Here is a 46,428-nt window from a genome sequence, read left to right as displayed (position 1 = left end):
ACATTATATGTCTAACAATCTCGTCTTTTTTATGATATACTCGTCATATAATTTTATTTTTCGAAGCGATTATTTGCTCTTCGAATCCTTTTAAACTCGTCATATAAGTGAAAGGATGAAAAAGATGCTGCACGAATATGAAACATATTTGCAAGAGAAGGGGTTTTCTCCTAACACCGTGATCTCCTATCTCAATGACGTGAATCAGTTTTTGAAAGACTTGCATCTTCGTCCAGGCGATTACGTCACGTCAGCCGACATTCGCAAATGGATCCAGCAAATGTTGAATCCGACCGAAGGAAAACCGTTGGCCATTTCCACCATCAACCGCCGGCTCAATTCGCTGCGAAGCTTTTATTCGTGGGCGGTCGAACATCATAAGCTCGAACAGAACCCAATGAAAGACATCCAGGATTTAAAATCGGCCGATGAAGAGAACGAAAAGATTATGTGGCTCACAGAAGAAGAATTCGAGGACTTATTGCATCGGATGCGGAAAAAACTGGTGCAAAGCCGGGGAGTCGATCCTGAAGAGAAATATCGTCGGGACCGTGCAGTGGTGTACCTGCTTACCTATGCAGGATTGCGAGTAGAGGAGTTATCAAACTTAAAATTGACGGACTTAGATTTAGAGATGAAACGAATTCGGATCGTGGGGAAGGGAATGAAGGTCCGGACCGTACCGATCTCAAACATCCTACTGGCGGAACTTGAGGATTGGCTGAAGTTTCGTGCGGAAATGGCGAAAAAGAAACCGCATGTGGCCGCATCGCCATACGTCTTTTACAGCCAACGCTCGCCGAAGTTTTCGGTCCGAGGCATTCAGCGAATGATCGAAAGCTACAGCCTGCCGAATAAAAAATTAACTCCACATATGTTCCGACATACGTTTTGCAAGTGGATGCTAAAGGCGACGAACAACGATATCGAGAAAGTGCGGCGGCTTGCCGGCCACAGCAATATCGCCACGACGTCCAGATACTTAAAAGACAGCTATAGTGATTTGGCGGATGCCGTGGAGGCGTTGCCGAAGTTCTAAACCGAATGAATTGATTCTGGGAGGGATAAAACATGTCTATAATGGATCAATTAAAAGTGATTGATGGGTATTTTGCCGATAATGCGTTTTATATAAGCAGCATCGCCGGATTTCCGTTAGAAGGTCGATTCAAGGCCTCCGGTTTGCGTTCCTTGGCACAATTAATCGATGAGAACGAACCATTTTCTTTCACGTTAGGATCTAATACCGTGCTTCATGTCCCTGTGGAACTGAATCGGCAGCTGAAGAAGGAACTGTTCATGATAACGGATTGGTTGGAAGCCGAAAAGGAATAAACAAAACGTAAAACTTTTCGATCCGCGGCGTCCAGCGAATGATTGAAAGCCACAGCCTGCCGAACAAAAAACTGACGCCCCATATGTTCCGGCATACATTTTGTAAGTGGATGTTAAAAGCGACAAACAACGATATAGAGAAAGTTCGACGCCTCGCCGGCCATAGCAATATTGCCACTACGTCTCGATACTTAAAAGATAGCTACAGCGATCTCGCTGATGCGGTAGAGGCGCTACCAAAGTTCTAACAATATGGATTAGCTTGTTAACAAACTAAGCCTCAAGTGTTTCCTTGAGGCTCTTTTTAGTGTGCCTGACATGGGTGTATCTATATAAAAGTATACCGAATCGCGAAGGAAGAAGTAGCAGTTAGCTTAGTCATTTTTTATGCTCACAACGATAGTGTTATTTGTTCTGCTACAGCGTGTTCTTTATTTTCCATAAAATCTTCAGCCAACCAAAATCCATTCTTTCTTCTTAGCTCCTTTACTTTGTCAGGGAACAGCTTATTCTTTTCCTCGTACACTCTCTTGAGCAGTTCAATGTCCTTTTCTTTATTTTCAAGTCGTTGTTTGATGACTTCACAATTCCCCACTTCAAATCCAATCCATCTTCGTTTTAATAACTCACATACTGCATATGTGGTTCCGCTACCTCCAAACGGATCAAGAACAACGTCATTTTCATTGGTACTCATTGTAATTACTCTGTCTAATAGTTTAACAGGTAGTTCATTGTACTTCCTATTTTTGGAATTACTATGTCTAACTGGATAGATATCTGTCCAAACGTCAGATAAGTTTACACCATTTGGATTCATCTTATTTTTATACCCACCGTAATCCTTAATTTCTCCGCCACAATGACGACATGTTTGTATTGGAATCCGTTGTGGGTTAAAAGTTTTAGGCTTATTTCCCTTCACATAGTAAAGCAGGCTGTAATGCGCAGGGTAAAGTCGGTTTGGGATTGGTAGGTTGAATTTCATGTCAACAGCTATCCATGCCCAAAAATTTAGCTTGTCATTTAAGTAATTAGACAGATATGTGTGCCATTTTGGGATGTTGTAAATGAATAGTGAACCACCTGGCTTTAAAACTCTTACACATTCGTCAAGCCATGCAAAGCACCAACTAATGTATGTGCTGTAAGATTTACTGTCATCCACTCCGTCATCATATTCTTTGTCGAGGTTAAAAGGCGGGTCTGCAAAAATACAGTCTACACTTTCATCTGGAACCATCTTGAATAACTTTAAGCAGTCTCCTTTGAATAATTTTCCATATTCTGTTAAAAAATAAGGTTGAACAGTTGGTGGAACGGAATCATTATTTGTGGACGGTTTGCTGCTTTCAAGTAACTTTGCAATTTCCTTCACATTTTGTAAATAAGCATGTTCATACCCAGAGGGTATTCTTCCCAAAGCTAATTCAAGTTCTAATTTGGACATATCGAGATAATTAAGAATTGCATCAAGCAAACGCTCATCAGTAGGAATCATTCCAGTATCTTTTGTGCAAAGTAAGTCCGCTTTTTTTATGCCACGTTTTCGGAAAAATGAATACATTTGCGTTTCGGAATGTCCTCTGAGCCTTGCGTGATGAACAACCAAATCAAAAACACTAAAGAAACGCATTTATTTCACTCCATGTAACTTACAGTCTGTAGACTCATTGTCTACAAAAATTCTATCATTCGAGTGAAGTAGTGTCAATTGAAAGGCGTTGATGTGTCTTTGTCAAATGATATCAGAATTTTGTTCGGAAAAAACGTTCGCAAAATCAGGATTTCAATGGGGATTTCACAGGAAGAATTAGCTTTCCGTTGTGGGTTACATAGAACCTACATTTCTGATATTGAGCGTGGGACACGGAATGTATCCTTGGAAAACATCGAAAGGATAGCCCATGCCCTCAATGTTCCCCCAAAGGATTTGTTCGATTTTTCTTCCATCGAACCCAAAGATGACCAAGAAACATAAGGAGAGGGGTGCTATTCTTCATGAAGGTTGATAAAGTCTATATGACAGACATTGCCAAACAGTTGATAACTAGCGACAAACTATGTAAACAGGCGTATGAAGAGGTCATTACCTCTATTAGATCGTCTGTTTGGCCAAAAGGTTCAAATATCTTCACTATAAATAACAGCGAAAAAAATGTCAACGGTGTAGTACCGTTGAAAGAAAATTGCTATATAATGCTGGAAGAAACATACAACTGGTTTAGGGAGAAACCGCTTGATGTTTTAAAATATGAAAAGAAAAAAGGCGGTCCAATTGATGTCTACAAAGAATTTCGAGATGGTGATACAGTAAGGCGTGTCGGACTTGAATTTGAAACAGGAAATATTTCGTCAGCTCATCGTTCAATGCAAAAACTATTGTTAGGTTTGAACCGTAAAGAATTAGATATGGCAATAATTCTTATGCCAGTTTTTGAATTGGCTTATTATTTGACTGACCGTGTTACAAACTACGAAGAATTGGAGCCATACTTTGAAAATGCAGAAGGAAAAGCTTTTGTCTTCATCGGCTTTAATGCTGACGCTTTTGATAGTTCAGTGGAAATAATCCCCAAAGGAAAAGATGGAATGTCAAAGCGTTCAATAAAGAAATGGATACAGAAAAAAGACTAGCAAACTAGTAAGAGGCTTTTTTTTGGGTTTTAACGCTCCACTACACCGAATCCAAATAGAAATTTCAGCCACAGGTTAAGTGAATACTATCCAATAATCCCCCTTTGGTTTAGTGACCAAGGGATAATTTTTCTATATAAGTTCGAGGAAGATTTTTAGTAACATGGAAGCCATTGAATAGGTAAATATCTTTTATTCAAACTGATGTTGAATTTTTGGAAGATCAATATTAGGAAAAATTTAGTGAGTTTTTATACATAATTATGAATCAAGTATTTAGGATTGATCAAGTTGAACTGTATCATAAGTAAATGGGGGACAGTATTTAAATTTGGAATTAAAAATAATATAATTCTGCAATAAGGAAAAATGTTTAAATAGTGGGAGTGCCTATTATGAAAGTAATTACTTTTTTTAATAACAAAGGTGGAGTAGGTAAAACAACAACAGTTGTAAATTTGGCAAGTTACCTAAGTATAAAACTAAATAAAAAAGTTCTTTTAATAGATTTAGATCCTCAGTCTAATTCAACTCAGTTAATAATACCAGAAGATAAATGGGATGAATACTATGGTGAAAAACCGATTCATAAGACTATTTTTAACTATTTTGAAAATATGGATGAAGGCGAACCTAGGTTGGAAAACTGCGGTATTCCAGTTAAAAAAGAAGAAAATCATTATAAAATTGATTTAATACCTGGACATCCTAAGCTTGCTATTATAGACGATCTAATGAGTCGTAGTTGGAATGGTACTCTTGGACAGGATAAAGGGGAGTTAAGAAAGTTAAATTGGTTAAATCAATTAAAGCCTTGGGTTTCAGAGTATGATTATGTATTTATTGATGTGGGACCTTCTTTGGGGGCGTTGAATAGAAGTATTCTTCTTAATACAGACTACTTTTTTACACCAATGGGATCTGACATATTTAGTTTATTAGGAATAGAAAATATTGGTACATGGATGACTAGATGGATGGAGTTATATACAGATGCATTAAACAATTTACAAAAGAGTGATTCCAGCTTTAATTTAGAGACTTTTAGTGAAAAATACTTAATAAACACAGACGTTAAAAAGTATACCAGATTTATCGGATATTCTATTCAACAGTATTCGAAAAGGAAATTTAAAGGTAAAGTCAGACCTGTACAAGCCTATGAAAAAGTAATTAAAGACATGCACGGTACAATTTTAAGATATTTAGGAAGGTTTATCCCTAGCCATATAAACGAGGAGGATATTAAGTTAGGTGATATACCTTATGTATATAGTATAGTGCCGCTTTCTCAGACCTCAAATATGCCAATCTTTAATCTAGACTATAAAAGTGGTATAAGAGGTAATCAAACTAGTAGTGTTGCTGAATATACAGAGTTTATTCATCAAATAGCTTTGAACTTCTTAAGAAATATTGGTGATAAAGATGAGTAAGATAGTTTGGCCAGAAAATTTGATAGAAGAAATAGCATATAGAAGGGCAATATTGTTTTTAGGCTCAGGAGTGTCTGCTACAGCTGTAAATGACGAAGGGAAATCTCCAGAAACATGGGGAGAGTTTCTGAAGAACATAAAAAATTTGATTAATAATGCAAGACCAGAAGATTTGGAGTTTATTAATAAAATGATAGATCAAGAAAATTACCTGCTAGCATTACAAGCAATTTATGATTTATGTGATTCAGGAGCATTTAGTAAATATTTAAAGGATAAATTCTCAAGAGGGAAATTTAAACCATCTTCTGTACATAAAGCAATTAAGGAGATAGATAGCAAAATTGTGATTACAACAAATTTTGATAAAATTTATGATAATCTTTGTAAAGAATCACATTATGTAATATATGATTATCAAAAAACAAAATCAATCATTGCAAATATAAAATCTCCGGAAAATGTGATTATTAAAGCGCACGGGTCAATTGATGATACAGATGAAATAATATTTACATCCAAACAATACTATCAAGCTCAAGAAAAATATCCAGATTTTTATTCTTTACTAAAGGCACTTTTCCAAACTCACACTGTATTATTTCTTGGATATAGTTTAAATGATCCAGATATTAATCTAGTGTTGCAATCAATACGAAATACGTCAAGTAGTGCAGCTCCTCATTACATTGTTATAAAAGAGGGAATATCAAAACATATAGTTAAACATTGGGAGGATACATATAATGTTAGGTGTCTAGAATATGGACCGAGCTACGATAATTTCCAAGAGAACATTGAAGAACTTAAAAACTTAGTTTTAGGTTTGAGAGAAGAACGTAATATACCATAGATGCAAGGTTTAGAAAAAAAAGAGACCGTCCCAAAAGTGTTCGCATAGCAACCGCTTCTGAGGCTTTTTTATGAGATCAGGGCCTTAGCGTACGATTTTTTAAAATGCAACTGATCAGCTTACTATTTTAAAGGTACGGTCTCTGCAAAAGCGCATCGTTGGGATCCTTACGAATGGGAATGACCGGAGCAATCCGGTCTTCTTATTTTTGTCTAACAATTCCTCTCCCTGCTTATCTCCTTCTTTCCCCAGTTTCCACTTGACTTCTTTCACAAAATATAAGAACATATATTCGTAAACCAAACATGTGTTCTTATAAAGGAGGTCTTTGCGTCGATGCTGCTCGATATTTCTTGTCTGCCAAAAAATAAAATTTTATGAATCGATATGAAGAGTTTCTACGCCAGCTGCGAATGCGTCGATCATGGACTGAATCCTCTAGAAGATTATGTCGTCGTTGTCTCTGATAAAAATCGAAGTGGGAGTGTAGTTCTAGCTGCGTCTCCGAAAATGAAACAGGATTACGGAATCAGGACAGGAAGCCGTCTATATGAAGTGCCTTGCCGTCGCCATATCCATATTTTTAACGCCCGTATGAAGCGGTATTTGGAAATCAGCGTTCAAATTACAGAGCTGTTTTCCACCTTTGTCCCTTTTGAAGCGATTCTCACGTACAGCGTTGATGAGAGCTGGATAACCCTAGACGGTACGGAAAAGTTACATGGATCCCCCATGGAAGCGGCCAAAAAAATACGCACCGCGATCTGGAATAAATTCGGTCTTCCATCTTGCATTGGCATCGGCCCAAACCGTTTCATCAGCAAAGTCGTACTGGATGTATACGCCAAAAAACAAGGCATCGCTGAATGTACGTATGAAGAAGTACCGAAAAAATTATGGCCAGTTCCATTGCGGGAAATTTGGGGCATTGGCAACAGAATGGAGAAACATCTGAACAATATGGGAATGTACACTCTTGGAGACGTGGCAAACAGTTCCTTGGATCGCTTACGGAAACGGTTTGGCGTAATAGGAGAACAGCTTTACTATCATGCTTGGGGAATTGACTTAAGCCCTCCTTTTATCGACGCAAGGACCTTCCCTCAAAAAAGTATCGGAAAAGTAATTACATTACTGCGCGACTACTGGAAGGAAAACGAAATTTTAACAGTTGTGTTGGAACTTTGTGAGGAAGTAGCAAAACGAGCGCGTGAAATCGGTAAAGTAGGACGCACCGTTTCGTTTAGCGTGCGCTATTCGCATAATGAAGGAGGATTCCATCAGTCCGTCACCCTTGATACCGCTACAAACTTAACGATGGATATCTACCGCGTCTGCAAGCAGATTTTCCATAAGTTTTATGACGGGCGAAGCGTGCGCGTTATTCATGTATCCCTGGGAAATTTAATGGACGAGGAAAGTTTGCAGTTGTCCCTTTTTGAAGATAGAACGAAGGAACGCGCTCTTGCCAAAGCAATGGATGCGATTCGCGACAAATTTGGTCCAAATGCGCTGTTGCGCGCAGTCAGTTATACACCTGGAAGCGTCGCCCGCATCCGCACCGGCTATATAGGAGGGCATCAGGCATGAACCATCGCGATCGTGGAATCATCAAATACTCGCCCTTTTTAATGCCAGAACACCGCAAAATGCTAAAGGAACTTCGTGAAAAAGAAGAGCGGATCCATCCCTCCCATCACGACGAGCAACAATATGAAGAATGGAATCGGATCATTTTCGAGGCGATGGAGTTTGCTTCTTATCTCTCGATTCAATACATATATAATTATCGTTTATATTGCGTCATTGGTCGTGTTCATTACTACGATCAGTTAAATCAAACATTGCGATTCAAAGAAAAAGACAGTGGGAAAATCCATTATATCCACGTTTCATCGATTAAGGAAATAAAAACAGCCCCTTCTTCACCTTGAAAGGGGCTTGTTGTTGTCCATCCTCAAACAGCTCATTCGTTAAATCTACAATTTCTTTTCTCCGATTATCAGTTTCTTCTTTATTCGTACGATTTTTTTATATAGAAATATATTATTTAAAACTATGTTCTAAATAATCAACAAAACAATATATAGTAGTTTCTAACCAAAAAACCATACTATATATCGGTTGTTTATAGTCAATATGGCATGGTGTAAATAGATAAATATTCACAAATAAAGAAAAAATAACCAATATTTTTTACGATTTTTTATTTTTACGAGAATTATTCATATAAATTAATAATGAAAGGAGGGAGAATTATGAATGATACTACACTCATTACATTACTTTCTGGACTAATAATGGGGATAGCTGGAAGTGCCTTGTATGAGATAATCACACACTTAGTTCAGCACCCCGATACACCCATTAAGGATGCTTTTGCTCTGCCGCAAGCAAAAGTACTGAAAGGGTGTATTATGATTAGCCTAATTGTTGTGATGTACACATTGGTGAAACTGTAATACCTTTGTGCTCTGTAACTTTTGAAACCTGTGAAACTCAACCTTTTACTTTCGGCTACTCGATAACAGAGTAGCTCTTTTTTTTATCTATTTATTCTATTATTCTCTAAAATAAATATTAGCATAAACTATTATTTTATGCTCCCGATCTTCATAAGTTTACTACTGATCTTCATAAAACGTTAATCATTTGTGGACAAAATTTTTGGCAACTATCCATCACATTCTTTAATGTATGATGCGATTCAATGAATGATGAGAGACAAAAGCACAAAAAATTTAGGAAAAATTTAACATAGACAAGTAGAAAGAAAAACCGTTTTCGTTATATATGAAGCTTCCCGCAAGCCGTCCGAAGAGCACAGGTCCTTTATGCGCCTAACAAGCAAAAATTACAATGGGGTGAGGCAAAGGAAGAAGCGTCCTTGGGAAGGAGGTAAAAAATAAAACGCATTTTTAGCCTGTTCCATTTTTTTAAATGCAACGGCCTAAAAATGCGCCAGGACAAGACTAAAGAATATTGCTTTTATAGCGAAAGAACCTCTCTTATCGTTCTAGTACGCTTGATCTTTCTCGGAATTTCTCTAATGATTGATATTTATCGGGATGGGGTTGTGGGTCAGGTTTTAATTGCAAGAACGGATTCTTCCATAAAGCATAAAATTTCACATCCTCCCGAATCCATTCCTTGGCTTTCTTCGGTTCTTTCCAGTCTTCTCGAATTTCTTGCAACGATTTCTTTGTGGCAAAAGTGTGCGTGAAAGTGCCTTTATCTCCTTCTAACTGTACGGATAGAATATGTAAATGATTCCTCTTTTCCAACAATTGAATCGCCTTCACTCTAAATTCTTCGTTTCTCACAAACTCGTATTGATGATTCCCGCGATCATCTCGCATAAACTGCATTTTCTCGGCCAGTGTGACTTCTTTGAAAAAACCCATGAATTTTGCATAATAAGGATTTTCTTTCTCCATTTCAAGAACATGAATCGGGCGATTCCTGATCGTTTCGTGAATATCAATTAATTGTATCTTCGTTTCTAAGGGCAAGCTGCCAACTTTTAATATCATTTGTTCCTTTCGGATAAGGGGAAAACGATGAGCTTTAATCACCCCTTTTAAAGCAATATCAGATCGATCGCTAATAATATTGGCAGGTACTCTTAATTCGTTTTCCTTTAATCGATAATAGGGCTGCTCTGTTTTTCCTCCTTTAGTAACAATGGCGTGGGCAGGAAGAGTGGCGTATCCGCCCCTGAAATTTCCGATCACAACAGCAAAACGGGTTTTCGTAGGGGCGGCGTGTGCTTCTTTATATTGAAGATTGGGATAGTCCCTCACTAACACAATATCTCCTGTACGAATGGACATCCAATCATTCTTATTCACGGATTCCCCACGCTTTCTTTACGGCGTCGGCTAATTTTTCTTCATCGTTTTCGTCCAACGCTTTTTCGATCTCTCTCACTGTTTCTTCTGGTACTCCTTCATCTACAGCTTCTTCTAAATACTCAACTAAGTAAAAAGCATACGAAGGATTCGGACGTCCCTCTTTCTCATGGATTTCCACCCTTGATTTTAAATAGTTCAAGGCCTCGTCAAGATACTTTTCTTCTTCCTCCGTAATTTCTAAGTCTTCGATCAGTTGCTCTCTTGTTTTATCAAAGGTCGTGTAACTCCATAAAAAATCATAATATTCGTCTGGGGTCATTTTACAGAACGGTTTTGTCTTTTCCATATTCATCACCTCATTATTAACGTTGCAGCTGCATCTCTTTATCTTTTTCGTTTTTATTGTTTTTGTCTTGATCTTTAGATGACTCATGCATCTGACGCAATTCTTTGATTCGTTCTTTCATCAACTCGTCAATTTCTTGGATAATACCCTGGGCGACATGCTGAATCTCTTTCATGGCCTGTTTCGCCAACTGAATGTCTTTAGCCCAGGTCGCAATATATCCAGCGCTGTATGGTTCTGTGTCCAATCCGTAATATTTGGAGACGATAAATGCAACAGCTTCAGCTTGTGCTTCTTTGTGTCCTCTAGGCAAGTTTTGCATGTCACTGTCTTTATGATGCAATTGAGCGTGGGCGTATTCGTGAATGAGCGTTTTGAATTTCAATGAAGTATTTTCAACAGACGCATTAATACGAATAAGGTGCTTTGCTCGATCATAGTACCCCTTTGTATTCGGGTCGTCCAATACCTCTTCTTTCACCTCAATTCTGTTTTTATTCAAATGAGCCAGAAAATGCTTGTAAAGCGACTGAATGCGTTCACTTTCCTTTAAATCTTCACGAATCAATTTTCGGATATCAAACAGCTCTTTTCCTTGGGTTTGGCTAATATCAAAGACGTTGACAAAGCGAAAGCCTTTTAGAATTTCTTTCTTTTCCATCACTGTTCGCCCCTTTTCATCACGGACAGGCTCGTTCGTTTCAGAGTCAATTTTGGGTTGCAACTTCTTCTCGAAGATCGGCGCAAAAATCTTAATGGCCTTTTCGCCTTTTTGAACGTGTCTGCCAAGCTCCTGCCACGCTTTGTATCCCATAACCAACGTGGCATTTGGTTTCTGTGATAAAATCATCATGACATTGTGAAGGCTGTACTTTGGAAACCGCGCAACCACCTCCAAGTATCGTTGAAACTCTCCGTTCTTGAAAAGGCGTTCAATGGCTTGATCGACTTCTTTTTGGATTTTGTTCAGCTTTTCTTTGTATTCATTCGATTGTTGGTAATAACTCACGATTCATCCCTCACTATGGCGTACAGTGGCTCATACAGTTTTTTCCCGTTCTCTTCATATTCCAGATACCCTACTATCTCATAATCAATGAGAAATTCTCCTGAAGGAATCTCAAAAAGGGTCTTAAGACCCGGCGGCTTAGTGCGATAAATCGGCTTTTCGCTGCCCAGGATTTCGTGGTACTCGTACATAATTGGTCATCCTTTCTTCAAATGGTCTTGGTTTATTGGAATGTGAACTGGATTTCCCCTTTTTGGAGTGTCAAATAGGCGTCAAAGGACTTTTTCCCTTTGAATCCCTTGATCTTATTGGTTTTTCCCTTTTCACAAAGCTGCTTAACGTGTGTCTTAGTGATGTTTTTTCCTAAAATGGACTTCGGAAATGTCTGCTTACACCCGTTGGCATACTCTGTACATCCGTAGAATGTCTTTCGATCGACAATGTATCCTTTTTGACAACGAGGGCATGGGGCGATCGTATTTTCCTTCTTGATCTCTTCAAGCGCCTGTTTGGCATCGATACGTTCAACATCCTGAGAAGCCTGTTGAATCAGTGCATAACATAGCTTTTTCGCCTGTTCGATAAACACCTCTTTCGATCGGTTGCCTTTCCCGATTTCTTGCAAAAACAGCTCCCATTTCGCTGTCATTTCCGGCTTGGATAGAATAGTTCCTTTGACTGATTCGCAAAGGATTTCTCCTTTCTTCGTCACAAACACTTGGTTTTTCTTTACTTCGATTAGTCGCCGTTGAATCAAGGTATCAATAATGGCTGCTCTTGTGGCTTCGGTTCCTAACCCCTCAACCTGATTCAGCGCTTCTTTCATCTCCCGATCTTCTACGTACTTTCCGGCTGTTTTCATTAGTGTAATAAGCTGTCCTTGGGTATACGGCTTTGGTGGTTGAGTCATCCCTTGTTTAACTGAAATATCGGCTTTAGCCGATTCTCCTTCTTTAACTTCAGGTAAAATAGCTACTTGTTCCCCTTCACTTTCTTCGTCTTTTTCGTTTTGATACAGAGCCTTCCATCCCATCTCTTTCTCTGTTCGTCCTTTAGTGACAAATTCTTGTTTTCCAACAGAAGTAATGATGACGGTTTCGTCATAAACATAATCAGTCATGAACATAGCCAGGGCGCTTTTTAAGATTTCGTAATACACTTCTTTTTTGTCAGACGAAAAAGTTTCAAACGCCTTAGTGTCAGGGACTTTTTCTGTTGGAATAATGGCGTAGTGATCGCTCACTTTCTCTGGATTTACATAGCGTTTAGAAGGCTGAAGCGAACGAATAGGAACATGAATGTCTAGACACTGTTGATATTGATTCACATACTTTTGTAAGTAGGTGTATTCTTCCTCGGTGATATATTGCGAATCGGTTCGAGGATACGATACATATCCTTTCTCGTATAAAGATTGCACAAGCTCCAATACTTTCGTTGGGCTGAACTTTTTGGTTCGGTTGAGCTTGCTTTGCAACGTAGATAAACTATGGAGTTTCGGAGCTGGTGTTCGTTTTTCGCTGATTCGTACGCTCTTAATCACTGCTTGGTAGGTCTGTTGTTCTTTCGTGATGTCGGGACGGACAGTTTCGTATAGTTCATCAAGAGACGAAAAACGTTTGTTTAGTTTTCCTCGGTATGTTCCGTTCTTAACTGTAAACTGCCCCTCTAGTTCATAAAACGGTTCCGGCCGAAAGTGTTCAATTTCTTTTTGGCGATCATAGATCAGTTTCAAAACGGGAGTCTGCACCCGTCCGACGCTAAATACATCCCGGATGCCCTTTTGCTGAAGAAGAAGCGTATAGAGCCGACTAGCATTCATTCCTACTAGCCAGTCGGCGATCTGTCTCGCCTGGGCTTCATGAAACAAATGGATGGTTTCTTTCCCATCTTTCAGTTCAGCAAACCCTTTTCGAATGGCATTTTCGGTTAGAGATGATGTCCAAAAGCGCTTAATCCGTTTTTTCGAGCATCCGGCCATGAGGATAAGCAGACGAGCGATATTTTCTCCTTCCCTGGCTGGATCGGTCGCAATAATGATTTCATCAGCCTCTTTAAGCAGCTTCTTAACGGTTTGAAACTGTTTCGCTTTATCCTTCGACACTTTGTACTCAAACTGCCCAGGAATAATCGGCAAAGTGGCCAAGTCCCATTTTTTCCATTCCGGACGGTATTCCTCTGGCTCTTTTAGCTCGACTAGATGGCCAATTGCCCAGGTCACTGTTGCCCCGTTCGGAAATTCTTTACACGACTGAATAGAAAGAAAACCGTTTCCTTTGGTATGTGGAAACGGTGATGCGAGTTTTCGTGCCTGGTCGGGTTTTTCTGCAAGAATGACGATCATGAAAGCATCCCCCTATCGATTTCAAATTGGCAGCTCGTCGGCGATTTTCTGATTGCTTTCTTCTTGCTCTCCTTCGCTGTCATCGCTGAATTCGCTGAATTCTTCAATGATCTCCATTAAGTCCTCCTCGGTGATCTCATCTTCCATTTCATCGAATGCGTCTAATTCTTCCTCAATTTCATCTAAAATCGATTGTAGTTCTTCTGCTTCTCCCACTTCTTCGGATTCGTTTTCTTCATCTTCGTTTTCATCCTCAACGTTGCCAAGTAATACCCTCAATTCCTCTTCGGTAATCTCTTCGTCCTCTTCTTCTTCGTCAATCTTATTGATCTCATCGATCATTTCGTTAAGCAATACCACATCCGACTCTTCTAACTCTTGCTTGACTTCTTGGATGTCTTGGGCAGCCGAATCTTCTTCATCCCATACCCATTCTCCATTCCACAACGGCGCAGTATATCCTAAACGGCTTCGGTATTTTTCATAGTTGCTCAATAAATCGCCGTAAATATCGAACTGCCACGCTTTTTCTAGCTTCATCGGGTAAGCCCCAGATACGAATAAATAACAAGTGTTTTTGTCCATGTTCATAAGTTCGCCCGGCGTAATCAATGAGCGCTTTACATATTGCTCTGAAATGCTTTTGCTGCCTTCCTTACGTCCATAGGAAGCACTTTTCTGTTTGTGCTTCACCGTAGTCTCTCCGGCGAGTTCGCTAAAGTATTTCGCTGTTTTCGTGTCTTTTGTTCGCAGAAACAACTGAGTATCGTGGTTATTGATGATCGAACGAGCCATTTCCGGACCATATCGTTTTTTGTCCTCTAGCTGTCCGATGTCCTGGATAATCGTCATCATGGCCATACCAAGTCCACGACAGGTTGCCAATACTCGCGGATATTTGTTGATCGTGCCGATGTTGGCGAATTCGTCCAACAGAAAGATAGTGGGAATCGGTAACTTCGAGTGATTCTTGTCAGCAATGTCGTACAGAACAGCGATCAACTGTTCAAAGAACGTGGCGGTCAATTGAACAAACGGGTTTTCATCCATGCGAATCTTGATGTACAAAACGGATTTTTCTTTCTGCAAGTCATGAAATTTAAAATCGCTCTTAGCAGTCATTTTTGCGATCTTTTGCATCGAAAAAATGGAGATTTGTTGCGCCAAGGTCGCCATGATGCCGGCTCTAGTGTTCCCACTGCTCATGTTTGCAAGGGTGAACATATGATAAGCCGGATGGTCTGGAGACATGTTTTTAATGATTTCATCCAAATATTCTTCGTCTTTTCCTGCTCTTGCCACCATTTCAACGACATGGCGCATATTGGCTTTGTCTTTGTATTTTTCCTTCACGTACAGGATGAATGCTGACAGAAAGGCGACAGCTGATTCACTCCAGAAATCGCGTTTTCCTTCGTCAACCGAGTTAGAAGCGATCGTATTAGCAATTGCCCTAGCATCCTCATCATCTTCGACGTAGTCTAATGGATTGTATCGATCACAATTGACGAAATTGATAAAGTCTACCTGATAGACTTTGTATCCTTGGTCCCTTTTGATCTGATGGGTAGCTTCATATATTTCCCCTTTCGGGTCTGTCACAATAATGGTTTCTTCCGTATGGTTAATCATGTTAGGAAAGACGAATGATTGACCTTTCCCAGACCCCGACGAACCAATGACCAAGACATTTCGGTTATCGATCGTCGTGTTTCTCGGAATGATGAGAAGTTCCCGTTTTTTTGGCACTTTGCCAACGATAATCCCTTTTTCCATCTGAAAAGCGTCAACAGGGTCTATCGTATACGAGTTGTTTTTCGAGAACATCTTGCCGTCGATCACTTCATCCGGCGTTCCCCACCGGGAAGTCCCGTGCAGACCGAAATCGCTGGCATATTCCAACTTCGGAATGAGAATGGATGACCGAAAAGTGTATAGCAGCGCTGCTAAAATCACAAACGGAGCCAATGAGAAAACTGTTTTTAAGTTTTCTTCTGCATAAACAAACGTGATTAACTCTTTCGGTCTTAATAAAATTTCTTTTAAGTCGCCTCCGTTCCCGATCATATAAAACAATCCCATCAGAACATAGGCAGCTATAACGGTCAACACAACACTAGCGAATATCGGCTTCCAGGCATCTTTTTTTAAGTTCATCGTGATTTCCTCTCCCCCTTAGCGTTCAAATTCTTGACCACGATATCTTCTGCGTTGCCGTTTCTTCGTTGGATCTTTCTCATATTTCTTGCGATCATTCGCTCGTTGCGCTTCTTCTATCGCTTCTAACAAGCCATCAGCCACATGTTGCCGGTATTGATACTCCATGATCTGCGCTTCTGTTTCAGGTTTTGGCATACGTTCGAGTTTTTGTTGTTCGCTAACGTGGATACGGCGTAAATCTGCTTCAAGGTCTTTACTGCTTTCTCCACGTTCCACCAACTCATGCAACTGCAACAAGGCTGCCGTGTTCGTGATCGATACATCTCTGCCGTAATGCTCGCTCAAAATGGCTTGCAAAACGGCTTTATTTTCTTCAAGCTCCTTGCTCATCTTTTCTTTTCTCAACATGCATTGCTCGATCTTCCGGCTCGCTTCAAAGGCTTGCTCAAAGTCTCTTGCCTTCAATGCCTCCATGCGCTCTTTCGATTGCTTCTGAATCGTGCGATTCAAAACGAAGAGACTTTGATACATGTTTCGGGTTTGCTCCGCGAAGGTTGGCATCCGATGAATCTCTTGCTCTTTCTTCGCCGCATAAGCAGGAATTTCACTCTCTGGCAACACACCCCCTGTGTCCTTAAAGTATTGAACGGCATGATGTTTTTCTTCAATCCGGAAGTCAGCTCCGGCATGAGGATACAAGGCTCGGAACTCTTCTTCTGTTAGCCGTTTTTGCACTTCCAGTGCTAATTCGGCTTTCTTCAGAACAGCTTCGTATTTGGTTAACTCGTTTTCAAAGGATTTCTCCATCTCTTTAAGTTGAGCGATTTTTTCTCTTAGTTGCTCATTAAATTTTCCTGGATGGAAGCCGTACTGAATCACTTGTTTTGGTTCTTGCTGATACGCATGATACGCCTTATTGATGACATTCTTAAGCGCTCGCAGCTTCAGCTGCTGGCTGTCGATTTTTTTCTTCCAATTGCCTTCGGCCAGATCATGATACACACGTCTTGCTACTGCGAAATCTACATATGATTTCGCACGTTTAGCGACCAAAAGTAATGATGCTTTTTCTACATCATTTAAAGAAGCGTTTTTTCTAATAGATTCGATAGTTTTATTCAGTGATTTTTCATTTTGATAATTAGAAATTGAAACAACTTTTTCTCGTTGTTTCAACGCATTTAGTTCCTTGTTAATTTCTTGAATTTCTTGATTCAATTTTCCGTAATATGTAACCGGCTCATACGGTTTTCCTTGCTTTTCAGCTTCTCTTTTCATTCGTTGTTCATATTGATACGCCTCACGAGAAAGACGAATTTGAGGTACTTTATCAATTCCTTGTTTCTCATAACTTTCATGAGAAACTCGGTCATTGATTCCTTTTTCTTTGAATTTTTCGTTGATCCGATCGGCGAAATTTTTTCTCCATTTCAGAAGCGTTTCTTTATCATTCCAGTTTGTTAAATGAACGGATTTTCCGTTCACTTTTTTACGTTTCTTCCCCCATGTTCCATCTTCATTAAACGGACGCATCGTTAACATGATGTGAGCGTGTGGATTGTGTTTTTTATCAAGGTGTATAGCGATATCTGCCACCATTCCTTCATCCGCAAAATTTTCTTTACAAAAGTCCAAAAGTAATTGCGTTTGCTCTTTATTGGTTAATTGTGTTGGAAGAGCGACAATGATTTCTCTAGCTAATTGAGCGTTATGTTGTTTTTCAACTTTCTCCACTTCGTTCCATAAACGTTCGCGATTGTAGACCCACTCTGGAGCATGTTTTGGCGCAAGAATATAAGTTTCCGGAGGAACGTCACGATGGCCGTATTTTTTCGTTAATCCATCCCGTTCTGAATACAATGCTTCTCCACTTCGATAGGCAGCGCAAGCAACGGCTGAACGATTTGATTTACTAATGATTTGTGTACGGAATAGAAAGTATGCCATCGTCATTCCTCCTTTCTTAATTTTTTTAGCCCCTGCGGGTCATTTGTCGAAGACAAACTTTTTATCGAGCGAAGCGAGTTCCCATTTACCCCTGAAAGGGGTATAAATGGGCACTCATTTCATTCGTGACTTCATTATACCATAATTTTCTTATTTTGGATAGACATAAAATTCCTCATCATGTAAAATATTCTCAAGAAATATTCAAAGAAGAAAGGGTGAATGAAATGGCAAGAAAAGACCCTTTGTCCAGAGCACAAGAGATTGAGGAACAGATCAAAAAATTGCAGGAGAAGCAGCGAAAATACATCGAGCAAGCCCAAAAAGAAATCGGTCAGTATCTAATGGAAACGTGGGATATTGAAGATATCGAGCAGGCGAAATTGTTGATTGACAAATTCAAAGAAGAAGCAAAAAAATATTTCGGTAGTGGTCAAAACACGGAGGAATCCAATGAACAAAAAACGTCCGATCAGTGATCTGCAAAAACGAATTGAACAACTGGAAGAAAGAAAACGACAAATATTAAGATTAACAAAAGAACGCGAACGTAAAAAAAGAGCGCATCGGTTAATACAAACCGGCGCACTAGCGGAAAAGTACTTTGAATTGGAACACTTGACAATCCCAGAACGAGAAGAATTGTTTAAGATTTTCGCGAACTACATTAACGAAAAAAAGCCGGATAAATTTAAGAAAAAAGAATAAGGAGGCCACGGTTAATATGGACTCCCGAGATCACATCAACCAAAGTTTGTATGAGATACTTGAAGAGATTTTGGAAAAGGCTAAACGGTCACGAAAGTTAAATCCTCCCTCTCTTGAAAAAAGCGAATTGGAAGAAACTAAATCAAACGAAAAATCACTTAAAACTCTACTGAAGGCAAAAGAAAACCTGAACGATCTTAAACAGAAGCTGATGGAAAACCCGAAAAAGAATAAAAAAGAATTGGAACGCCTACAACGCATAGAATCGAAACTAGAAGTGAGTATTCGAAAAGCAGAGAGACGAGAAATCGCAAGAGCGCTAACTTCGTTAAAAAAAGACCCAAAACGAACCGTTTTTCGTTTAGTGGAAGCTAAAGACAGGTTAATGATTTTGAAAACAAAACTACAGGAAAATCCTCGGCGATACAAAGCCGAATTGCAGCGAATGGATGAACTGGAACAACGGCTGAATCAAAAAATCGAAAACGCTCGGTTAAAAACACTAAGAAGAGCCATCATGTATATTGAAAAAAATCCTAAACGATACAAGGAAGAGCTTCAGCGCTTCAACGAATTGGAAGCAAGACTAAAACAAGAGTTAGAAGAAAAACGAACGCAAGAAAAAGCTAAAACTAGAGAAAAGGATTTAGAGTTAATCCGATGATCCTTTTCTTTTATACACCAATCTGAGAAGCCGTTTTTTTAGGTATTTATTTTTGGCTCTTTTATTCAGCTGCCATAGCATCGGCTTTTGTTACATGTACAGTACCATGTGGATGCTGTGGAGGTGCATATATCGAGTAAAGTTTTAGCGGGATATTACCTGTATTGATTACGTTGTGCCATGTTCCAGCAGGTATCATAATGGCAGAGTCATCATAGACTTTTCTTTCAAAGTTTAAATTATCTTTACTTCTGCCCATTTGAACAATTCCTTGACCTTGTTCAATACGTAAGAATTGATCAACGTTAGGGTGAATTTCCAAACCAATATCTTCTCCAACATTGATACTCATCAATGTGACTTGCAAATGTTTTCCTGTCCATAAAGCAGTACGATACGTATTGTTTTGCTTTGCAGCCGCATTGATATTAACTACAAACGGTTCTGGTCCATAATCTTTTAACTTGATTTTACCTCTTCCCAAACCTAGTTGTTTAGCATACTCTATCTCATTAGGAATAGTCCAGTAAACAGGCTGTCTTCCATAGTTATACATTGGCACGTTAACATAATAAGGATATGGATATGGGTAAGGAACATAGTACATTTTTCTCACCTCCTTGCATATTTACAAAATAATCCTATGCATTATGTTTAGGGAATTTACTTAGATTCAGGGGGACTTATTTAAGAAATCGTTGTTAACCCAAAACACTTTACTCAATTAAATGACCCTTTAATAAAAGGAGAACACATATTACACATGAATAATATGTGTTCTCCTTTATTTTTACCTCTCTGATCCTCTTTCTGTTGATTTTCATTCATTCTGATAGGCCTCTCCATTTTATAAATGAATGAATAAAACATTCAATTTGAATGAATATAGAATGATAATACCCCTAATAAATGAATAATGAATTTAAAATAAATTAAATATGAATTAAAAATAATAGTGAATCTTATATAAATTAAATTTACATTTAAAATACATTCAAAAATATTTATTTTTTAAATTCATTTTGATTGATTATATAACATTAATGCTTTATAATGTAGATAAGAATTAATTATAAATTTAATTTGAATGTAAAATGAATTATTAGGGGGAGTTTAAATGAAAATAGTGGTGGCTAATGATATTGGGAATTCGGAAACAAAAATGATCGTGAACGATACGCTCATAAAACAACCATCGGTGGTCAAACGTCTGTTATCCAAGCCAAATGTGATGGAAACAAATGTGGAAAAAAACATTGCTAATTTATTGGATGAATTGATTGTTCATGTAACAAGTAACGCTATTAAACGAAGTGGCCTATACTTCATCGGAAAACGCGCCAATATAACGGCCGATAAAGTAGAAAATATGAATATCAAATTAGGGAATAAATCAAAACACGATATTCCAGTCCTAATGACGCTATCGATGCTTGCTGCTCGATCGGTTCAATTAGCATATCAAGAAAATCAAGAGCTTCCTTCATCAATTTCAGTAGATGTCTCAATGACAACAGCAATCCCTGCGTCAGAATATAGTGCCGATCAAGCCAGATACCTTGAAGGACGTTTCACAAGCAACGATCATGTGGTGATTGTATATGTCGGAGAAACTCCTGTGACCGTCACACTCCATTTTCAGACTGTGAAAGTCACTCAAGAAGGCATTCCAGCTCTATATGCCTTATTGGAACGTGACAATGAAATTCTGAAGAATTATAACGAGCACTATAAAAAACAAGCTGTACCAAAAGACTTCGCTAACAAACGAATTCTCCACGTAGATATTGGCGATGGAACAACGGAATATATCTATACTGTTGGAATGAATCCTGTAACAGATGTTTGTTCAGGGGAAAAACGAGGAGTGGGTCATGCCACGGAAGAAGCTACTCAATTGCTGAAAGAGGAAGTTGGCGGCTTTTTGAACCTAAATCGCCAGCAGTTTATGAATATTTTTTTAGATCCATCCCATCATCTTCACGATTTAGCCGTTCGCTTCATGCAAGAAGCACGTTATTCACAAGCTCAACGCATTTTAGAGGACATTCAGGAAAAATACAGCGACATAGCCGGAAACGTTGATGTAATTGCTGTATATGGTGGTGGCAGCATCCAGTTCAAAGAAGAACTTTATGAGGATTTATTGGACTTTGCAAATAACGTCCACTGTGAAGTTCTTTGGATTCCGGAAAAATACGCAGTGGATATGAACGTAAACGGATTGCATGTCATCAATGAGAAAATCTTGTTCAAAAAACAAAAATAATGAAAGAAGTGATACGATATGGCAAAACGAAAAATCGTCACTTGGAGGGTGGCTGATACCCCCCAAAGTGACTTGATTAATGAATGGCTGGACAAGCAGAAGAATATTCAAGTATCTCTCACTAACATCGTTTTACACATAATCGACCGTTTCGGAATGCGAGACATCACCGACTACGACATACAAAAAGTACTGTATCAAGAGTTTTCTTCTGGTACATCCAAAGAGTCCTCATTAAAGAACAAAACAGCCTCAAACCAAAATGAAGGAACAGGGGAAACAGACACGAGATCCTTAAACGATCCGGATTCGAAAAAAGACCGAGATAAAGAAAACCAAGATGATGATAATGATCTCTATAAAAACGTGGATATAAACAATCTTTTCTAAACAGGCTGACCAAGGTTTTGACCTTTAGGTCAGCCTGTTTTATATTCACCATATTTTCGATTTCAGTGTTTGGATTAACTCCCGAATCGCTGCTGATTCGGTAATATTTTTTGTCTGACAATATTGTTTCAACAACTGATAACCCTCATCGTCCAACCGGACGGTTACACGATGCGATAGCGTATTTTCCTCTTTAGGGCGTCCCTGTTTTAGCTTTTTCCGTTCATACGTTAAATCATCATATACCACGACATCTAAATATCCAAAGCGATCATAAATGTTTTGATTTTTCCGCACGAATTCTTCCCACATTTGAGGAATTTCACGAATCAGGCGCAAATATTCTTGTTGTAACTCCCATTTTTCCTTTTCTGTAGACGGTCGGCGTTGGGCAAACTGGGATAAGATCAATACCTGAAAATCATATTGTTCATAGCATCGTCCTTCTCTCATAAAAATCACCTTTTTTGTCTGACGTAAATTTATTTCTATATTATCACAAAAAAATAGAATGCGAGACATCACCGACTACGACATATAAAACGAGGACTACGCTCTTTTATTTAACACCTAAATTAATCTTGATCCCTCCACTATATTTCAGTTGGGACGCTGTCTTTGGTTTCGGTCGTTGTTCTTCCTTCGGCTTCGCTGGCTTCAACGACTGCATAAATTGCGTGAACGATTGCGCTTGTATCACCCGAAACGGATAACTCCCGTCTATCGCATACCGATGTTCCGATATGATTAGAACGATCGGAAAAACGGGCGGACGGTCTGTCGGCTGCCACGGTTCCTGCGTGATTATTCTACTCTGATAAAATCGCCATAGAGTGCGACGGCAAAGGATATCATTCGACGCCTGAGCAAAAAGCCCATGATCGGCGAAAAGACGCTTATTTGCGCAAAAATGGCTGGAAAGTTCTACGGTTTAGTGGGCGCATGATCTACCACGACTTGCCGAAAGTGATTGCGCAGATTGAAAAGGAAATACAGAACTAGCTCCAGGCAAAAGCTGGCGCTCGCCGGTTCCTTCGTGACATCGTACCAAATATTAAGCCGGCAGGTTTATAGTCTGTCACCTCGGTTGGCTTGCGGCGAACTTTTTCGGATTTAGCCTTCTATATTTTTTCAACCGTTCCTCAAGTTCCCGTCGTGCCTGTTCAATGTCGAAATCCTCATCATCCTTCGGTTGGTTGTAGTCCATCTTCAACCAATCCGGTACTAATTCTTTACGTGTCGGTTTCTGAATGTTTTGCCCTTCGCTAGAATTAGAGTCTACCATTTTCTTAACGGTTTCAAATGTCTTTTCTATGTAGGCCATGTATTTGAATCGTTTTCCTTTTAGTTTCTCCAACAGTTTGTTTTTCAAGTCATCATCATCAATCTTGTTGGCTTGTAGAAACTCATGGATCAAGTCGGATTGTTGCTGGTTGAATCCTTCGATCAAGGGATGATGATGATTTGAATCATTATTTATATCATTTGAATCATTATTTATATCATTTGAATCATTATTTATATCATTTGAATCATTATTAGGTTTCTCTTCGAAACCACCCCTGGTTTCCGTGGGAAACCACCCCTGGTTTCCGTGGGAAACCACCCCTGGTTTCTGTAGGAAACCATCCGAACTTTCGTTCTGTTTTCTGCCGCCTTTTTTGGCAAAAGTTCTGCTGCTTGTTTCATATTCAGTATCGTAATCACGAATCTTTTCAAGTGGCTGATATTTCTTTTGAATGTCGTTTTGCGGATACTCATAAACTACAATATTTACAGGTTTGTTACCTGGCTGTTCGCTATCTTCATATGTGACAAGATCAATCAAACCATAATTCCATAAAGGCCGGATGATCTCATTGTAGAATTTTTTCTTTCCAACCCCTAAACGTTTCATGACTTTGGAAAGGCTTGAAGGAATCACATCATTATCTTTGTCTTTTCGCTGATCTGAACGATCACACCAACTATAGAATTTTAGCCAAGCCGCGAAGGCTTCAGGACCAAGTTTATCAATCCAATCATCAGCAACAACAAAATGAAGAATTGGAAGCTGCAATTCGTTTCTATTTTTCTTCGCCTTAGTAAACTCTACTTTTGCCATATATATTCTCCTCCTGTTTCTCCCGAAATTTGGGACAAACAAAAGAGCGTGCCGCCGTACGTTTATACGTAGGCAAACACGCTCTCATCGGAGGAAAAACGAAAATTTCCAGGCGTTTCGCTCTTGCGTTAAACACATTTATGCATTAAAATGAAGACAAGGCATAAATATGTTAACACAAGAGCTTTCGAGCAGGTGTTTGCCGTAGGGTGAGTACGGCAGACGGTTGTAGCGGACCCCCAATCCGACTACAACGCGCTTCGAAAGCTCTTCTATTTTGTCCCGTTCTATTATGTTGTCTCTATTGTACTACTAATCTTCGAGTCGCGACAAGGTCTATTTTCCAAAAATTCTCGACAGCCATCCCCGTTTTTTTGTCCCCTTGTCCTCCGTTGTCGCAGCTGTCTCCAACGCGGCCTGCTTCTGTTCTTGAATGGCGCGAATAGATTCCATGAGTTTTCGGTCGCGTTCTTCCAGTCGTTGGTTGATGTAGCGTTGCTGCTCGTTGAGCTTTTCAATCAATTGACGATTCACCATTTCCAAGCGCTCGATTCGCTCGATTAGTTGATCTAGCTTGTCGTCATAGCGCGTCATATCGCTAGGTACGTCTAGCTCTTGAGCGATTTCCTCCGTTTCCTTGACACGCTTAACGACTTCGTTTACCGCGTTTTCAAGCGACATTCCTTCGTCTTGTGTGAGTCGTTTTAAATGTCGTAGGGCGACGATATCTTTTTCGTAATAGAGACGCTGTCCTTTGTCGTTCTTCTTAAACGGGTACCCGGCGTCTTCGAGCATGGCGCTCCATTTCCGTAAAGTTGACGAGGCAATCTCCAAATTATCCGACACGTCTTTCGAATAAAACGCGATTTTGTCTGACATAGCGCTATCAGCTACCTTTTTCATAGTTTTTCCTTATTATACAATGGTTTGGGCGCGTTATGTAGCGATTTTTATGCGATCTCGTACGCTATTAAACAGGTAAATATTGTATATGCATTTGGAAACTGATATACTTAGATTAACTTTGGACTTAAAGTTAGTCAAAATTCAAGGCGAAGGGTTGGGTATATTGGTATGAGATTGACGATCTCCATCAATCGCGAAATCAATGAGTTAATTCGGAAGATTGCCGAACAAATGGGAACAAGCAAGAGGAACGTTATCGCGTTTGCCTTGGCAGAAGTTCTGCAAAAAGGATATAGTTTCGAGCAACTGGAAGCGTTGAGAGAAAAGATCAATCTTGATTCCCAGACGACGATTTTTTTGACGGAGGAAATGGCGCGAAAAATTGAACAAATTGATCGTTTTGGTTTATCAAAAAGAACTTTTTTTGGATGTTTGATTTCTGATTATTTCCAAAAAAACAGTGAAAAGTTTCTCCTAGACTCTTCCGAAGATCTAGCAGAAGCCAAAAACAACGATTTAAGTCGTGACTATATCAACACCAATATGGACGAGGAGCTTAAAAAAAAAATAACTGATTTTTGCAAATCTAACTCTATTGCAATGAGTTTCTTGTTTTCGTATTATCTCTTGGCTAAGAATGTGCAGATACGCCCGTTCCAAATAAAGAAACGAGAATATCTGCATCTAAACATGAATGCGCTCGCCAGAAAAATGCTAGATAAAAAAAGTAGTGACATCAACGTGACTAGGCAATTTTATCTACATTTAGTCGCTTTGCAAATCTGTGAGGATTTCAATTTGTGAAATTTACAAAAATAGCGAGAAAATTCGCTATTTTTATTTACATTTTTTCTTGATTATGATATAATTTCCATATAATCAAAATAAAAAATAATCCATATTTGGAAAGGAGAGGAATTATTGTGTTTGACCAACTTCGAGGGCTATTGAATTCTTTGTTTGGAGACATTACGTCTACATTTATCACTTTGTTCGCCATTGGGATTCTTGTTTGTGGCCTATTGGCGGCATTTGGTGGAGAAGAAAATCAAGCAAAGTTCAAACGGGGGTTGTTTTTGTGTATCTCTGGGTTGATTGTGTTCTTGCTTGCCCGCCCGATTGTTTACTACTTCCAAAACAACCTCTAAGGGGTGAATGAATTTGGCATACGAAACACAGTCGATCGCTGAACGAAAGGAACAGTTGCGAGAAGAGGGTAAAGTGGAGTTGCCCTTAAACGTCGATACACGAAAGTATTTACTCTCTTTCATTCGTTATCGAGACGTGCTGATCTCCCTTCCGTTATTGATTGCTGGCATTGTGGCACTGTATATCATCCATCGAACGGGAATCGGCATTAATTCGCAGAACGTGATTGTCTGCCTCGCGCCATGGGCGACGTTCTTGCTGTTGCTGACGATTCAACATCCCGATCGGAAGAACATTTCGTTCTTCGAACACCGGATTGTTTGGCGAATCAAGTACAACAACCGTCAAAAACTGTTTGTTTACACAAAGGGTGATCTGATGGGAAAGAAGAAGGAAAAAGATGTTCGTGAACAGCTTGGCATTTCTAACATTTATTCCGACTGCTACGAAACAACGGACAAACGATTAGTTAAAGTGATTAAAGTGTCGAGCATTAATCTTTCGTTGCTAAATAACAAAGAGAAACGCATGATTTTTCAAGCATACGAAACGTTCCTCAACGACCTTCCAAAAAATCTGACGCTCCAAATCAGCCAAATCGCACAACCAGTCAACCTAAAAAACTACTTCATGTTCATCCAAGAGAAGACATCCCAAGAAGGAGATATATCAAAAAAGTTGTTGTCGGCGGGATATCTCAATTTCGTTGACAACATCCAAAAATCCAAGAACATGGTGTCCCGAAACCGTTATGTCATTATTTCCAAACCATTCACGGTGCAGAACAGAGACAGTGTCTTGGAGGAACTTGATCGACAGGCAAAAATCCTTGTTTCTCAAATCGAGAATATGCTCGGCGGTCGCTTTCAGCTGAAAGCAGAAATCTTAAACAACGAAGAGTTATTCCATCTCATCTACACCTGCGTTGACTACGAAAATGCACAAGTCAATGCGGAAATCAAAACAAGTACATTCCCAATCACGCTGGGAAAAGAGACATATATCGAGATGAAAAAGAGATGGGAGAAAGAAATAACGGAGAAAATCATTTAAGCCAGGGGGAAGGACGATGAGACTTACACTTCCTTTTTTCCGAAAAAAGAAAGAAGAGAGTTTGGAGGAATCGTATTACAACGCTAATGAACATATTTTGAATTTGCTTTCTCCTGACAGTATCGAAGAAAAAGAGAGTTATGTCCGTTCGGGTACGAACTATACCCGAACACTTGTTGTTGTAGAGTATTCATCCATTATTGTGCAGGAATACATTCAACGCTTGAATGACTTGAGCGATAACATCAGCGTCATTCAATACATCATGGAGTATGATTCTTCAGAAGTGCGGAGACATCTATCAGAAAGCATTAAGCAAAACAGTCAAAAACTATATTCCAAATATGTCAATGATGCAGGAAAAGCCGAAGCACAAGCGCAGATCGACAGTGCTAGAATGTTGCTTCATCAGCTGAGTTTCAAGAACGAAAAAATGTTCATGTTCCAAATGTTAATTCACATCGTCGCAAGCAACCTCAAAGAATTAGATGCACTAACTCAACAAGTCAAGGCCATTGTTGGCCCGTTTGCTAAGACATTAACCCCAACAACAAGAATGAAAGACGCTTTTGACAGCTTCTTGCCAATCGGCAAAAACAAAGTATATGACTTTACATATCGCCCGATGAATGCGGAAGCCGTTTCTTATTTCTTTCCGTTTCATGAAAATGAGATTTTCGACGAGAAAGGCATCATCAAGGGAAGAAACATGACAACCGGAAATGTGGTAATCGTAGACGATGATTTATTGTTAAACCGCCATGAATTTGTCATTGGGATTTCCGGTTCTGGGAAATCCACTTACATTTTTCAAGATATGATGCGGAAGTACATGTTAGGACGAAGAATCATTGTGATCGACCCGAAAGGAGAATTCGGGGAGGTATTTCGTACACTTGGCGGTGAGTGGGTGAAAATCAGCCTAAAAGGCGGGAACATCATCAATCCATTTGATATCCCGAAAAATCAACATGGAACAGAAGAAGGAAATCCACTGATCGCTAAAATCAGCACCTTGTTGACGATGTTCCGCCTCATGTATCCGCAGATGACAGATTTGCAGGAAGATGTCTTGTCGAAGTTATTAATTGAGCTGTACGCCAAGTTTGGCATCACGGAAGAAACAGACGTAAACGCATTAGCAGTAACGGACGTTCCGATCATGGAAGACTTCTATCATTTTCTTGAAGAAATCAAGGAAACAACCCCTGAAGAGTATGAGCACGTAAGGGACTTCCATACCACGTTGCACGCTTATGCGAAAGGCATGTTTGCCAAAGTGTTCAATGGGCATACCAACGTGGATGTGTCGAATCCACTTGTTGCTTATGATATTTTTGACCTCCAAAACCGGGAAAAAGCACAACGAGTAGTGTACTTCAATTTATTATCTCATATCAACTATGACATCTTGAACGGTGACCGGCATCCAACACAAGTGTATATTGACGAGGCGCATATCATCGCTGACCCAAAAGTGCCTCTGGCGATGGAATATGTGTATTTCATGATGAAAGTATTGCGGTCGTTTAATTGCGGTGTAACTCCTGCTACCCAGTCGATTAAAGACTTTCTGTCCGCGAAAGACGATAAACGAAACTATGGGGAAGCTGTCATTTCACAAGCTATTCAACGTTTATATCTCCCGATGCAAGAAGTAGAAATCAACTTCTTGGAGAAAGAACTTGGACATCAATTTTCTGAAGAGGAACGAACGACATTAACGGTCGTTGAGGGGCGAAAAGACGAACAAGCAGGTAAGGGCATCTATTTTGTCGGCTCGAAAAAAATCAAATTGGAAGTGCAGCTAACGGATGTTGAAAAACAACTATGGTTTGAACGGAAGTGAGTTGATCGTATGAAAGATGTCATACGCTCTCTACTTCTTTGGAAAGCAAGTCCGTTGATTTGGATCGGGGCTGGAGTTCTGTTTATCGTCGTACTCATTGGTGCCATCAGTAACGCTATTTTCGGGGAAGAAGAGAGCTTCTCCAATATCTCAGGCGGAGTAGCAATGTGTACGAAGGGAAAAGTGGATGAAGCAAGGATTGAAGAAGTACTATCTAACGCCGGAGTATTCACTGGAAAAAAAGAAGTATTTATGAACGCAGCTGAAAAATACGGCATTGATCCCGTGCTACTTATCGCCATTGCGTTGCATGAAACAGGATACGGAACATCCCCTGCCGTGAAAAACAAAAACAATCCTGGTGGCATTATGGACCCGAACACTGGAAAGCTGAAAGTATTTGATAGTCTGGAAGACGGCATCGATTTTATGGCAGGAAACCTCTATCGAGTGTATATATCTCAAGGATTAGTAACGATTCAACAGATTGGGGCAAAGTACGCTCCAATTGGAGCGAATAATGACCCCTCGAACTTAAACGCGAATTGGGTGCCAGTAGTCACCAATATCGCAAATGAACTAGGCGGCCTCTCGATGAACTGCGAAGTCATGGGGACAGGAGAATTCGCGCTGCCTACCGGTTCGATGAGTATCACGTCCAATTTTGGATATCGGAGTGATCCGTTCGGAGGCGGAACGGAATTCCACAAGGGAACAGACTTCGCTTGTTCGCGAGGTGATGCAATTTATGCAGCTGACGGGGGGCAAATTGTAGTGTCCGTGAAGTCCGGATATGGTGGCGGATACGGACACCATGTCATTATCAGCCACGGCGATATATTCACCTTGTACGGCCACATGGAACATGTGGATGTAGACGTAGGAGACACGGTGCAGAAAGGACAGAAGATCGGTACTTGCGGAACAACCGGTTCCTCAACGGGATACCACTTGCATTTTGAGGTTCAGCTAGACGGCATCTATGGTAAAAGAGTAGACCCAATGACGTACTTCCAGCCAGCAAAGAAGGAGGAAGATGAATGAGAATCACCGTTACTAACCTTGTGTTAATCGTTCTTCTATTGATTGCAGGAAGCTTTAGCTTCCTCTTGTATACGGACCTTCAGGAAGCAAAGGAAAAGATTGAGAAGTATCAAGATATCGAAAAGCTGAATCAACGATCAGAGGATTTTATCGAAGCGTTGGTTTATGGGAAACATAAAAAGTATCTGACCGGAGAACAACTGGCGCGATATGAAGCTGGCCTGAAAGAGTATGGAGAACCAACAGAAAAAAACATGGCGAAAATAAACGAATTTAAAATTCATCAGCTGTTCACAAAAAAGCAGAAAAATAAAGATGATGAGGCGGAATCGTATGCCATCGTACAGGTCCGATATGAAACAGGAGATCCTAATAAATACGGGGATGACTACATTCATACATTAACGGTCAACTCTCATTGGGTGAAAGACTCCGGAGAATGGAAAGTCGATCATATAGATATGGCTTTGCTTGAAGACAGCCGGGATGAAATGTTACGGAAACAAGCCGAAGAAGCGCTGCAGAAAGCTGGTCAAGCAAATTAAAGAAAAGGGGGAGAGGAAAAGTGAAACTGACGCCGGAACGGCGTAGACAGATATACGAGATCACGCAAAAAATACTCGCTATCTATGATCGTTTTTTCTCTTTTGTACTTAAGCTGTATGAAAAACCGGTGGAGCGAAAGAAAAGAGAGTTTTTCCTCACGTATCGCACAGAAATGACGGAAGAAGAAATTCGGGAGTATCAATATCGATTGACGGTAGGGTGGACGGTTCTCTTATTTATCTTCATTTTACTTTTGCTAGAGATCGGGGGGAGAATCTTTGGCTAAATTTGTTCGAGTCCTAGTCGTTGCGTTTCTGTTGTCCTTGGTGATCTTTCCAACGTCAAGTTTGGCGAAAACAGGAGATTTTTATGAAAAAAACAAAATGTTCTTTGAAGAACCGGAAAACTCAGATGACGAGAATAGATCGTCAAGTGCTTATATCGAGATTCTGAAAAACTACGATGACGACAGTCAATCGATTGAGTGCGGAAAATTTCAGGTTACTTGCCATATCTATAAATTCATCTTTGAAACGGGAGTTTCGGCGTTGGAATTCATTAAAGAAATCATGAAAAAGACGGTCATTTCTCCAACAGACATCATCCAGAATCCGTTGTATGAAAGATACCAGGACGGATTGTTCACGTTGTCAAAAACGGTATTGGCGATTTTTATCGTATTTAGTATGACAAAAATTATGAGCCTTCGCATGGCGGATGCAGATGACGGACCGATTGTCATGAATGAAAAGCTCGTAAGCATCTTCGTGATCTGTGTGTTCCTATTCTTGTACGAATCAATTATCCACTGGATTCTAAACTTCCAAGAAAAACTCATGACTGCGATCATTGACACGATACAAACAGAAAAAATGGTCGAAAACATGATCTCCAATATATTACTTTCTCCGGGGGTATTTGCTTTCATTACAGTATTAGTTATTGGAATCATTCTAGTGGTTCTAACACTTCAGTTTTTCTATCGCATCGCCCTCGTTGCGATCTTGTATATTATCGGCCCGATCGCTATTGTTACGAAAGTCAATGATACTTTTAACTTCTTTGATTTCTGGCTCAAACAATTCATCAGCGCGTTTCTCACGCTGGCGTTACAATTGATCGCTACGGCCATTGGACTGCAACGCTTTTTTGAGAGACCGCAGTATTTCGGTGACACAACGAATTTGTTTATCGGAACCGCCTTTTTCATTCTCGCTGTGACGTTGCCATCCCTCTTAGGTCAATGGGGATTGAGCACCGGTTCAGCCCGTTCGGTTATGTCCGGGGCTAAAACCATTGCCAGAGTGGCAATAAGACGATAAGGAGGTTAATGAAACGTGAAAAAAATATTGTTGGCCAGTGCAGCTGTGTCGTTGATGTTCTTGGCTGGATGTCAAAATGATCAACCTGAAGTCAAAAGCACACAAGTAGAGAATGGAACGAAGACCAAAGAAAATGGTGAAAACGAAAAAGCAAAAAGCGTCTTTACGAGAAAAGATCGTCAAATTGCAAAAGAAAAAGCTGAAAAATTTATCGTTCTTCTCACTGAATTTCATGGTCGCTCCATTTTTAGTGATGAAGACAATGCGAGAGTTCGTGCGGAGTTAAGCCAAAAGGCAGATGAACAAAAGTTGATTCATCCTGAAACTTCGTTCACAAATCTCACTAAATTTGATGATAATGCTAAAGAAGACAGTAGATTAATTCTTCGGAAAGATCGCTTTCAATTAGGCGATGAATTTAAAGAAATTTATTATAAGTACATTGATGTTCATGAATTGAGATTGCCAATTAAATATATCGTTAAGTCTGATACGTCCCCAGAGGATGTGGAGTTAGAGTCGTTTGTTCGTTTCGTTAAAACGACGGATGGAGAAATTTTAATTTTGGATGCGCCAATGTTGATCGGAATGGACTTGGAGAAAAAAGATGAGGACGCCTATTATGACGAGTACAACCGTAAGGAGATAGAACAAGAAGTCAAAGAAGAGCTGAATATTCAATGAGTGAGGTGAGATCGATCATGCAACAATTCACCATTAATAAATATGGCGAGGTCGAAGTGGAACAAAACGAACTTCGGTATTTTATTCCAATTGCATATACAGAAGCCAGTGAACTAGATGAATTGGAAGAGGCATATCGAAGAAAAGGAAAAGAACTAATGGACTCCCCGTATTACTTGTTTGCAAACAACCTCGAATTAGTACGAAATCGCTTCTGTTTCACGTTCCAGTTGGAGGAAATGAAAGCTTTTCATTATATTCGGCAGCTCCCGTTTGAGGAACAGTTATACTATCTTCGTTCGCTAGTGGAAATGGCGAAAAATATTGAACAGACGCCGATTTTATGGGGTAAAAATAGCCTTCTTGTGGACTTGACGGACAGAAAAATCAAAACGTTCCTCTTTGAGTTCGATAAACACCCGATTCATGTATCGCAAGATGCAGTGGACGGATTAAAAGAAACGATCATTCTTGCTTTGACGACGCTTCATCGTGTGTTGGGGAAACCAAGACGAATTGATTTCATCGATCAACGGGAGATCGTCATCCGTTTTGCGGAAAACATTTTACACGGAAAATCTGTTAGTGAAATCGGGAGAGTTGTAGAAGATACGATTTTGGAAATTGAACGTCAGTTAGAACAGGAGAAAAAAGAGCAGCCGAAATCCAACGTCCTTACGGCCTTTAAGGAAAAGTGGAACGCGAAAAAAGAAACGGCTGCTACTGTTGAACAGCCAGTCTGGCGTTTCTCCAAGAAAAAATCGAATCTTTCGGCACCATATGAAAAGAAAAAGTCGATTTGGGATAATAAATACGTGTATCTTTCTGCTTCGGCACTCGCTTTTGTCATTCTCATTGGAAACTCAACAGGGGCATTTGATTTTTCTAAACCTGAAGAAGCAAAAGCTAAACAAGAACAAACAGAAGTCATTCCATCCAGTAAGCTTGTCGGTGTTTATCAGAAAGCATTAACAGGTAATGAACAAGAAGCGTTAGATCAGTTAGAGCGATACGGATATGACAATCTAAGCAAGAAAGACCAAAAAGTGATGTTGAGTTTATATAAAGAGACGGGGCAGTCCGAAAAAGCGATTAAGCTGAAGCCGGAATATGCGGAAGAAGTCGTGAACGACTTAATCAGTAATCAAAAGTACGACGATTTAAGAACACTGCAAAGTAAAATTGATAATCCAGTTGTTAATTATGAGGTCGCTTTTTTAGATAAGAAATGGGAAGATGTAGTCCGATTAAAAGACAAAGTGAAAATGACCGACAGACGGGAAAACCAATTATTAAGCGCATATCTTCATTTGGGAAGAATGGATGAAGCTAAAAAATTGGTTGCGGAATCTCCTGAACTGAGCCAGAAAGTCCAGGATTTCGAGATGAAGAAAAAACAAGTCGAGAATTTGAAAATGCAGGTGCAACAGGTGCAAAAAAATGAAAAAGACGTGAAAAAACGTGATGAACAAGTGAAAAAACTGAATGAACAGATTAAGCAGCTGGAAGCAGCGATCAACAACATCTAAAAAAGTGGAGAGGGGCGATCATTTCACCCTCTCCACTTCTTTTTTGGGAGGCTGGATGTTCATGTCTTTCACGGGTTGCTGCATCCGTTGTATCATATTTTGAATAAACTCTTTATTGATTTTCTTAGGGATGAATCCGATTCGTTCGCGAAGGATGTTTTCGATGACAAAGCATTTTCTCGTCCAGTACTCATACTCCTTATACGTGTATTGTTCTGCATCGGAAAATTCCTTCGCTCCTTGCTTCATCGCCTGAATGAAAATGTACCGGTTGTTATACGTATCTGATCGTTCTTTTCGAGCTAATTTAAGAAGGTAAAGCAATTCGACAGTGGAGAGTTTCATCAGTTCAGGAGTGGGTTTTTTAGCGTCTTCGATCGTCGGGTGCTGTTGAGGAAGGAGATTTTTTCTTTTCCCGTTCTCCTGAACTTCGTTTCGATCAAGCTTCATTTTGCAAAAGCCGCAATAATAACGATGTTGGTGATTTTGTACCCCACTTCCACAGTACGGGCAAGTTTTCATACTGACTCCCTCTCTATATTGTTGTAACTTACTACAATTATTATAACATCTATTGTTGTAAGTTACAACATCTTTTTTGTTTTCCAAATGAACATATTTTTAATTAATCAATATTTAAACAGGGAGAGTGCGAGAAAACAAAAGAGGCGGTTGAGACAGCACTTGAAAAATATCGCATGTATATGTTGACGGTTCCGGACGAATTCCTGCCACGCGTGACGCAAACGTACTCTCTCGTGCCGCCAAGCAACACGAATGCTTTTCATTCATCTACAGAAAGCGCGGCAATCAAGAAGGTGGACTTTGAGCGTGAAAGAGATGAGTACATGGAGAGAATACGCCGGGCGGTGAATAAACTCAGTGCAATCGAAAGGGAAATAATCATTAAACGGCATATGTCTTTAGAGGAACCACGTGATTATGATATCTACAATGAAATGGGAATTAGCGAGGCGACATTTTATCGTATCCTTGAGAAGGCGTTTTATAAGCTGGCTTTTGCTTTACGGATTGAGGTTTACAAAGAAGAAAAGACACCTGTGTAGGTGTCTTTTTTAGTTCTTATATTAGCAAGGCAAATACTATCTTCTTCACTTTATTTTTAGAGAGTTAATGAGTGAACAACTTGAACTTATTATATTAGTTATTACAATCTTCATGTTTTTCCCTCTGCTTGTTGTTAAATCAACACAATGAAAATCAAAATCCCTCTCAGATCAAGGTTCCAGAACAGTGTATCAAATGTGTTTCTTTTATTGTCTATTTGTAGGGAGATAAAATACTGTTAATATGTTACTTTTTTACTATTAATTCATAAAGCCGTTTTGAACCAATATATACTACATGAATAGATAAATACATGAGGAACAAAAATAAGGAAACATAAAGACGACCTTTATCTGTCATTACAATTTCATTAGACACAAGAGAATAAATCAAAACATAAAAATAGAAAAAGGCAAGCATCAGAAGTGCTTCAGAAAGAAAACCAAGAATTCCTTTCGAGCGGTTCAAGATTATAGAAAAAATCGTATCTACCACCCCTGTTATGACTAAAGTAGTTATAAAAAATTTTAGGATAATTTTGATAGAAGAAAAGGTTCCAAACGAATTAATACGGACATCGGTTGTCAACGAAATAAGATGCATTACTGAATAAAAAAGTAGGAAAGGCAATGAGATAATGGCTAAGCACATGAAGGATACAACTGTTATTGCAAAGATGTGATCTGAAACAGAATATTTATTTCTACTTTTTTCTTTTTTTATCATATACAAAATCCCCTCTTTTTGTAAATTTATATATTGGATAATATATCTTTATTTGGTAATATAATACATGGAATAAAATACTATAAATTTGGGGAGGTTTCAATATGAAAAATAAAACTTTAATGAAAACAGTAATTTTTGCAACTTCATTTTCTATTTTGTGTACTACTTTTACACCTCTCTCATCTACTTTTGCTGCTGAAAATGATAATACAGCAGTAGTTAATAATCAGGTAACAAACGAAACACCTGAATCTCTACTAGAATATATAGAAATTGAAGGAGCCCCTAGTACTGTAGAAGATACTAGAGACTTTATTCAGTATGCTGCGACTACAGAGGAATTTCAAAGCTATATCGGTGAAGAAATAGCTCAAGATGATGTAGCTCATGCTTCAGGAGTCGTAGGCGGAACACTAAAAGCTATTAAAGCATTTGGTTGGATTTGTAGAGTTGGTGGAAAAACTCTAAAATATGCTATTAGACCTCTATCTCCTTCTAAAGCAAAATTAATTGATCAATATGCTAGAAAAATAGCCTATGCAACTGAAAGATTAGAGTCGGGAACAAAATCAGCATTAATTTCAGCGTTAAAGAAAGCAGGGGTTCCTGGTAAAACTGCTGAGGCTTTAGCAGAAATTATTTTATGGCTAGTATAAATAAAAATAAAATTAAAGTTAAATTAAAGATGACTCAGATGTTAAGAATAATTTGGGTCATCTCCTTTTTTTTAGAGATATTCAATAATACCTAATAATTAATAAAGGGGGTTAAGACCATACTAAAGAAAATTATTTCAGTAGCTCTGTTATTAACAATCATTTTATTAATTTTCTTCTTTTTATTAAATAGCTCCAAAAGCCATAATAATCCGCCAAAAAAAGAAGTTGGTAATTTAAAAATACAGCAAAGAGAAGATGGTGATTTAAATTATAAGCAAACTATTACGTGGGGAGTTAAAGACACAGTAATTAAAAAAATAAATAGTAATACAAAAAATATAATTAAGGTTGCAATTTTAGATAGTGGTATCAATAAAAATCATCCAGATTTAAAAGGACAAGTTGTTAAAGAATTCAATGCGATAAATCCCCAGGAACCAGTAATAGATAAGTTAAATCATGGAACAGCTGTGGCAGGAATCATTGCTGCTAAGGATAATTCTATTGGTATTAAAGGTGTTGCTCCAAACGTAAAAATATATTCAGTGAAGGTTCTGAACGATAATGGAGAGGGTACTATAGATAATATTATTAGAGGTATTAACTGGTGTATTGATCAAAAAGTTGATATTATGAACATTAGTTTTGGGTTAAAATCTAATAATCCAAAATTGAAATCAATTATTGACAAGGCAAGGAATTCAGGAATTATTATTGTGGCATCAAGTGGGAACAACTATATTAGAGATGTTGATTATCCAGCTAGATATGAAAATGTTATTTCAGTTGGCTCTATTAATAAGGAACATCAAAGAGTTAAGTTTTCTCCTAGAGGAAAAATCGATTTTGTTGCTCCAGGTAGAGGTATATTATCTACAAATAATAAAAATGGTTATTCACTATTTGAGGGAACATCTTATTCAGCTGCTTTTATAACTGGTTTAATTGCTTTATATATGACTGACAATTCAGAACACAAAATATACAAAAATCAAGATGAACTAGTTAGATTATTACAGGATAAATCTTTGGATCTCGGTGTTAAAGGAAAAGATAATGTATATGGATACGGACTTTTACAATTTAAATAATGGGTGTAAACGAGTAAATTTCATTACAAAATTGAATAAAAGTTTCGTCTTTGCAATTCATTAGGAACATCGAGTCGTTCATTTGTTTTACTAACTGATAGACGGTCTGTTGTTTGAATGAGCCCGTTCTTAAACACTAAGGGTAGTTTTTTAGTGATACAGTAAATGATCTTCAATACCTTAGAAATATGTTGAAAAATTATGTTAACGAGAACAATGAAGAATATATAAATGAGCTTAAAGCACAAATTGAGGAAATTAATTAATTAACAAACGAAAGAAAAATGAAAGAAAAATGACAGAAAGATGACAGATTATTTTGTGTCAGACATGATATGATGGTATCGTGGGATATGTTGAAGCAGGGCGTCACTCCGATTGGGGTGGCGTTTTTATTTTAAATTCGAAAAGGAGTGTTGCGACATGGCAGAAATGCGCGAGTCGAACAAATTGGGTGGACTAAAAGTAAAAGTCGACGTCGATGTGTCCGATGGATTAAAGGGATTAAAGGCGTTGCGCCGGGAAGCGAATAAGGCGTTGCAAATATTAGAGAAGATCGAGCAAAAACACAGAGAGTTTTTTGGTGACAAAAAAATTACAACGATTCGTATTTTAGGGTATGTAAAGCTAAAAGGTAAGATATCCACAAAACTGAAAAAGGATGTAAGGGATTTTGTCGAAAAATATTTTTTGGACACCCCTGAGAGGCCGAAAAGCCTTGATACATCAACATTTCTAGAGGGAGGAGAGAACCTCCTCATCAGAAGTTGAATCTGATGATTTCGACGATGAAGTAGATTACTAGTATTGCTATGATGCTTCCGTAGATGACTTTATTGAATGGTTGAAGTGTTTTCGGGATGAACTGGGACATCCAAAAGAGGAAAATGGCTGCTGCGATTAGGATAAAAGTGAGGACAACGACTTCTTTCATCTGCTATACCTCCTTCCTTTGTTTGAGAAGGAGGGAATTTTTGTGCGAAGGTGGGTAGAAGGGTGCGGAACGAAGTGGAGCATACGAAGTATCAAGCGATTCGTTGACGGCTTGGAGGAAGCCCAATGACTTACCAAGCCTTGAAAGCGCTGCTTTTTAGGCTTGGTTAGCCGACTTGGCTTCCCCAAGCCGTCCGAAGAGCGCAGACCCTTTACGCACCTCACAAACAAAAATTATAATGGGGTGAGGCAAAGGAAGGATCATACTTGGGAAGGAGGCAATAAAATAAGACTCTGTTATTGTTTGTTGTTGGTTAATACCTTAAAAAAACGGCTTCTCAGATTGGCGTATAACGCGTCTTAAACCACAAAGTAATGGTTTTATATTCGGAAGAGAAAAAGCGTCTCTATAGGGCATTTATGGCTTTTTAAGGCTAAAAGGTTGCCCTAAAGGCAACTTGCTTTGTTAATAGAAAACTCTGACCACCACATTGTGTGATCAGAGTTTTTATACTAAGGACAAAGTCTATTTTGATATTATGATGAGAATTGAGGGAATTGCGTATAATAACGTGCCAATTGTAGTGATAATGTACATGATAAACTCAAATTTAGTGAGCTTTCTTTCTGTCTTTATTTTACTTAAATTCCAAATATAAACATATCCACATAACAATAATAATATGGTTCCTAACTCTCTAATGTCATCTAATATATTCAAAATTTAACACCTCAGTAAGACAGATATTTAACTAGCTGAACCGGCTCCGCATGTCATAGCAAATATAAAAACCGTCACAGGTTGAACAGCAATGCCTGCTACAGCAAGAATACCTGCTGCTGCAATCCACTGCTTCTTTTCTACATAACCCATAAACTCGTTAATAATATCATTACCAATTCCTAAAGCTTCTTGTAAGCATTTTTTTACTGTACTCTTAGCTGACATAGTAGATACATCACTTTTTTTAGATAAATTTGATATACCGTTTTTTTCTTGGTTTAAGTATTCAGCAAAAAATTTAATAGCTTCTTTTTCTTCTTGGTTGTATGATGAGTTTTTTAATTCTTCTTCATTCACAAAGTATTTACCTGTTTTATCATTTTCTATGATGATCTCTGTAAAAATGTATTCTAATTCTGCTGCCATCTCTAAAATTTGTTCTTGTGAAGGGTTATTACTTACTTTCCGTTCAGCAGCTTTTACATTTGAACTAAATGAAAAAGAAGATGCAAAGAACAATAAAACTGCCAATACTGAAAACGACATTCTTTTTTTCATAAAATTATTCCCCTCCCATAATTATAGAGTTTTTCTACAATTATGAGTCTAGCAAACTAAATTTTTCATATCAAACAAAAATTAACAAAAATTCTAATTTGTGAAAAAAGAAACTACTTTTGGTTTTACATTTCAAGTTCCATGCCTTTGTATCGTTGCTTTGATTTCTTTTTTCGTTTGGTTGGTTGTTGCTGCTGCTGACAGAAAATACAAACTCCCGGAACAGGAGGGTTAGCTCGGTCAATTTCCTGTCATGAGACAGGATTACTCGAGAAGCTGTTGCTCCAATAAATGCTTGGCAAAGCTTTCAACGGTGTATTTTGACCAATACGGAGTTCCAGCGATTAATAAATCCTCTTTAGGAAACTTTCCTCTTTTGCGGTAAACAGCAATCTTGTTTTGTGGAAAATGAATTCCTTTATCCTCCAGATAACGTGCAAAATCACTTTGGGTGTAATAGTCCTGGGAGTCTCTAATGATCGAGAAGTTAGGGTTTTTAATCAAATACGTTTCGTTTCTGAAAAACTCCACGATTAGTTGCAACGCAAATTCCAGCCATTCATCCTCAAGGTGCTGATATAGTAATTGGAGCGATAATGCTTCCTCATTCTCATTCGGTTTTTCAAAGAATCGAGCCAATTGCAAAAATGTCTTTTCTAACTCACCTATTGTCGAGGAAGTTTTCAATACTTCTTTATTGGATTTATCCAGTAAAGGTTTTAATTGAGGAAATTGATTGATGATCTTTTGTGTAGTATTTTTCATTTAATCCACCTCTTTGTTGTAAGTTACTACAATAATAGCATAAAATGTTGTATATCACAACATTTTTCCTAAAATAAATGGCTGTTTTATTGCAACGCTTTAAAACAGCCCATTTTTGAAAAGCTCGATGCTATTCAAAAATGGAGAAAGGGAAAGAAAAAAAGAAGAAGGAAGGAGGAAGACCTTCCTTCAGGAAAAGAATCCTTTTTCTTTTAGGGAAGTGTATTCTGCTTTGTAGTTGATGACTAGGTGATCGAGAATTTCAATCCCTAGTATCCTTCCGGCTTCTGCTAGCCGTTTCGTCATTTCAACATCCTCTCTCGATGGAGTGACGTCACCACTTGGATGCTGATGTGCGACGATGATGCTAGCTGAGTTATTGAGGATTGCTGCCTTAAAGACTTCTCTTGGGTGAACGATGGATGCGTTGAGAGAACCGATATGGCAGCGATGAACGGCAACGACTTCGTTTTTGGTATTGAGGCACATGACGAAGAACACTTCTCTGTCGTCGTCGCCGATGAAGTGTGCTGCCACTTTTGCTGCATCCTCCGGACAACGGATTTTGTATCGCTCTTCCACCTCCTGAACGATTTGTTTGATGCGTTGGATTTCGTAGATTTTTTCCATGGTTGAACACTCCTTTCTTTGTTTGCCGGTGGGGGAATTTTTGCGCGAAGGTGGGTAGAAGGGTGCGGAACGAAGTGGAGCATACGAAGTATCAAGCGATTCGTTGACGGCTTGTGGGAAGCCCAATGACTTAGCAAGCCTTAAAAGCGATGCTTTTTAGGCTTGGTTAGCCGACTTGGCTTCCCTAAGCCGTCCGAAGAGCGCAGACCCTTTACGCGCCTAACAAGCAAAAATTATAATGGGGTGAGGCAAAGGAAGGAGCGTACTTGGGAAGGAGGTAAAAAAATAAAACGCATTTTTAGCCTGTTGCATTTTTTTAAATACAACGGCCTAAAAATGCGCAAAGACAAACTTTTTCAATCTTGGAATGCAACATAATCAAGATTATAGGAAGTTCATTCAGTGACATACGCCGTTTAATTCTAAGGATAACTAAAAAAATTAATAATAAAACGCAAAAAGTCCCTCTTAATAAAGAGGGACTTTTACCTTCACAGCTCCTATAAAAATAAGTGGAGGGCAATTGATGGTCTTTAAAAACCACGAATTGCCCTCCTACACAAGCATCGCAACCGATCGCTTGTTATTATTATTATATGCATGTTAAGCAGATTTGATACGTGTAGGAACGTCGCAACCGACCATTCCTATTAGAGCTGAACTAATTGTCGGCTGTTCGTAAACACCGAGAATTAGTTAGCGTCTATAATGATATTATATCTAAGCTTATCTGTCAACTATTTAGGTAGTTTTTTATAAAGATCTTTTTCGACAACTTTTGGTTTGATTTTCTTATAATAAAGTCGTTGTATCGCTTTAAAATTTTGTTTATGGGAGGCGTTTGTGGATACCAAATAATAACAATAAGTTATAATATCTATTAATTGGGTAAAAGCGTTTGAATATGATTCAACCACTATAGGTTCCGACCAGAAAAAGTCAGAATTGATCATATTAATCTTTTCGACAAACTTATCTCTTAAACCTGAATCGAGCTTATCTGGGATAAGAGCCCCTTTTTTGTTGAGTTTTTTAAGCCACGTATCATACTCCTCTATAATGAACTCAATGATTTTTTCATCAACATAATTGTCATCTATATTAATTCCTTTCTTATTTCCATAATTCAGAATGTTTGACTTGTCAATTTTAAAAATTAATATCTCTGAGATATAAGGAGTTAGTTTATCTATCAATGTATTTAAAATATTAAATGTTTCTCGAGGGTCTGAATATTTCCAAGGATTGTAACGTTTAATTTGTCCCTTTCTTATTGTGTGATCTGGGTTAAAAATTTGGGCAGCATGCAGTTCAAATTTATCAAATACTGTCTTCATAATCTTACCTTTATCTGGATTGCCTTTAAGGTGTTGTTTCATCCTCTCTTTTAGATAATTTTTGGCTCTTTGATATATGCCCTTAAAATCACTTAGTGCAGCATGAACATCCTTTTTATCTATAATCATGCCACCATATATATATACAGTATGATTATGATTGCTTATAAGATTTTTACAACATTCATCCATGTACATAAACTTCATTTTTAACTCTCCTTGTTTGTTATAAAAATAAAAATTTACAATATAAATTTACAACTTTTACATTTTTTCTACAAAGAAAAATTTTGAAGTATGTGATCTATCATATCATCATTAATGCCAATATACCTTAAGGTGATCGAAGGTGCAGAATGTCCAAATATTTGTTGCAACATTGCCACATCCTTCGTCTGTTGATAAAAGTGATATCCGAAGGTTTTTCTCATCGTATGGGTGCCAATCGGTCCTTCCACGCCACACGCTTTGGCTGCCTCGTTAATGATCCGCCAAGCTGTTTCTCGGCTAATCGGACGATTTCCTTTGCGTGACGGGAATAAATAATCGGAATCGGCCATTCCTCGCGTGTATTTCTCAATTTCCTGCTTTAAGGCTGCAGTCATTTTAATTTTCCGGACGTTACCGGTCTTTTTTTCTTTGACGCGCAAATGCTCGGTATATTTTACATCCATCACACGTAAAGGTAAGATATCGCTAATCCGAAGACCGGAATTAATTCCAAAGGTAAATAAAAAGTAATCTCGATATGATCTATGTAATAAATACTCTTTCATCGCTCGAATTTTTTCTGGATCTCGAATCGGTTCAACAGCCTGTTGTCCTACTCGTTCTGCCATAAAAATACCTCCAAAACGTTAGATTCAATACAACAAACATATTCTATATGTTACATTGAAGCTCCTTCCGAAGTCGAGAAAAATCAAAAACCCCTTGAAACTCAAGGGGTTTTTCTTATTTTGCAGGATATTGGCGAATGTAACATAATAGCCATTATGTTGCATTAAAAATTACAATTTTTATAAATCTAATAAATCATTAAAGATTTGTCGTCTTTCCTTATTGGATTTATTTGCAAAATCAACTTTATTATACCATTCAATAAGTTTTTGTTTACTTAAATCCGATAGATGCATGCCTTTTTTATAAACAAATATGAAAGAACATGGTGATATACGGTGCGACAATGGAGCCTAATAAAGCACTTAATATCATGGCGACGGAGCCGATGGAAACGGCTAGTTCTCCGAATTCGGATGCTTTTGTGATTCCAAGTACATGTGATGCACTTCCAAGGGCAATTCCTTTTCCAAGCACACTTTTGATGCGCAGCCACTTTAAGATCACGGGTCCTACTATGGCGCCGGTAAGGCCTGCCACCATCACACATATAATCGTCATCGAGGAAATTCCGCCGATGCTGGCTGTAATTTGAATAGCCACTGGCATCGTAAAGGATTTCGGCAGCATCGATAAAACAAGACTACGATCAAAATGAAAGAATCTGCCAAAGAAAAGTCCGCTTAGCATTCCGGTCATCATCCCGACGCTCACGCCTACCAGAATAGGAACCATATATTTTTTCAGCACAAAACGTTGCTTATATAAAGGATAGGCCAACGCTACGACACTTGGTCGAAGCAAAAAATTAATCCACTTGCCGCCCTTCATATATGTGTCATACGAAATATGTGCACCAATCAACAAAACGACCATCAAAATGGTCGTTGTCAATACGGGAAGCAAAAACGGCCAAGAAAAGCGTGAATAAATACGGCTCATGATCAGATAAATCCCAACCGTCATGATGATCATGACGAGAGGGATAAGAACTTGTTGTATCATGCTTTCTGCTCATCCTTTCTTTTTTGTCTGCTTTTTTCTAATAATTGACTGGCATGACCAGCAGCTACCACCGTCATGATCGTGCTAATGAAGACAATGAAAAATAATAATACCCCCTGCTTGGAAAGCAATGAAGGGTAATTCATAATGCCAATCGTGGCCGGAACAAAAAGAAGAGGCATAAACGCTATTAAGAAGCCAGCCCCTTGTTCAATCCAATCCAGCTTAAATAGTTTTAAAGACAAACAAAGCAGCAATAATAAAAGTCCCAGCACATTTCCGGGAATCAATAAATGCAAAGTGCGGTGAATCATTTCACCAATAAACGAAAACCCGTATAGAATAAAAATTTGAATAATAATTTGAATCCACTTCATATGCAAAAATCCTTCCCCCATTCTCTTTAAATTGAGTAGTAATCATGTATGATAGGAATAGAAAATACTCAAATACTTGTATAATACAACTATATACATAATATGTATTATAAAATGATATTTTTCCTTGTCAATGAATTTAGAAGTTGAAAGCGGCGCCAATTTAAGGAGGAATATGGGATTGTCAAAAAAAGAACGTGCCATTGAACAAATCGAATACGAAATGACGACCTTTATACGTATGGCCACTTATGTGGACCAGACAGATAAAAAAGTAGGCATCTTTGAACGTGCCACTTATTTACTGCTAAGAGAACTCGATAAATTAGGATCCGCACGGCTGAAGACACTGGCCGATGTGCTGAAACTTGATATTTCAACCGTCAGCAGACAAGCGGCCTCACTTGAATCCAAAGGACTAATCGAACGTTTAGCAGATCCGAGCGATGGACGAGCCACTCTTTTTCACCTTACCGAAACGGGAAAAGAGAAACTTGCTATGGACAAAAAAATACGATTATCCAGATACAATCAATGGTTGGAAGAATGGACAGAAGAAGAATGCGAAATATTCAAAAATTTATTGAATCGATTAAACAACTCCTTTATTTAATAAAGGCTATGTTTTAAATCAATGTTGAAATTTGATATAATTTCGTGACAATTTGAATGTAAGTTAACTATAATGATTCATCATCACATTTTGTGATTTTGGACAAAAATAAGAAAACACTAACAGATTCCTGGCAATAATGTTAGCGTCACTAAACATAACAGGAGGTTCTGTCAGTGTTTTCCGTATCACTAGAATTGCCAGAATTTGCAGTTGTTAATCAAGAAATTTTGCCCACTCATTATCTTGTTCATGTTGAGAAAAAAGATGAGGAGGAACGATGTCCTCATTGTGGGTTTCTCACATCTTTTGTCCACGACAGAAGGACAAGGAAAATTCGGGATTTATCCGTGTTGAACAAACCATTATATTTACTGGTGCTTGTAAAACGTTATCGTTGCCGAAACTGTAACGAAGTCTTTACGTCTTCCTTTGAATCGATTGGTTCTCATCAACACTATACGAAGCGTTTTTGTCTTTTCCTTTATGAGCAGGTTCTCGGCACCACCATTCAAGAGATTAGTCGAAAATACCAGATTCCTTATTCCACGGTGGAGCGAATTTTTTATTCCGTCGCTCATGATAAAGCGAAGGAACATGAATCTGTCATCCAAGAAATTCAAAGCGATCAAGACATGACTTTGAGTATGGACGAAGTCGCTGTTCGAAAAGGACACAGCTATGAAACGGTACTATATGATGCGAACCTCGGTGCTGTCATGGGGATGCATCACAACCGTGATTTCGATTCAACGTTGGAACTTTTATCTTTAAAGGTCCTTCATCCTGAAAAGGTGAAAAACGTGGTCGTAGATATGTGGGATCCCTTTCATAAAGCCGTTCGCAAAGCGTTTCCTCATGCCCGGATGATCGTGGATAAATACCATGTTGTTCAAAAAGTGACTCAGGCGTTCGATCAAGTCCGTAAGAAAATCCCCGGATTAAACTAATCACATAATTC

52 protein-coding genes and 2 pseudogenes are annotated in these 46,428 nt (G+C 38.7%); 32 read left to right on the top strand and 22 right to left on the bottom strand.

What is annotated here, in order from left to right; all coding sequences use genetic code 11:
* The first annotated feature begins 124 nt into the window (after positions 1 to 124).
* The 3 genes and pseudogenes from NSS70_RS20695 to NSS70_RS20685 all read left to right on the top strand — a co-directional run.
* A complete protein-coding gene (locus NSS70_RS20695; RefSeq protein WP_340882728.1) occupies positions 125 to 1,039 on the top strand; it encodes a tyrosine-type recombinase/integrase in 915 nt (304 codons plus the stop codon).
* A 32-nt stretch (positions 1,040 to 1,071) separates the two neighbouring features.
* Positions 1,072 to 1,335, top strand: coding sequence for a hypothetical protein (locus NSS70_RS20690; RefSeq protein ID WP_062677247.1), 264 nt, complete (start codon positions 1,072 to 1,074; stop codon positions 1,333 to 1,335).
* A gap of 14 nt (positions 1,336 to 1,349) precedes the next feature.
* Positions 1,350 to 1,583, top strand: a pseudogene (locus NSS70_RS20685) (tyrosine-type recombinase/integrase); the annotation flags it as partial.
* 143 nt (positions 1,584 to 1,726) lie between these two features.
* On the opposite strand, the gene NSS70_RS20680 reads toward NSS70_RS20685, so the two are convergent.
* Complete coding sequence (locus tag NSS70_RS20680) at positions 1,727 to 2,971, bottom strand: DNA-methyltransferase (RefSeq protein WP_033015939.1); 1,245 nt, start codon at positions 2,969 to 2,971, stop codon at positions 1,727 to 1,729.
* 78 nt (positions 2,972 to 3,049) lie between these two features.
* Between NSS70_RS20680 and NSS70_RS20675 the strand changes: the two genes are divergently transcribed.
* The 7 genes from NSS70_RS20675 (at position 3,050) to NSS70_RS20645 (ending at position 8,723) form a co-directional block, all read left to right on the top strand.
* A complete protein-coding gene (locus NSS70_RS20675) occupies positions 3,050 to 3,316 on the top strand; it encodes a helix-turn-helix domain-containing protein (RefSeq protein WP_340882719.1) in 267 nt (88 codons plus the stop codon).
* A gap of 20 nt (positions 3,317 to 3,336) precedes the next feature.
* Positions 3,337 to 3,972 carry a restriction endonuclease BamHI gene (locus tag NSS70_RS20670; RefSeq protein WP_033015965.1) on the top strand — a complete coding sequence of 212 codons (636 nt, stop codon included), beginning with the start codon at positions 3,337 to 3,339 and terminating at the stop codon, positions 3,970 to 3,972.
* A 395-nt stretch (positions 3,973 to 4,367) separates the two neighbouring features.
* Positions 4,368 to 5,408, top strand: a complete 1,041-nt coding sequence (locus NSS70_RS20665; RefSeq protein ID WP_340882718.1) for a ParA family protein — start codon at positions 4,368 to 4,370, stop codon at positions 5,406 to 5,408.
* Positions 5,401 to 6,261 (top strand): SIR2 family protein, encoded by an 861-nt coding sequence (locus NSS70_RS20660; protein WP_340882716.1) that lies wholly within the window; start codon positions 5,401 to 5,403, stop codon positions 6,259 to 6,261. Before NSS70_RS20665 ends, NSS70_RS20660 begins: the two co-directional genes overlap by 8 nt.
* Positions 6,262 to 6,648: 387 nt before the next feature.
* Positions 6,649 to 7,851, top strand: coding sequence for a Y-family DNA polymerase (locus tag NSS70_RS20655; protein WP_340882715.1), 1,203 nt, complete (start codon positions 6,649 to 6,651; stop codon positions 7,849 to 7,851).
* The gene (locus NSS70_RS20650; protein WP_097354411.1) at positions 7,848 to 8,195 is read left to right on the top strand and encodes a YolD-like family protein; all 348 of its coding nucleotides are present in this window, start codon (positions 7,848 to 7,850) and stop codon (positions 8,193 to 8,195) included. The genes NSS70_RS20655 and NSS70_RS20650 overlap by 4 nt, the downstream gene beginning before the upstream one ends.
* Before the next feature lie 324 nt (positions 8,196 to 8,519).
* A complete protein-coding gene (locus NSS70_RS20645) occupies positions 8,520 to 8,723 on the top strand; it encodes a hypothetical protein (RefSeq protein ID WP_097354410.1) in 204 nt (67 codons plus the stop codon).
* A gap of 546 nt (positions 8,724 to 9,269) precedes the next feature.
* Here the strand turns inward: NSS70_RS20645 and NSS70_RS20640 are convergent.
* Genes NSS70_RS20640 through mobQ form a run of 7 tightly spaced genes read right to left on the bottom strand, consistent with a single transcriptional unit; the run spans position 9,270 to position 17,921 of the window.
* Positions 9,270 to 10,112, bottom strand: a complete 843-nt coding sequence (locus NSS70_RS20640; protein WP_236927543.1) for a hypothetical protein — start codon at positions 10,110 to 10,112, stop codon at positions 9,270 to 9,272.
* Positions 10,105 to 10,461 carry a hypothetical protein gene (locus NSS70_RS20635; protein ID WP_033017425.1) on the bottom strand — a complete coding sequence of 119 codons (357 nt, stop codon included), beginning with the start codon at positions 10,459 to 10,461 and terminating at the stop codon, positions 10,105 to 10,107. Before NSS70_RS20635 ends, NSS70_RS20640 begins: the two co-directional genes overlap by 8 nt.
* 16 nt (positions 10,462 to 10,477) lie before the next feature.
* On the bottom strand, positions 10,478 to 11,470 hold the full coding sequence (locus NSS70_RS20630; protein WP_340882706.1) for an ArdC-like ssDNA-binding domain-containing protein: 993 nt from the start codon (positions 11,468 to 11,470) through the stop codon (positions 10,478 to 10,480).
* A complete protein-coding gene (locus NSS70_RS20625) occupies positions 11,467 to 11,661 on the bottom strand; it encodes a hypothetical protein (RefSeq protein WP_008881725.1) in 195 nt (64 codons plus the stop codon). The genes NSS70_RS20630 and NSS70_RS20625 overlap by 4 nt, the downstream gene beginning before the upstream one ends.
* 32 nt (positions 11,662 to 11,693) lie before the next feature.
* Positions 11,694 to 13,814, bottom strand: coding sequence for a type IA DNA topoisomerase (locus NSS70_RS20620; protein WP_340882703.1), 2,121 nt, complete (start codon positions 13,812 to 13,814; stop codon positions 11,694 to 11,696).
* A 21-nt stretch (positions 13,815 to 13,835) separates the two neighbouring features.
* A complete protein-coding gene (locus NSS70_RS20615; protein ID WP_340882700.1) occupies positions 13,836 to 15,971 on the bottom strand; it encodes a VirD4-like conjugal transfer protein, CD1115 family in 2,136 nt (711 codons plus the stop codon).
* Between the two features lie 18 nt (positions 15,972 to 15,989).
* Positions 15,990 to 17,921, bottom strand: a complete 1,932-nt coding sequence (gene mobQ / locus NSS70_RS20610) for a MobQ family relaxase (protein WP_340882698.1) — start codon at positions 17,919 to 17,921, stop codon at positions 15,990 to 15,992.
* Between the two features lie 227 nt (positions 17,922 to 18,148).
* On the opposite strand from mobQ, the gene NSS70_RS20605 reads away from it, so the two are divergent.
* Genes NSS70_RS20605 through NSS70_RS20595 form a run of 3 tightly spaced genes read left to right on the top strand, consistent with a single transcriptional unit; the run spans position 18,149 to position 19,293 of the window.
* Positions 18,149 to 18,400 (top strand): hypothetical protein, encoded by a 252-nt coding sequence (locus NSS70_RS20605; RefSeq protein ID WP_340882696.1) that lies wholly within the window; start codon positions 18,149 to 18,151, stop codon positions 18,398 to 18,400.
* On the top strand, positions 18,375 to 18,629 hold the full coding sequence (locus NSS70_RS20600; protein WP_340858317.1) for a hypothetical protein: 255 nt from the start codon (positions 18,375 to 18,377) through the stop codon (positions 18,627 to 18,629). The genes NSS70_RS20605 and NSS70_RS20600 overlap by 26 nt, the downstream gene beginning before the upstream one ends.
* Before the next feature lie 16 nt (positions 18,630 to 18,645).
* Positions 18,646 to 19,293 (top strand): hypothetical protein, encoded by a 648-nt coding sequence (locus tag NSS70_RS20595; RefSeq protein WP_340882694.1) that lies wholly within the window; start codon positions 18,646 to 18,648, stop codon positions 19,291 to 19,293.
* A gap of 61 nt (positions 19,294 to 19,354) precedes the next feature.
* Here the strand turns inward: NSS70_RS20595 and NSS70_RS20590 are convergent, their stop codons facing one another.
* Positions 19,355 to 19,900: a cupin domain-containing protein gene (locus NSS70_RS20590; protein WP_008881732.1), complete on the bottom strand. Its 546-nt coding sequence runs from the start codon at positions 19,898 to 19,900 to the stop codon at positions 19,355 to 19,357.
* Between the two features lie 510 nt (positions 19,901 to 20,410).
* Between NSS70_RS20590 and NSS70_RS20585 the strand changes: the two genes are divergently transcribed.
* Positions 20,411 to 21,562, top strand: coding sequence for a ParM/StbA family protein (locus NSS70_RS20585; protein ID WP_340789976.1), 1,152 nt, complete (start codon positions 20,411 to 20,413; stop codon positions 21,560 to 21,562).
* A gap of 18 nt (positions 21,563 to 21,580) precedes the next feature.
* Positions 21,581 to 21,952 (top strand): hypothetical protein, encoded by a 372-nt coding sequence (locus tag NSS70_RS20580; protein ID WP_340789973.1) that lies wholly within the window; start codon positions 21,581 to 21,583, stop codon positions 21,950 to 21,952.
* A gap of 45 nt (positions 21,953 to 21,997) precedes the next feature.
* Here NSS70_RS20580 and NSS70_RS20575 read toward each other — a convergent pair whose 3' ends face one another.
* Positions 21,998 to 22,405: a CopG family transcriptional regulator gene (locus NSS70_RS20575; protein ID WP_340882692.1), complete on the bottom strand. Its 408-nt coding sequence runs from the start codon at positions 22,403 to 22,405 to the stop codon at positions 21,998 to 22,000.
* A 140-nt stretch (positions 22,406 to 22,545) separates the two neighbouring features.
* On the bottom strand, positions 22,546 to 22,743 hold the full coding sequence (locus NSS70_RS20570; RefSeq protein WP_340882689.1) for a hypothetical protein: 198 nt from the start codon (positions 22,741 to 22,743) through the stop codon (positions 22,546 to 22,548).
* A gap of 28 nt (positions 22,744 to 22,771) precedes the next feature.
* Here NSS70_RS20570 and NSS70_RS20565 point away from each other — a divergent pair.
* A pseudogene (locus tag NSS70_RS20565) lies at positions 22,772 to 22,954 on the top strand (endonuclease domain-containing protein); the annotation flags it as partial.
* Between the two features lie 76 nt (positions 22,955 to 23,030).
* Here NSS70_RS20565 and NSS70_RS20560 read toward each other — a convergent pair.
* On the bottom strand, positions 23,031 to 24,056 hold the full coding sequence (locus NSS70_RS20560; protein ID WP_340882687.1) for a RepA protein: 1,026 nt from the start codon (positions 24,054 to 24,056) through the stop codon (positions 23,031 to 23,033).
* Between the two features lie 336 nt (positions 24,057 to 24,392).
* Complete coding sequence (locus tag NSS70_RS20555; RefSeq protein ID WP_340882683.1) at positions 24,393 to 24,935, bottom strand: MerR family transcriptional regulator; 543 nt, start codon at positions 24,933 to 24,935, stop codon at positions 24,393 to 24,395.
* A 195-nt stretch (positions 24,936 to 25,130) separates the two neighbouring features.
* Between NSS70_RS20555 and NSS70_RS20550 the strand changes: the two genes are divergently transcribed.
* The 10 genes from NSS70_RS20550 (at position 25,131) to NSS70_RS20505 (ending at position 34,138) form a co-directional block, all read left to right on the top strand.
* Positions 25,131 to 25,766, top strand: coding sequence for a hypothetical protein (locus NSS70_RS20550; protein WP_340790051.1), 636 nt, complete (start codon positions 25,131 to 25,133; stop codon positions 25,764 to 25,766).
* A 119-nt stretch (positions 25,767 to 25,885) separates the two neighbouring features.
* Entirely contained in the window at positions 25,886 to 26,110 is a 225-nt protein-coding gene (locus NSS70_RS20545) for a hypothetical protein (RefSeq protein ID WP_340790050.1), read from the top strand.
* Positions 26,111 to 26,117: 7 nt separating this feature from the next.
* Complete coding sequence (locus NSS70_RS20540) at positions 26,118 to 27,164, top strand: hypothetical protein (RefSeq protein WP_340858349.1); 1,047 nt, start codon at positions 26,118 to 26,120, stop codon at positions 27,162 to 27,164.
* A gap of 16 nt (positions 27,165 to 27,180) precedes the next feature.
* Entirely contained in the window at positions 27,181 to 29,013 is a 1,833-nt protein-coding gene (locus NSS70_RS20535) for a VirB4 family type IV secretion system protein (RefSeq protein ID WP_340858348.1), read from the top strand.
* Between the two features lie 9 nt (positions 29,014 to 29,022).
* Positions 29,023 to 30,057, top strand: a complete 1,035-nt coding sequence (locus NSS70_RS20530; protein WP_340858347.1) for a peptidoglycan DD-metalloendopeptidase family protein — start codon at positions 29,023 to 29,025, stop codon at positions 30,055 to 30,057.
* The gene (locus tag NSS70_RS20525) at positions 30,054 to 30,602 is read left to right on the top strand and encodes a hypothetical protein (RefSeq protein WP_340790045.1); all 549 of its coding nucleotides are present in this window, start codon (positions 30,054 to 30,056) and stop codon (positions 30,600 to 30,602) included. Before NSS70_RS20530 ends, NSS70_RS20525 begins: the two co-directional genes overlap by 4 nt.
* A 20-nt stretch (positions 30,603 to 30,622) precedes the next feature.
* Positions 30,623 to 30,889 (top strand): hypothetical protein, encoded by a 267-nt coding sequence (locus NSS70_RS20520; protein ID WP_340882679.1) that lies wholly within the window; start codon positions 30,623 to 30,625, stop codon positions 30,887 to 30,889.
* Positions 30,882 to 31,925: a conjugal transfer protein TrbL family protein gene (locus tag NSS70_RS20515; RefSeq protein WP_340882676.1), complete on the top strand. Its 1,044-nt coding sequence runs from the start codon at positions 30,882 to 30,884 to the stop codon at positions 31,923 to 31,925. The genes NSS70_RS20520 and NSS70_RS20515 overlap by 8 nt, the downstream gene beginning before the upstream one ends.
* A 15-nt stretch (positions 31,926 to 31,940) precedes the next feature.
* Complete coding sequence (locus NSS70_RS20510) at positions 31,941 to 32,609, top strand: hypothetical protein (protein WP_340882673.1); 669 nt, start codon at positions 31,941 to 31,943, stop codon at positions 32,607 to 32,609.
* A gap of 17 nt (positions 32,610 to 32,626) precedes the next feature.
* The gene (locus NSS70_RS20505) at positions 32,627 to 34,138 is read left to right on the top strand and encodes a hypothetical protein (protein ID WP_340882671.1); all 1,512 of its coding nucleotides are present in this window, start codon (positions 32,627 to 32,629) and stop codon (positions 34,136 to 34,138) included.
* 18 nt (positions 34,139 to 34,156) lie between these two features.
* Here the strand turns inward: NSS70_RS20505 and NSS70_RS20500 are convergent, their stop codons facing one another.
* Positions 34,157 to 34,660, bottom strand: coding sequence for a hypothetical protein (locus tag NSS70_RS20500; RefSeq protein ID WP_033016630.1), 504 nt, complete (start codon positions 34,658 to 34,660; stop codon positions 34,157 to 34,159).
* 110 nt (positions 34,661 to 34,770) lie between these two features.
* Here NSS70_RS20500 and NSS70_RS20495 point away from each other — a divergent pair, with 110 nt between their 5' ends.
* A complete protein-coding gene (locus tag NSS70_RS20495; protein ID WP_340882733.1) occupies positions 34,771 to 35,205 on the top strand; it encodes an ArpU family phage packaging/lysis transcriptional regulator in 435 nt (144 codons plus the stop codon).
* Between the two features lie 247 nt (positions 35,206 to 35,452).
* On the opposite strand, the gene NSS70_RS20490 is transcribed toward NSS70_RS20495, so the two are convergent.
* Positions 35,453 to 35,932, bottom strand: coding sequence for a hypothetical protein (locus NSS70_RS20490; RefSeq protein WP_144329797.1), 480 nt, complete (start codon positions 35,930 to 35,932; stop codon positions 35,453 to 35,455).
* Between the two features lie 104 nt (positions 35,933 to 36,036).
* Between NSS70_RS20490 and NSS70_RS20485 the strand changes: the two genes are divergently transcribed.
* From NSS70_RS20485 to NSS70_RS20475, 3 genes are all read left to right on the top strand, one after another.
* Positions 36,037 to 36,591, top strand: coding sequence for a hypothetical protein (locus tag NSS70_RS20485; RefSeq protein WP_255515203.1), 555 nt, complete (start codon positions 36,037 to 36,039; stop codon positions 36,589 to 36,591).
* A 101-nt stretch (positions 36,592 to 36,692) separates the two neighbouring features.
* Positions 36,693 to 37,685, top strand: a complete 993-nt coding sequence (locus NSS70_RS20480; RefSeq protein ID WP_144329798.1) for a S8 family peptidase — start codon at positions 36,693 to 36,695, stop codon at positions 37,683 to 37,685.
* A gap of 423 nt (positions 37,686 to 38,108) precedes the next feature.
* Entirely contained in the window at positions 38,109 to 38,456 is a 348-nt protein-coding gene (locus tag NSS70_RS20475) for a hypothetical protein (RefSeq protein ID WP_340882659.1), read from the top strand.
* Between the two features lie 910 nt (positions 38,457 to 39,366).
* Here the strand turns inward: NSS70_RS20475 and NSS70_RS20470 are convergent.
* The 7 genes from NSS70_RS20470 to NSS70_RS20440 all read right to left on the bottom strand — a co-directional run bounded on the left by NSS70_RS20470 (position 39,367) and on the right by NSS70_RS20440 (position 44,854).
* Entirely contained in the window at positions 39,367 to 39,900 is a 534-nt protein-coding gene (locus NSS70_RS20470; protein WP_012749065.1) for a hypothetical protein, read from the bottom strand.
* A 264-nt stretch (positions 39,901 to 40,164) separates the two neighbouring features.
* Positions 40,165 to 40,665, bottom strand: coding sequence for a hypothetical protein (locus NSS70_RS20465; RefSeq protein WP_340882646.1), 501 nt, complete (start codon positions 40,663 to 40,665; stop codon positions 40,165 to 40,167).
* Between the two features lie 189 nt (positions 40,666 to 40,854).
* Positions 40,855 to 41,295 (bottom strand): JAB domain-containing protein, encoded by a 441-nt coding sequence (locus NSS70_RS20460; protein WP_340882643.1) that lies wholly within the window; start codon positions 41,293 to 41,295, stop codon positions 40,855 to 40,857.
* Between the two features lie 737 nt (positions 41,296 to 42,032).
* Positions 42,033 to 42,839 carry a DUF3800 domain-containing protein gene (locus NSS70_RS20455; protein ID WP_340882641.1) on the bottom strand — a complete coding sequence of 269 codons (807 nt, stop codon included), beginning with the start codon at positions 42,837 to 42,839 and terminating at the stop codon, positions 42,033 to 42,035.
* A 68-nt stretch (positions 42,840 to 42,907) separates the two neighbouring features.
* The gene (locus NSS70_RS20450; RefSeq protein ID WP_175245787.1) at positions 42,908 to 43,471 is read right to left on the bottom strand and encodes a site-specific integrase; all 564 of its coding nucleotides are present in this window, start codon (positions 43,469 to 43,471) and stop codon (positions 42,908 to 42,910) included.
* Positions 43,472 to 43,775: 304 nt separating this feature from the next.
* Positions 43,776 to 44,474, bottom strand: coding sequence for an LrgB family protein (locus NSS70_RS20445; protein WP_340882730.1), 699 nt, complete (start codon positions 44,472 to 44,474; stop codon positions 43,776 to 43,778).
* Positions 44,474 to 44,854, bottom strand: a complete 381-nt coding sequence (locus NSS70_RS20440; RefSeq protein ID WP_328059295.1) for a CidA/LrgA family protein — start codon at positions 44,852 to 44,854, stop codon at positions 44,474 to 44,476. The genes NSS70_RS20445 and NSS70_RS20440 overlap by 1 nt, the downstream gene beginning before the upstream one ends.
* A 175-nt stretch (positions 44,855 to 45,029) precedes the next feature.
* On the opposite strand from NSS70_RS20440, the gene NSS70_RS20435 reads away from it, so the two are divergent.
* Together NSS70_RS20435 and NSS70_RS20430 are read left to right on the top strand one after the other, a co-directional pair.
* Positions 45,030 to 45,467: a MarR family winged helix-turn-helix transcriptional regulator gene (locus NSS70_RS20435; protein WP_061580962.1), complete on the top strand. Its 438-nt coding sequence runs from the start codon at positions 45,030 to 45,032 to the stop codon at positions 45,465 to 45,467.
* 176 nt (positions 45,468 to 45,643) lie between these two features.
* A complete protein-coding gene (locus tag NSS70_RS20430; protein ID WP_340882633.1) occupies positions 45,644 to 46,417 on the top strand; it encodes a transposase in 774 nt (257 codons plus the stop codon).
* Positions 46,418 to 46,428 lie beyond the last annotated feature (11 nt).

The sequence above is a fragment of the Aeribacillus sp. FSL K6-2848 genome (genome assembly GCF_038004325.1).
GTDB lineage: Bacteria > Bacillota > Bacilli > Bacillales > Aeribacillaceae > Aeribacillus > Aeribacillus composti.
The sequence above is the reverse complement of the archived record's forward strand: the minus strand, read 5'-3'. Positions and strand labels throughout refer to the sequence as shown.

What these genes read in the sequence shown, in the direction of transcription:
- NSS70_RS20625 (WP_008881725.1), bottom strand. Translation starts at nt 11,661, where the DNA reads ATGTACGAGTACCACGAAATCCTGGGCAGCGAAAAGCCGATTTATCGC.
- NSS70_RS20550 (WP_340790051.1), top strand. Translation starts at nt 25,131, where the DNA reads ATGAGATTGACGATCTCCATCAATCGCGAAATCAATGAGTTAATTCGG.
- NSS70_RS20595 (WP_340882694.1), top strand. Translation starts at nt 18,646, where the DNA reads ATGGACTCCCGAGATCACATCAACCAAAGTTTGTATGAGATACTTGAA.
- NSS70_RS20560 (WP_340882687.1), bottom strand. Translation starts at nt 24,056, where the DNA reads ATGGCAAAAGTAGAGTTTACTAAGGCGAAGAAAAATAGAAACGAATTG.
- NSS70_RS20650 (WP_097354411.1), top strand. Translation starts at nt 7,848, where the DNA reads ATGAACCATCGCGATCGTGGAATCATCAAATACTCGCCCTTTTTAATG.
- NSS70_RS20555 (WP_340882683.1), bottom strand. Translation starts at nt 24,935, where the DNA reads ATGTCAGACAAAATCGCGTTTTATTCGAAAGACGTGTCGGATAATTTG.
- NSS70_RS20665 (WP_340882718.1), top strand. Translation starts at nt 4,368, where the DNA reads ATGAAAGTAATTACTTTTTTTAATAACAAAGGTGGAGTAGGTAAAACA.
- mobQ (WP_340882698.1), bottom strand. Translation starts at nt 17,921, where the DNA reads ATGGCATACTTTCTATTCCGTACACAAATCATTAGTAAATCAAATCGT.
- NSS70_RS20475 (WP_340882659.1), top strand. Translation starts at nt 38,109, where the DNA reads ATGGCAGAAATGCGCGAGTCGAACAAATTGGGTGGACTAAAAGTAAAA.
- NSS70_RS20440 (WP_328059295.1), bottom strand. Translation starts at nt 44,854, where the DNA reads ATGAAGTGGATTCAAATTATTATTCAAATTTTTATTCTATACGGGTTT.
- NSS70_RS20490 (WP_144329797.1), bottom strand. Translation starts at nt 35,932, where the DNA reads ATGATAAAAAAAGAAAAAAGTAGAAATAAATATTCTGTTTCAGATCAC.
- NSS70_RS20500 (WP_033016630.1), bottom strand. Translation starts at nt 34,660, where the DNA reads ATGAAAACTTGCCCGTACTGTGGAAGTGGGGTACAAAATCACCAACAT.
- NSS70_RS20535 (WP_340858348.1), top strand. Translation starts at nt 27,181, where the DNA reads ATGAGACTTACACTTCCTTTTTTCCGAAAAAAGAAAGAAGAGAGTTTG.
- NSS70_RS20580 (WP_340789973.1), top strand. Translation starts at nt 21,581, where the DNA reads ATGGCAAAACGAAAAATCGTCACTTGGAGGGTGGCTGATACCCCCCAA.
- NSS70_RS20600 (WP_340858317.1), top strand. Translation starts at nt 18,375, where the DNA reads ATGAACAAAAAACGTCCGATCAGTGATCTGCAAAAACGAATTGAACAA.
- NSS70_RS20680 (WP_033015939.1), bottom strand. Translation starts at nt 2,971, where the DNA reads ATGCGTTTCTTTAGTGTTTTTGATTTGGTTGTTCATCACGCAAGGCTC.
- NSS70_RS20670 (WP_033015965.1), top strand. Translation starts at nt 3,337, where the DNA reads ATGAAGGTTGATAAAGTCTATATGACAGACATTGCCAAACAGTTGATA.
- NSS70_RS20575 (WP_340882692.1), bottom strand. Translation starts at nt 22,405, where the DNA reads ATGAGAGAAGGACGATGCTATGAACAATATGATTTTCAGGTATTGATC.
- NSS70_RS20540 (WP_340858349.1), top strand. Translation starts at nt 26,118, where the DNA reads ATGAATTTGGCATACGAAACACAGTCGATCGCTGAACGAAAGGAACAG.
- NSS70_RS20590 (WP_008881732.1), bottom strand. Translation starts at nt 19,900, where the DNA reads ATGTACTATGTTCCTTACCCATATCCATATCCTTATTATGTTAACGTG.
- NSS70_RS20485 (WP_255515203.1), top strand. Translation starts at nt 36,037, where the DNA reads ATGAAAAATAAAACTTTAATGAAAACAGTAATTTTTGCAACTTCATTT.
- NSS70_RS20615 (WP_340882700.1), bottom strand. Translation starts at nt 15,971, where the DNA reads ATGAACTTAAAAAAAGATGCCTGGAAGCCGATATTCGCTAGTGTTGTG.
- NSS70_RS20635 (WP_033017425.1), bottom strand. Translation starts at nt 10,461, where the DNA reads ATGGAAAAGACAAAACCGTTCTGTAAAATGACCCCAGACGAATATTAT.
- NSS70_RS20645 (WP_097354410.1), top strand. Translation starts at nt 8,520, where the DNA reads ATGAATGATACTACACTCATTACATTACTTTCTGGACTAATAATGGGG.
- NSS70_RS20470 (WP_012749065.1), bottom strand. Translation starts at nt 39,900, where the DNA reads ATGAAAAAAAGAATGTCGTTTTCAGTATTGGCAGTTTTATTGTTCTTT.
- NSS70_RS20450 (WP_175245787.1), bottom strand. Translation starts at nt 43,471, where the DNA reads ATGGCAGAACGAGTAGGACAACAGGCTGTTGAACCGATTCGAGATCCA.
- NSS70_RS20660 (WP_340882716.1), top strand. Translation starts at nt 5,401, where the DNA reads ATGAGTAAGATAGTTTGGCCAGAAAATTTGATAGAAGAAATAGCATAT.
- NSS70_RS20605 (WP_340882696.1), top strand. Translation starts at nt 18,149, where the DNA reads ATGGCAAGAAAAGACCCTTTGTCCAGAGCACAAGAGATTGAGGAACAG.
- NSS70_RS20525 (WP_340790045.1), top strand. Translation starts at nt 30,054, where the DNA reads ATGAGAATCACCGTTACTAACCTTGTGTTAATCGTTCTTCTATTGATT.
- NSS70_RS20585 (WP_340789976.1), top strand. Translation starts at nt 20,411, where the DNA reads ATGAAAATAGTGGTGGCTAATGATATTGGGAATTCGGAAACAAAAATG.
- NSS70_RS20695 (WP_340882728.1), top strand. Translation starts at nt 125, where the DNA reads ATGCTGCACGAATATGAAACATATTTGCAAGAGAAGGGGTTTTCTCCT.
- NSS70_RS20465 (WP_340882646.1), bottom strand. Translation starts at nt 40,665, where the DNA reads ATGAAAAATACTACACAAAAGATCATCAATCAATTTCCTCAATTAAAA.
- NSS70_RS20690 (WP_062677247.1), top strand. Translation starts at nt 1,072, where the DNA reads ATGTCTATAATGGATCAATTAAAAGTGATTGATGGGTATTTTGCCGAT.
- NSS70_RS20655 (WP_340882715.1), top strand. Translation starts at nt 6,649, where the DNA reads ATGAAGAGTTTCTACGCCAGCTGCGAATGCGTCGATCATGGACTGAAT.
- NSS70_RS20530 (WP_340858347.1), top strand. Translation starts at nt 29,023, where the DNA reads ATGAAAGATGTCATACGCTCTCTACTTCTTTGGAAAGCAAGTCCGTTG.
- NSS70_RS20455 (WP_340882641.1), bottom strand. Translation starts at nt 42,839, where the DNA reads ATGAAGTTTATGTACATGGATGAATGTTGTAAAAATCTTATAAGCAAT.
- NSS70_RS20460 (WP_340882643.1), bottom strand. Translation starts at nt 41,295, where the DNA reads ATGGAAAAAATCTACGAAATCCAACGCATCAAACAAATCGTTCAGGAG.
- NSS70_RS20435 (WP_061580962.1), top strand. Translation starts at nt 45,030, where the DNA reads ATGGGATTGTCAAAAAAAGAACGTGCCATTGAACAAATCGAATACGAA.
- NSS70_RS20505 (WP_340882671.1), top strand. Translation starts at nt 32,627, where the DNA reads ATGCAACAATTCACCATTAATAAATATGGCGAGGTCGAAGTGGAACAA.
- NSS70_RS20620 (WP_340882703.1), bottom strand. Translation starts at nt 13,814, where the DNA reads ATGATCGTCATTCTTGCAGAAAAACCCGACCAGGCACGAAAACTCGCA.